This window comes from Humibacter sp. (assembly GCF_051954055.1).
Classification (GTDB): domain Bacteria; phylum Actinomycetota; class Actinomycetes; order Actinomycetales; family Microbacteriaceae; genus Humibacter.
This window is the reverse complement of sequence record NZ_JBQCIE010000010.1, coordinates 1-57,067: the sequence shown is the minus strand read 5'-3', so window position 1 is coordinate 57,067 and position 57,067 is coordinate 1. Positions and strand designations below refer to the sequence as shown.

The window sequence follows — 57,067 nt, the reverse complement described above, 5'->3', positions numbered from 1 at the left end:
CTCCACCAGAACGGTGCGCATCCCGCCCTGCACTGCGCGGTCGGCGACGTTCTCACCGATCGCACCTCCGCCGATGACGACGACGTCGTACTCGATCTCGCTCATTCGGGCAGACTATCGGCGCGCTCCCGGCATGGACCGGCCGTTATGGGTTCTGCTTCGTCAGCGCGCCGAGAATGCGCAGGATGACCGGCAGGTCGTCGGAGGCGGCATCCGGGTTCCGCGGCGCGAACTCCATGATTCCGGCGCCGGCCAGGTCGAAGCGCCCTCGCAGCGCGAGGATCGCGGCAACGAGCTCGTCGGGCGTGAGCCCGAACGGTTCGGGGAACTGCACGCCCGAGATCGAGCCGGGGTCGAGCACGTCGAGGTCGACGTGCACGTACACCGCTTCAGCACCGGTGGCCTCGACGGCCGCCACGAGTGCGTCCGGGGTGTGCAGGCGGTCGGGCGACAGCGTGCGGATGCCCGCCTCGTCCACGTACTTCGCCTCGCCGTCGTCGAGTTCCCGCGTTCCGGCCAGTACGACGGCCTCCGGGGAGAGCTTTGCGGTGCCCGTCGCGGCCAGCGGCTCCGGCGCCTCGCCGAGCAGGGCGCGCAGCACCATGCCGTGGAACGCGCCGGAGGGCGAGGTGTTCGGCGTGTTCAGGTCGGCGTGGGCATCCAGCCAGACGAGGGCGACCCGGCCCGGCTCGCGGGATGCCACGGCGTGCTCCACGCTCGCCAGCTCCGCGCCACAGTCGCCGCCGATCGTGACCACCGAGCCGCCGCCGATCGCGGAGAGCTCGGTGAGTGCCGCCAGCGCCCGATCGCGGATCGCGGCGATGGACGACAACCGGTGCACTCCCGTGCCGAGCGACTCGCCGGCCTCCATAGGCACGTCGACCGTCGTCGTGGCGGATGCCGGCAGGTCGCCGGCGATCGCCGCAGCGCCGTCCAGCAGTTGCATCGCCCGCGACGAACTGGACCCCTGCCACTGAGGGACGATCAGAAAGCGAGTCGGCACGGGCTTCAGATTAGCCCCGCTTCTCGTCGAGGCCATCGTGCTACTTGCTGGCGGCGGCGAGGGCGGTGCGCAGCTCGTCCGCGGTCATTCGCGGACCGTAGCCGGGGGTGTCGCGCTGGATGCGCCAGCTCTCGTCGAGCGGGCCGCCGTCGACCACGTCGAACCCGATCGTGTCGATGAACTCGGAGACCGCGCGCTTGGCCACCGCGTCGTCGCCGAAGATCGCCAGTGCCCGTCGGCCCGAGGTGCCGGCATCCTGGGCGTCCTCGGTGATGGCCGAGGCGAAGATGTGGTTGAACGCCTTCACCACGTGTGCGCCGTCGAGGTGGCGCTGCAACTGCCCGGAGCTCGTCTCGGTGAAGTCGTCGAGTTCGGCGCGGTGCCCGTCGCGTTCCCAGTAGTAGTTGTTCGTGTCGATGACCGGCTTGCCGGCAAGAGGCTCGACCGGAACCTGCTCGATGGCGTTGAACGGCATCGTCACGACCGCGATGTCCGCCGCCTCCGCCGCGCCCGCTGAGGTGGCCGCTCGTGCGTGAGCGCCGAGCTCGGCGACGAGGTCTGCAAGCGTCTCGGGCCCACGGGAGTTGCTCACCACCACGTCGTAGCCGTGCGCGACCGCCTGACGGGCGATCTGCGATCCGATGTGTCCTGCTCCGATGAGTCCGATGGTCGTCATGGCAGCGGAAACCCGATGCGCACGAGCTTCATTCCCGCTCCGCCATGTTCATAACTCCTGCAACTCGGTGGTGCCGCTTGTTCCATCGACCCGCCTGCGCCTGCTTTCCGGATCGCCGAGCGCGGCCACCGAGGGAATTGCAGGAGTTATGAACGGCAGGAACTCGTCAGGCGGAGGGGATCGTCGCGAGCATCCGTTCGAACGAGGCGTCCAAGTCGGGGTCGAAGCGTTGCTGATCCGGGTGCGCGTCGTACCACTCGACGATCTCCGAAGCACCGCGGTCGAACGTGATCGTGGTCGAGAACTCGGGCACCAGCGCCTTCACCTTGCTGTTGTCGAAGACCATCGAGTTCGCCTTGTCGCCGATGAGCCCGGGTCCCAGATCCGGTTCGATGACCGCTATCGTCTCCGACGCCACGTGCGCGATCCGTGGCTCCACACCGGCCGCCTCGGCGAGCCAGGTGTAGATCTGATTCCACGTCGGGGCGTGGTCTCCGGTGATGTGGAACGTGTCGCCGACCGCCTGCGGGTTGCCGAGCAGGCCGTCGAACGCGACCGCGAAGTCGGTGTTGTGCGTGATGGTCCACAGGCTCGTGCCGTCGCCGTGCACGACGACGGGTTTGCCTGCGCGCATGCGGGCGATGTCGGTCCAGTGGCCCATGGTCGGAATCGAGGTGCGGTCGTAGGTGTGCGACGGCCGCACGATCGTCGCCGGGAACCCGTTCTCGCGGTACTCGTGCACGAGCAGGTCCTCGCACGCGATCTTGTTCTGCGAGTACGTCCAGAACGGGTTGCGCAGCGGAGTCGACTCCGTTACCGGCAGCCGCTCCGGCGGCGTCTGGTAGGCGCTCGCCGAGCTGATGAACACGTACTGTCCCGTACGGCCGGCGAACCGCGCGACGTCGGAGGCCACGTGCTCGGCCGTGAACGCGAGGAACTCGGCGACCACGTCGAACTCGCGCGACCCCATGGCGGCATCCACCGAGGCGGGATCGCGGATGTCCGCACGCAGCTCCTCCACGCCCTCCGGCAGCGGACGCAGGTGCGACTCACCGCGGTTGAGCACGGTGACGGACGCCCCGCGCGAGAGGGCGCGCGCCACACACGCCGAACTGATGGTGCCGGTGCCGCCGATGAAAAGGATCGTCTTCGAAGCCATGCGTCGATCCTGGCATCCTCGCCCCGCCTGCACGCCGACCGGTGCGGCCGTCGGTACCGTGTACCGGTGACCTTCGACGACCGATACGGCTCCGACGTGCTCTCCGGCAACTGGCGTGCCAGGGGCATCCAGCAGCCGAAGACCGTGGCCGCCGAGAACGACCTCGTCGTCGAGCTGGCGGATACCGGGTTCACCGGCGCCATCGTCGGCATCGAGAACCGCCTCGTGCAGCTTGAGGACCGCTTCGGCAAGGTGCGAGCGTTCCCGCTGGGCGGCGGTTACCTCGTCGACGGAAAGCCGGTGGTGCTCGTTGCGCCGCAGTCCGCGAAGCCGAAGGGGCCGGTGCGGACGGCATCCGGTTCGCTCGCCGTGAAGGATGCTCCGGCGCGCGTCGCCCGCGCCAGCCGTATCTTCGTGGAGGGCAGGCACGACGCAGAGCTGGTCGAGAAGGTGTGGGGCGACGACCTGCGGGTCGAGGGGGTCGTCGTCGAGTACCTGGGCGGCGTGGACGATCTGGCGGGCATCCTCGACGACACCCGGCCGGGACCGGGCAAGCGCATCGGCGTGCTCGTCGACCATCTCGTGCCGGGCTCGAAGGAGAGCAGGATCGCGGATGCCGTGGCGCGCGGACCGCACGGCGCGCACGTGAAGATCGTCGGGCATCCGTACATCGACGTCTGGCAAGCAGTGAAGCCCGACCGTGTCGGAATGAAGGCCTGGCCGCAGATCCCGAAGAACATCGAGTGGAAGAAGGGGATCTGCGCATCACTCGGGTGGCCGCATCACGACCAGGCGGACATCGCGCGGGCGTGGAAGCGCATCCTGTCCGCCGTGTCGACGTACCGCGACCTGGAGCCCGCGTTCCTCGGGCGCGTCGAGGAGCTCATCGACTTCGTCAGCGAGTGAGCAGGCGGCCCTTGCCGGCGTTCGCCTCGCCTCGCATCCCGTTCGCCACCAGTCGCTGGAATTCGTCGGCGAGTTCGCCAGGATGCACGCGCTGTCTTCGACGGGCTTGTCGCGTTGGCAGCGCGCGATGCGGACATCCTCCTGATCACCTGCGACAGGAGAGCGCTGACCACCTATGCCCGTCTCGGTGCAAGGTTCGAAGTGGTCTGAGAGGGCTCAGGGTGGAAGGGCGCGCGTGGTCACGCGCTCGGATCGTGGATGGCGCCACAACGCCAGCACGGAGTCGCTGTGCTTCCCTCGACCAGGGCACCGCACTCGGTGCAGACGTGGCTGAGCCAGCACGCAGCGTCGCCGCCCTCGTCCATGACGGGCTGGGTGCCCTCGCTATCGCGTTCTGCGGATGAGTCCTGCACGTTGCGCCTCCCACTTCATTGTGCGCGTGGGGGAGGGGATGAACGTGTGATCGCTTCGCCGGTGCCCCCAGAAGGATTCGAACCTTCGGCCTTCTGCTCCGGAGGCAGACGCTCTATCCCCTGAGCTATGGGGGCTCAGTGCCCGTCAAGGCTAGCATCCGATCGCAGCCACGCTTCAACCGCGTCGTTCGCGTTCCGCGGTCACGAATTGCGGGTCGCAGCCGATGGCACCCGCATTATGCGTCAGCGGAACGATGCCTCAGCCGGGCAGATTCCCCAGCACGTCGGCGATCACGGGGGCAGCGTCGCCCGGCTCGATGAAGTCCTTCGACTCGGCCACCACCCAGTAGTCCCCGGTGAACGCCTCAGCGACGCCGACGGACGCGTCGACGGTGAAGTACCCCATCACCTTCGGCGGCACCCCATAGGTCGGGACTACGTGGCTGTCCGTGATGGCCTTGTTCTTCAGCTCGGTGAGGTCGCTCGCGGCGGGTCGCGCGATGGCCACGGAGACGGTGTGACCGGTCGACGCGTTCGTGTATCCGCACGCGACGCCGGCGTACGAGAGCGCCTTGGCGGCATCCGACCCCTTGTCGGGCTTGAATCCCGACGCAGGGGAGAGCGGAGGAGCAAGAGCGGAGAGCTGCGCCGACGTGAGCACCTGATCGCACTTCAGGGTGACAGGGGTGGGCTTGGGCTTCGGCGTCGACGACACTTTGGGAGTCGAGGAGGGCGAGTGCGATGCCGTAGGTCCGCCCGACGCGGAGGCGCTGCCGGTCGGCGAGGGCGCGCTCTGGCATCCGGCCAGAAGCAGAGCGGATGCCGCGAGCACGGCGGCCGTGGCGACGCGCACCTGCCCGGAGCGGTGTGGGAAAGAAGGCCGTGCTGAACGGCGGGGTCGAGCTGAAGGCATGAGGGATGCTTTCGACGGCGGTGGGGGACGCGTGCGCACGAGGATAGCAAGACGGTCGTCCGGTTCCCTTTGCGCGAGCGCCGGTGCCCCTGTCGCCGCCGATGTTCGCGCTTCGCGCTCAACAGACTCAATCGGCACGGCCGAGTGAGCGAGCTCCCTCGGCCGAGCCTCAATCGTCTGTGTCGCGGCTGCGCCGCTCACCGGCTCCATCGCTTCGGCAGCGCGAGCGAGCTCGCGCTGCTCTCAGCTCAGTCGCCGATAGACTTGGCGGTCGTGAATCCCGATCAGCTCGCCGACCAGTTGTACGCCATCGTCACGCGCGTGGTGGACCGTCGACGCGGTGAGCAGGGGTGCACCGAGACTGAGCCGATTCTGGTGCGTGCAGACATCCGCCTGGAGCGTCCGAAGAACCGCGAGCACGGCGACTGGGCGTCGAACGCGGCCATGCGGCTGGCCAAGCCGCTCGGCGCGAATCCTCGCGAGCTCGCTGAGGAGATCGCTCACGAGGCTGAGCAGCTCGACGGCGTCGCGTCGGCGCAGGTGGCAGGTCCCGGCTTCATCAACTTTCGTCTGGATGCCGCGGCCGCCGGCGCGCTCGCCAAGACGATCGTCGACGCGGGCGACGAGTACGGCCACGGCGACCTCTACCAAGGCGTGAACGTGAACCTCGAGTTCGTCTCGGCGAACCCGACAGGTCCCATCCACATGGGCGGCGTTCGCTGGGCGGCGGTCGGAGACAGCCTCGCCCGCATTCTGCAGGCCGAGGCCGCGAACGTGACGCGCGAGTACTACTTCAACGATCACGGGTCGCAGATCGATCGCTTCGCACGCAGCCTCCTCGCCAGCTACCTCGGAGAGCCGACACCGGAGGACGGCTACGGCGGGGCATACATCGGTGACATCGCCTCGAAGGTGGTGGCCGCCTACGACGGCGACCTCGCGTCGCTGGGGCGGGCCGAACAGCAGGAGGTGTTCCGGGAACTCGGCACGAACTTCATGTTCGACGAGATCAAGCAGAAGCTGCACGGCTTCGGCGTGGACTTCGACGTGTACTTCCACGAGAACGACCTGCACACCTCGGGAGCGGTCGACCACGCCGTGCAGCGCCTGCGCGAACTCGGCCACGTCTACGAGAAGGACGGCGCCGTGTGGCTCGGCACGACCGAGTTCGGCGACGACAAAGACCGGGTCATCATCCGCAGCAACGGCGAACCCGCGTACATGTCGGGCGACCTCGGCTACTACCTGAACAAGCGCGAGCGCGGCTTCGAGCAGAACATCATCATGCTCGGCGCCGACCACCACGGTTACGTCGGTCGCATGATGGCGATGACCGCGGCCTTCGGCGATACACCGGGCGTCAACCTGCAGCTGCTGATCGGCCAGATGGTCAACCTGCTCAAGGATGGCGAGCCGGTGCGCATGAGCAAGCGGGCGGGAACCATCGTCACGCTCGACGACCTCGTCGATGCCGTGGGAGTGGATGCCGGTCGCTACGCCCTCGTTCGCTCCTCGAGCGATTCACCGCTCGACATCGACCTCGACCTGCTCGCCAAGCACAGCAACGACAACCCGGTGTACTACGTGCAGTACGCGCACGCGCGCACCCGCTCGGTCGCCCGCAACGCGGAGGCGGCAGGGGTGACGCGCAGCGCCTTCGCACCCGAACTGCTCACGCACGAGACCGAGTCGGCCCTGCTGGGTGCGCTGCAGGAGTTCCCGCGCATCGTCGCGATGGCGGCCGAGCTGCGCGAGCCGCACCGCGTCGCCCGCTACATCGAGGAGGTCGCGGGGCTCTACCACAAGTGGTACGACAACTGCCGCGTGATCCCGCTCGGCGACGAACCCGTCACCGACCTGCACCGCACGCGCCTGTGGCTGAACGACGCCACCGGGCAGGTGATCCGCAACGGACTGGGCCTCTTGGGTGTGTCGGCTCCCGAGCGCATGTGAGGCGATCCGGCGTGAGCACGGGACGCAGCGAGGCTCCGGCATTTGTGGATGACTCCACCGGCCGGAGCGGATTGAACCGCGCCCAGCTCGCGGTGGTGTGGATCGTCGGCGGTCTCCTCGTGCTGACCGGGCTGTACTTCGCGACGGATGCCGTGCTGCGGCAGGCGGCGCAGAACGTCGTGCGTGAGCAGATCCAGAAGGAGCTGCCGCCGGACGTGACGGCGAACGACCTCTCCGTCAAGATCGACGGCTTCACGGTGATCCCGCAGCTCATCGCCGGAGAGTTCGAGAAGCTCGAGCTGTCGTCGCACGACGTGCGGCTTCAGGGCAACCGGCTGAGCGCCACCGTCGTGGCGCACGGAGTCCCCATCGACCTGTCCAAGCCGGTGCAGCACGTCGAGGGCACCATGGTCATCGGGCAGAATGCCGTCAACAACCTCGTCGCGCTGCCGAACAACACGACCGTGACACTGGACACCGACGAGGTTGGCCTGAAGGGCACGGGGAAGATCCTCGGCATCGACGTCGGCTACACGGCATCCGTCGCGCCCACCCTGCAGGACGGAGACACGATCGTTCTGACCCCGATCAGTGTGAGCGTCACGGCGGGAGGCGGCGCGTTCGACGTGACGCGATTCGCGAAGGACCTGGTGCCCTCGAACATCCCGATCTGCATCGCGGAGTATCTGCCGAAGGGCGTGGATGCCTCGGGTCTGGCCATCGAGACACGCTCCGCCACCGTCACGGTCACCGCGAACGACCTGGTGATCGGCGGCGACGCCCTGCAGAAGCGCGGCTCCTGCGGGTGATGCCCGGCCCGTAATGTGACGCCGCCGTTTTCGCGCTCGGTATACCGCCCCCGGTAGACTCCCGGAACGCGCAATCGCGCGGAATTCTCCCTCGGCTTCAGGGGCCAATCCGGGTCCGCTCGCCAGCTACGCCGACCAGTTCGAGGTGACTCCACCGTGCCCGACAACCCGCTGGCCCCCGCCTGGCTGCAGCTTCCCGTCGATGCGAACGCGTTCGCGCCCCAGGTGTGGCCGGCGACCCTGAGCAGGGATGCCGATGGGGTGGCCGTCATCGGCGGCGTCCGCGTCGACAAGCTGGTCGCGGACTACGGCACCCCGCTGTATGTACTCGACGAGGAATATGTCCGTTCCCGCGCCGAGCGCGTGCGACGCTCGTTCACGGAGGCCTTCGAGCGCGTCGGCACCGCGGCCGAGGTGTACTACGCGGGCAAGGCATTCCTCAGCACTGACATCGCCCGCTGGATGACCGAGGCGGGCCTGCGTATCGATGTCGCCAGCGGCGGGGAGCTCGCCGTCGCACTGGCCGCCGGGGTGGATGCCTCACGGCTCGGCTTCCACGGCAACAACAAGTCGGACGACGAGCTCGACCGGGCGGTGGCCGCGGGCGTCGGCACCATCGTGATCGACTCCGAGCAGGAGATCGCGCGGGTCGCGTCCGCAGCATCGACGCACGGCCGCCGGCAGCGAGTGCGACTGCGTGTGCGCACCGGCGTGCACGCGCACACGCACGACTTTCTCGCCACGGCCCATGAAGACCAGAAGTTCGGTGTCGCGCTGGGCGATGCCGAGCGGCTCGTCGCGGACATCCGCTCGCATTCCAGCCTCGAGTTCGTCGGGCTGCACTGTCACATCGGATCGCAGATCTTCGGCGCAGACGGCTTCGCGGAGTCGGCAGCTCGCCTGGTCGCGGTGCACGCACGGCTGCTGGCGGGTGGCCCGGTCCCCGAGCTGAACCTCGGCGGCGGGTTCGGCATCGCGTACACGGATGCCGACCGCCCCGATCGCATCGAAGACCTGGCGCACCGCGTCGCCCAGGTGCTGGCGGCCGAGTGCGAGGCGGCGCAGATCCCGCTGCCGACCGTCGCTTTCGAGCCGGGCAGGTACATCGTCGGTCCGGCCGGGATCACGCTCTACACGGTGGGGACGACGAAGCCGGTTGCGCTCGACGCCGACGGCACGGCAGCGCAGCGGCTGTACGTCAGCGTGGACGGCGGCATGAGCGACAACGCGCGTACCGCCCTGTACGGTGCCGACTACTCGACGCGCGTCCTGGGACGGACGTCGGGGGCCGATCCGGTGCTCGTGCGCGTGGCGGGCAAGCACTGCGAGTCCGGCGACATCGTCGTGAACGACGACTACCTGCCGGGCGACGTGGCACCGGGCGACCTGCTCGGCGTCGCGGCGACGGGTGCGTACTGCTGGGCGCTGTCGAGCAATTACAACTACCTCGCCCGCCCCGCGGTCGTCGCGGTGCGCGACGGTGGATCGCGGATGCTCGTGCGCGGCGAGACGGTCGACGACCTTCTCGCGCGCGATCTGGGCGCGCGCCACTCGGCCGTCGCCGCCGGTACGGCTGCGCACGACGGAGGCGCCCCTGGTCCGCTCGGCCGATCTCGTCGGAAGGAGGCGCTGTGATCGAGTACCGAACCCTCAAGGTGGCGCTGCTCGGCGCCGGATCGGTGGGGTCCCAGGTCGCCAGACTGCTGCTCGACCACGGCGACGAACTCGCAGCACGGGTCGGCGCCGGCCTCGAGCTCATCGGCATCGCCGTCCGCGAGGTGGATGCCCCGCGCCGCGCAGACCTGCCGCGCGAGCTGTACACGACCGACGCTCGCTCACTCATCCTGAGCGCCGACATCGTCGTCGAGCTGATGGGCGGCATCGACCCGGCCAGGGAGTACGTGCTGCTGGCGCTCACCTCGGGCGCCGACGTGGTCACCGGCAACAAGGCGCTGCTGGCCGAGCACGGCGCCGAGCTCTTCGCGGCCGCCGAGCAGGTGGGCGCACAGCTCTACTACGAGGCGGCAGTGGGCGGGGCGATCCCGATCATCCGGCCGCTGCGCGACAGCCTCGCCGGGGACCGGGTGGAGCGCATCCTGGGCATCGTGAACGGCACGACCAACTTCATCCTCGACCGCATGGATGCCGCCGGCGAGACGCTCGAATCCGCGCTCGAGACCGCGACCGAGCTCGGGTACGCCGAGCGCAGCGACCCCTCCGCCGACGTCGAGGGGTACGACGCGGCGGCCAAGGCGGCCATCCTCGCCGGGCTGGCGTTCCACACGACAGTGCCGCTGGCATCCGTGCACCGCGAGGGCATCACCGGCATCACGAAGCAGCAGGTCGATGCGGCCCGCGCAGGGGGATACGTGATCAAACTGCTCGCGATCTGCGAGCGGGTCACCGACGACGACGGACGCGAGGGCGTCTCCGCGCGCGTGTATCCGGCGCTGGTACCGAGGGAGCATCCGCTGGCCGCCGTGCGCGGAGTGCACAACGCGGTGTTCGTGCAGGCCGCGGCCGCCGGCGACCTCATGTTCTACGGGGCGGGCGCCGGTGGGCTGCAGACGGCATCCGCCGTGCTCGGCGACGTCGTCTCGGCGGCGCGACGACACGTGGTGGGAGGTCCAGGAGTGGCGGAATCGACGCACGCCGATCTGCCCGTGCTCGATGTGGGCGCGGTGCGCACGCGCTACCAGATAACGTTGCTGGTGACGGACGCTCCTGGTGTGCTCTCCCGCATCGCCGCCGTGTTCGCGACGCACGACGTCTCGGTCGAGACCGTGACCCAGACCGTGGCCTCTGCGCCTCCGGCGACAGCGGCATCCGCTGCCACTTCGGCGCCGGCCGCCGAGCAGGATGCCCCACTCGGCACGGCTACGCTGGTGATCGGAACGCACGTCGCGTTCGAATCCGCCCTCGCGGCGACCGTCGCCACCCTCCGCGACAGCGATGAGGTCGTGGCCGTGACCTCTGTTCTACGAGTTGAAGGAGCCTGACGTGGCGCACCAATGGCAGGGCGTTCTGCGCGAATACGCCGACCGTCTCGACGTGACGGAGGCGACGCCGATCGTCACGCTCGGCGAGGGCGGAACCCCGCTCATCCCGGCGCCCGCGCTGTCTGCTCGCACCGGCGCCGACGTGCACGTCAAGTTCGAGGGCATGAACCCGACCGGTTCCTTCAAGGACCGCGGCATGACGATGGCCGTCTCCAAGGCCGTCGAGCAGGGCGCCAAGGCCGTCATCTGCGCATCGACCGGCAATACGTCAGCGTCGGCGGCCGCGTACGCGACCCACGCCGGCATCCAGTCCGTCGTGCTCGTGCCGGAGGGCAAGATCGCGATGGGCAAGCTGAGCCAGGCCATCGCGCACAACGCCCAGCTGCTGCAGGTGCAGGGCACGTTCGACGACTGCCTCGACATCGCCCGCGACCTCGCCGCGAACTACCCGGTGCACCTGGTGAACTCGGTCAACAACGACCGCATCGAGGGCCAGAAGACCGCGGCGTTCGAGGTGGTCGAGGTGCTCGGCGACGCGCCCGACTTCCACTTCATCCCGGTCGGCAACGCCGGCAACTACACCGCCTACACGCGCGGCTACACCGAGGAGGTCGAGCGCGGAGTCTCCACGAAGCTGCCGCGCATGTTCGGGTTCCAGGCCGCTGGAAGCGCGCCGATCGTGCTCGGTCATCCCGTGAAGGAGCCGGAGACCATCGCCAGCGCCATCCGCATCGGCAACCCGGCATCGTGGGAGCTGGCGCTCAAGGCCCGTGACACGACGAACGGCTACTTCGGATCGATCGAAGACGAGCAGATCCTCGCTGCGCACCGCATCCTCTCCGCCGAGGTGGGAATCTTCGTGGAACCGGCCAGCGCCATCGGCGTTGCCGGACTCTTGGAGCGTTCCGAGGCGGGGGCGATTCCGGCAGGTTCCCGCGTCGTGATCACGGTCACCGGCCACGGCTTGAAGGACCCGCAGTGGGCGCTGCGCACGGCAGGCGGCGGCGAGGTTCAGCCGACCGTCGTGCCGGTGGACACGGCGCAGATCGCCGACGTGCTCGGGCTGAGCCCTTCGGGCGCGGCGTGAACGCGGCATCCGTGCCCCCGGAGTCTGCGGCTTCGGAATCGGGTGCGACGGATGCCAGCACCTCCCCGGTCCCCGTCGGCCGCAGCGTTCGCGTGAAGGTCCCCGCCACTTCGGCGAACCTCGGACCGGGTTTCGACACTCTCGGTCTGGCACTCGCGCTGTACGACGACCTCACCGTGACGGTGCGGGCCGAGCCGGGAGCCCGCGTTACCGTGCAGGGCGTCGGCGAGGGCGAGGTCCCCACCGACGAGTCGAACCTCGTCGTGCGTTCCATCGCCCACGCGTTCGCGGCTGCAGGCATCCAGGTGCCCGGGCTCGAGCTGGTGGCGCACAACGCGATTCCGCACGGTCGTGGTCTCGGCTCGTCGGGTGCGGCGATCGTGGCGGGCATCGTCGCGGCGAAGGGTCTGCTAGACGGCCTGGCGGAGGTCGGCCCCGATCGGCTGCTCGCGCTGGCGACCGACCTCGAGGGTCATCCCGACAACGTGGCGCCCGCACTTTTCGGCGGACTGACGATCGCGTGGATGTCCCAAGGTGGTCCCTCGCACAAGAAGCTGATCGTGCACCGCGGCGTTTCGCCGCTCGTGTTCGTGCCGGAGCACGCGATGTCGACGGCGCTGGCCAGAAGCCTCCAGCCGGAGTCCGTGCCGCACGAGGACGCCGTGTTCAACGTTTCGCGGTCTGCGCTGCTCGTCGCCGCACTCGTGCAGAGCCCGGAGCTGCTGCTGGCGGCCACCGAGGACAAGCTGCACCAGAACTACCGGGCGACCGCGATGCCTGAGACGAACCGCCTCATCTCCGAGCTCCGGGCCGCGGGCTTTCCCGCCGTGGTGTCGGGGGCCGGCCCATCGATCTTGGTGCTGTGCAGCGATCCTGCGCAGCGCCTGGCTGCCGCGCAGCTCGTCGCCGACCGCGAAGAGACCCGGTGGCAGCCGCTCATGCTCGCCGTCGACTTCCTCGGTGCGACGGTGCACCGCGTGGAAGGGACGCCCTGAGCGGGTCACCCGCTCTGGTGCCGGCGTCGGGCGTGTGGATGGCCGAGAGGGCACGCCGGTGATGGTAGACTGGCCGCACCAGCCAGACGACGCGAGATTCGAGCGAATCTGGCTTTCGGGTGAAATTCTTGTAACTCATTGCTGTCGTTGCCTGCCCGAAACCGCGTAGCGATCCCCGACGTACGCGATCGAAACACGTTTTGGAACGGCCATCACACGACACGCACCCCGGGCGAGGCGCTTCTATGCCCGCCGGAGGAAAGGAATCCTCTTCAGTGACTGATGTCAATCTCCACGCCGACGGCGTGGACTCCACAACGGACCTGTCGACTCTGCGCGTTCCGCAGCTGCAGTCGCTCGCCACGAGCCTCGGCATCGCCGGCGCGGCGAAGCTGCGCAAGGGCGAGCTCGTCGCCGCTATCGAGGCGGCACGTTCGACGGGTGGAGCGGCCGAGTCCGCTCCGACGCTCGATGGCATCGCCGTCGAGGCGCAGCAGGGCGGAGACGCGGATGTCTCCACTCACTCCGCCGCCGACGCGGAAGCCCAGCAGCCGGACCAGGCCCGGCAGGTCGAGATCTCGGCCGACGAGCCGCAGACCGAGCTCAGCGCGGCCGAGGCGGAGGCGGCGCTCCAGGCCGCTCTCGACCTCCAGACGCCTCCCACTCGCACGCGCCGCGGTTCCCGCCGGGTGACGAGTGTCGACGGCGGACGTACCGTCTCCGCCGCCGCACACGTGAACGCCGGCGAGGCCGGCGTGCCCGGCCTCGACTCCGAGGCCGGCCCGCAGCCGGCCGACGCGCAGCGAGGCGAGACGAACGAGCGGCCGCAAGCCGGCGCTCAGCGCGACGAGCGCGAAGCGACTTCCGGCGCCGCCGGAGCATCTGAGCAGGCCCAGCAGTCGGCGGAAGGCGCCGACTCGGGCAACCGCGAGCAGGGCGCGGGCGACGCGCAGGCATCCGACGACGGCCAGCGCGAGCAGCCGCGTCAGGGTCGCCGCAACCGTGGCCGCAACAAGAACCGGCGGGGCGACGGCGACCAGAACGGCCAGCGCGACCAGCAGGCCGGCCAGCAGAACGACGGCGACCAGGCTCAGCAGAAGCAGCAGCAGAAGCAGGGCGGCCAGCAGAACCAGCAGAAGCAGGGCGGCCAGGCACAGGACGACGAGCGCGGCGGACGCAGCCGGTACCGCGACCGCAAGCGCCGTGGCGGGGCATCCGACGATGTCGAGCCGGAGATCCTCGAAGACGACGTGCTCATTCCGGTCGCCGGCATCCTCGATGTGCTCGACAACTATGCGTTCGTGCGCACCAGCGGCTACCTGCCCGGCCCGAGCGACGTCTACGTCTCGCTCGGGCAGGTGAAGAAGTACAACCTGCGCAAGGGCGACGCGGTGGTGGGAGCCATCCGTCAGCCTCGCGAGGGCGAGAACACCGGCCGCCAGAAGTACAACGCGCTGGTCAAGGTGGACTCGATCAACGGCCAGAGCGTCGACGAGGCCGTGAACCGGGTCGAGTTCACGAAGCTCACGCCGCTGTACCCGCAGGAGCGGCTGCGGCTCGAGACCGAGCCGGCCAAGCTCACGCAGCGCATCATCGATCTCGTCGCACCGATCGGCAAGGGCCAGCGTGGACTCATCGTGGCGCCGCCGAAGGCCGGCAAGACGATCGTGATGCAGCAGATCGCGAACGCGATCACCACGAACAACCCGGAGGTGCACCTCATGGTCGTGCTCGTGGACGAGCGGCCCGAAGAGGTCACCGACATGCAGCGCACGGTCAAGGGCGAGGTCATCGCGTCCACGTTCGACCGTCCCGCAGAGGACCACACCACGGTCGCCGAGCTTGCCATCGAGCGTGCGAAGCGCCTCGTCGAGCTGGGTCACGACGTGGTCGTGCTACTCGACTCGATCACGCGTCTGAGCCGCGCCTACAACCTGGCGGCGCCGGCATCCGGTCGCATCCTCTCCGGTGGAGTTGACGCCTCGGCCCTGTACCCGCCGAAGCGGTTCTTCGGCGCCGCACGCAACATCGAGCACGGCGGGTCGCTGACCATACTGGCTACGGCGCTCATCGAGACCGGATCCAAGATGGACGAGGTGATCTTCGAGGAGTTCAAGGGAACCGGCAACTCCGAGCTGCGTCTCTCGCGTCAGCTGGCGGACAAGCGCATCTTCCCTGCCGTCGACGTGAACGCATCCGGCACCCGTCGCGAAGAGATGCTGATGAGCTCCGACGAGGTGAAGATCACCTGGAAGCTGCGTCGCGCGCTCGCCGGACTCGACCCGCAGCAGGCGCTCGAGGTGGTGCTCGGCAAGCTCAAGGAGACCAGCTCCAACGTGGAGTTCCTCGTGCAGATGCAGAAGTCGATCCCGGCGCCGACCGGCGGCCACGCGGTGGCTCACTCGCACGCGCACGAGAACGACCACCGCTGACACCGGTGTTCGATTCCATCCAGTCCCTGCTCGACGAGCACAAGGCGCTGCAGGAGCAGCTCGCCGATCCGGCCGTGCACGCGGATGCCGCGCGCGCCAAGAAGCTGAATCGGCGGTACGCCGAGCTCAGCCAGATCAGGGCCGCGCACGAACACTGGAAGCGGCTGGGCGACGACCTGGATGCCGCCCGTGAGCTGGCCAAGGAAGACGCCGCGTTCGCCGAGGAGGTGCCGGCACTCGAGGAATCGCTGACCGCCGCACAGGAGAAGCTGCGCCGGCTGCTCATTCCGCGTGACCCCGACGACGGCCGCGACGTGATCATGGAGATCAAGGCCGGCGCCGGGGGAGCGGAGTCGGCGCTGTTCGCCGCGGACCTGCTGCGGATGTACCTGCACTATGCGGAGTCCAAGGGTTTCAAGACCGAGATCCTGGAGCACGACGACACGGATCTCGGCGGCTACACGAACGTGCAGGTCGCCATCAAGGGCAACTCGTCCGACCCGGCAGAGGGTCCTTGGGCGCACCTGAAGTACGAGGGCGGCGTGCACCGGGTGCAGCGCGTGCCGGTGACCGAGTCGCAGGGGCGCATTCAGACATCCACCGCCGGCGTGCTCGTGTTCCCCGAGGTCGACGAGCCGGAGGAGATCGACATCGCGCCGAACGACATCCGGGTGGATGTCTTCCGTTCGTCGGGTCCGGGCGGTCAGTCGGTGAACACGACGGACTCGGCTGTGCGCATCACGCACCTGCCGACGGGCATCGTGGTGTCGATGCAGAACGAGAAGTCGCAGATCCAGAACCGTGAGGCCGCGATGCGCGTGCTGCGCGCCCGGCTGCTCGCGAAGCAGCAGGAGGAGCTGGAGGCGGCGGCATCCGATGCTCGTAAGTCGCAGATCCGTGGGATGGACCGTTCCGAGCGCATCCGCACCTACAACTTCCCGGAGAACCGCATCGCCGACCATCGCACCGGGTACAAGGCGTACAACCTCGACCAGGTCATGAACGGCGCACTCGACCCGGTGATCGATTCGGCCATCCACGCCGATGAGGAAGCGCAGCTGGCGGCACTCGGCGAGGAGTGAGGGGCTCGGCCGCGTTATTCGGGGACGATCACGCGGCACCATCGCCTCGCTGTCCGCGCGAGCCGTAGGTCAGTAGTCACGAGTGGTGCGCCGAGTGCCTGTGCAAGTGCCGCATAGCTGGCGTCGTAGGCGCTCATGTCGTGGCGGAACCGCCACATTGCGTGCAAGAGCCGGTGAGCGTCGTGTCGATGGATTTCGAGCTCCATGAAGCTGCCGAGCACCTCTCGCGCCGCGGAAGCCGTGATCTTGCCGCCGTTCACATTTCCGCGCAGTGTGTGAAGGAATTCGTAATCGATCAGGGTCGGTGCGTGCAGTGCGGAATCCGCCCACTCGCCGACCGGCGCCGCGAAGGCGAGCCAATCGAAGAGGATCGAGTTATCCAGCACTATCCGGGAACTCTTCGAGGAACTTCCGCCGTCGCTCGGGCCACTCGTCGCTGAAGATGCCGTGAGGTCCGTAGACGCCGTCTTCGCCGAAGAGCTCTTCATCTCGTTCCGCCCTTGCTCGGCGCGTCATCTCGGCCCCGTTGAGGCCGTCCGCGCGCAGTTGATCCGGGATGCCGGCAGCAATGGCCCGGTTTCGGGCCTCCTCCAAGATCTCGGCGTTGCTCCGGTACTTCACCAGCTCGGCGAGCTGTGCAGCCACGTAGTCCGAAAGGGACATGCCGACCTCGCGCGCCCGCTTCTTGAGCTTGGCGTGCACGTCATCCGGGAGATTCCGCACCTGCAACATAACTGGCATCTTTCCAGGCTACATGTGATGCACATGCACGATTCGGCGAATCTGTGGATAAGAGCGCCTGCGGTCGCCTCCAACCGCTTCGATACGGTTGTGGTGGGACCCGACGCGATGACCGGGGGAGGTGCCAGGATGACCGAGGATCCGAGGATCGCCGCGGCCCGGTACGAATACCGGCGTCGCCAGGCCGGCAGCGAGTCCGATCGCTCCGAACGCCGCGAGTACGACGCGGACGTGCAGGCGAGCGCCAGTGTCGGCGAGGATCTGCAGGCAGCCATCGTCGAGACGGAGCTGCAGCAGGCCATCCGTCGCGGCGAGTTCGACAACCTGCCGGGATCCGGGAAGCCGCTGCCCGGTCTCGGCGGCACGCACGATGAGAACTGGTGGATCCGCAAGATCGAGACGGAGAAGCTGCACGGGCTTGGCCCGGCGGCGTTGACCTTGCGCGTCGAGAACACCGAGCTGGATGACCGTCTCGACCTACTCGTTCGCGAAGCCGACGTGCGAGAGGCTCTGGAGGATTTCAACCGCCGCGTGATCGAAGCGCGTCGGCAGCTCCTGGGTGGTCCGCCGGTCGTCACTCCGACTCGGGACATCGAGCGCGAGGTGGTGGCCTGGCGAGAACGTCGTGAGAACAGACGGGATGCCAGTCAGACGACTCCGGAGGTTTCCGGCACGACGAACCGGAAGTCGCGATGGCGTCGGCTAGGAGGTGCGTGACGCTCTTTCGATCGGCGTGACGGCCGGCAGGCTCGGCAAAGAGTGAGCCAGCCGGCGCTCGCTCAGGGAATGAGCACGATCTTGCCGTGCGGCGCGCGCGAAAGGCTGAGCTCCACTGCGGAGCGCCAGTCGTCGAGCTCGAACGTGCGGCCGATGGGGAGACGGAACTCGCCCTTGGCTGCCTTCGCCGCATACTCGGCCGTCGGGTCGTACGACGGCCAGCCCTGCGTTCGAAGCATGTCCAGGTTCACTCGAGCACCGAGCCGCCTCGCGTCGTCGTGGTTGCTCACGGTCACGACATCGTCCGGATCGCGCACAGTCTCGATCAGGGTCGGGATGATTCCGGTGACCGGCGGCGCGGCATCCAGCACCAGATCCACACGACCTCCGGCGAGCTCGCGTACCCGGGCGACCATGCCGTCGCCGTACCTTGTGACGTGCGCGCCGAAGCCGGTGAGGTCGGTTTCGAAGGTGGCGCCGGCAGTCGCGATCACGTTCGCGCCGTGATCGAGCGCGACCTGCACCGCGGCGTATCCGACCATCGAGCCGGCACCGTGGACAAGCAGAGTGGTGCCATCGTCCACGCCCATCGCGTCGATGGTCCATACGGCGGTCTGGACGACCATGGGCAGGGTTGCCGCATGAATGGAGTCGAGGCCGTCGGGGATCGGTGTCCAGGAGCGCAGGATCGCAACGTCCGCGGCGCCTGCGCTCGGTTGTCCTGCGAAGTCAGCGGACCCGACGACCAGGTCGCCGATCGCGACATCGGTCACATTCCGGCCGACGGCATCCACACGACCTGCGACGTCGCAGCCGACGCCGCGTGGCAGCGATCCGGCCATGAAGCCTCTGCAGATCTGCCAGTCCGCCGGGTTGAGGCCTGTCGCCTCGACTCGCACCCGAACGCGGTCCGCGGGCGGGTCTGCCACCTCGGTGAGTTCTTGATGCAGCACATCGAGCGGCTCTCCGTGCTCGTGGAAGCGGAGGACGCGTGAGGTGATGGTGGACATGTGCACTCCTGACTCGATTCGATGTGGCACACCACGTAGTGACAGTCGCTGACGCTACCACGTTCCGACAGTGACTGACGCATCGGCGATATGATCTCTGCATGCCTCGAAGCGGCGCCGACGCGCGCAAACGACTCCGCGAAGCCGCGTTGGAGCTCTATCGGGATCGCGGCTTCGACGCGACGACGACGGCGCAGATCGCGATTCGGGCGGGCGTGACCGAGCGCACCTATTTTCGCCACTTCGCGGACAAGCGGGAGGTGCTCTTCGACGGTGAAATCGAACTCCGCGACACCCTGGTGAGTGCTATCGAGACGGCACCACCGGGGGAGTCTCCACTGAACGTGCTCACTCGTGCGTTCACAGCAAGCGTGCCGCTCTTGGTGGCAGGCAGATGTGTCGCAGTAGCGCGTCAGTCGATCATCGAGGTAACGCCTGCACTGCAAGAGCGAGCGCACGCCAAGACGGCTGCGCTCATCGAGTCGATCGCGGCAGCCCTGTCTGCGCGCGGCATGCCCGGGTCGTCCGCGGCCTTGGCAGCTCGTGTCGGGATGGTCGCCTTCCGACGCGCCCTCGCAGACTGGGACGGAGCATCCGCCGCCGAACTCGAGCGACTTATCCGGCTCGCGGTCGACGAGGTGCGAGCGCTGGATTGAAGTGCGCGAACGCACGTGACGCTCGTTGAGACCCCCACGGGTAGGCTGCTCACGACGGCTGGAGGTGACATGGCGGGGATCGGCGGCGTTGTGCTGACCTGGCTCGTCGTCGCCGACACCTGGATGCGCACGACGGCGCACGCGGAGCCCACAGCACTCGCCGTGGTCGCACTGGTCGTCGCCGTCGGCGTTCTAGCGATCGGTGTCGCCGTCGCGGTGCGTGTCGTGCTCAGCACGATCGCGCGGGTTCGGCACGGTGTCGCCGATCGCCGGCCGCGCGATCAGGTCGTCGCCGTGCGAACGAGCCGGCCTGAGACACTTCGTGTCGGCGGCCGCGGGGCAAGGGCGCCAGGCGTGCGCATCGGCCCCGCCTCGAGTCTCCTTCCGTAGCGCCAGACATCCGATCAGCCCCACTGACGGGCAGGATGCTTGCGCGACCGTTCAACTCCGGGCGGGGTCTGCCGATCCCGTAACCAACGCCTGGAGTTGTCATGCCCGTTTCCTCTTCTGCCCGCGCCCATACATCCATTTCGCGGCATCGTCTGCCGAGGCGCTTGCGGCTCGCCATCCTGCTCGCCCGCCGCCTTGCATACCGCACGCATCTGCACCTCGCACTGTTCAGCGGCTGGGTATGGGTCGCAGCAGGATCCCTCGTCGGCTTCGAGGCGCTGGAGCTCCTGCTCGGTGGACTGTTCGCCGTTCCAGAGGCGCTGCCCATCGTGCTCCTCGCGCTGGCACTCGTGTGGTACTTCAGGCGAGGCATCCGGCGGCTCATCGCCCGCGTCGTCGACTGGGCACGCACCCGACGTGGTTCAGTGAGAGACACGAGCCAACGAGAGGACGACAGGGCATGACGCACCACGAGCAAGACGAGGCCGAGCTCCGGCGGCACATCGAGCGCATCATCGATGCGATCGGCGCGAAAGACCCGGATGCGCTGCGGCAGCTGTACGCCGCCGACGTCGTCTCCTTCGACGTCGAGCCGCCGCTGCAGCACGTGGGCATCGACTCCAAGCTGCGCAACTGGATCAACGCGTTCGCCGTGTTCGACCGGCTGTCCTACGAGGTGCGCGAGCTGCAGTTCGCGGTGGGCGACGATGTCGCGTTCGGGCACGGCTTCGGGCGCCTGAGCGGCGTGCTGCAGAACGGCGCCACCACCCCAGGCATGTGGGTGCGCGTGTCCTACGGCTTCCGCAGGATCGACGGACGGTGGTCGCTCGTGCACGACCACGTCTCCGTGCCGTTCGACGTCACGACCGGTAAGGGCGTGGCCGATCTCGAGCCCTGACGCGGTCCCGACTCAGATGTAGATGCCCGGGTCGAGCCACGTCTCGTCGGCGTGCGTTTGCGAGAGGTGATGCGGCGCATCCTGCTGTCGCGCCTGCGCCGGGATGCCCACCAGCACGGAATCCGAGGGCGCCGACTTCACGACGACCGCGTTCGCGCCCACCACCGATCGCGCGCCGATGACGATGTCTCCCAGCACCTGTGCCCCGGCGCCGACGACCACACCGTCGCGGAGGGTCGGGTGCCGTTTGCCGCGTCCGCGTGACTTTCCGCCCAGCGTCACGCCGTGGTACAGCATCACGTCGTCGCCGACGACGGCGGTCTCACCGATCACCACACCCATGCCGTGATCGATGAAGAACCGTCGCCCGATGCGCGCTCCCGGGTGGATTTCGATACCGGTCAGGAATCGGGCGAACTGCGACAGCAGGCGCGCAGGCAGCTTGAGACCGGGGGAGCGCCACCAGCGGTGCGCGACGCGGTGCAACCAGATCGCATGCAAGCCGGAGTACGACAGCACGATCTCGGCGGCGCCGCGCGCCGCCGGGTCGTGACGCCTCGCGGCCGCGACATCCTCGCGCATCCGCGACAGCACGCTCATCGAGACGAACTCAGTCCTGCAGGTCCTGGTACAGCACGGTCGACACGTAGCGCTCGCCGAAGTCCGGCACGACGACCACGATCGTCTTTCCCGCGTTCTCCTCGCGCTTCGCCACCTGCACGGCCGCGTGCACCGCGGCGCCGGAGGAGATGCCGGCCAGGATGCCCTCTTCCGCGGCGAGCCTGCGCGCCATCGCGATCGCGGCATCCGCGTTCACGTCGACAACCTCGTCGTAGATCGACGTGTCGAGCACCTCGGGCACGAAGTTCGCGCCAAGGCCCTGGATCTTGTGCGGGCCGGGCGCACCGCCGTTCAGAATCGGCGACTCCTCCGGCTCGACGGCGATGATGCGGATGTCCGACTTCTGCTCGCGCAGGTACTGTCCGGCTCCCGTGATGGTGCCGCCCGTTCCGATGCCGGCCACGAGCACGTCGACATCGCCGTCGGTGTCGGCCCAGATCTCGGGACCCGTGGTCGCACGGTGGATCTGTGGGTTCGCCTCGTTCGCGAACTGCTGCGCCCAGATGGCGTTGTCGGTGTTCGCGACGATCTCCTTCGCCTTCTCGACGGCGCCGCGCATGCCGTCGGCTCCGGGGGTGAGCAGCACCTCGGCGCCGAACGCGCGGAGCAGCACTCGACGCTCCTTGCTGGCGGTCTCCGGCATCGTGATGATCAGCTTGTAACCCCGGGCGGCGGCCGCGAACGCGAGGGCGATGCCGGTGTTCCCGCTGGTGCCCTCGACGATCGTGCCGCCGGGCTTCAGCGCTCCCGCCTGCTCGGCGGCGTCGATGATGGCCACGCCGATGCGGTCCTTCACGCTCGCTGCCGGGCTGTAGAACTCGAGCTTCGCCAGCACCGTGGCATCCGCTCCGTCCGTCACGCGGTTGAGCCGCACGAGCGGAGTGCCGCCGACGACCTGGGTGATGTCGGTGTAGATCTTGCCGGTCATGTGTTGCGCCTTTCGAGAAACGTACCGAAGCCTCGCAGAGCGCGCGGCGGCAGAACGCTGGGCCGCCTCGCATCCTGTCGCAGCCTATTCTTGACGTCTGTCCCGCGTCGTGTGTGTTACGTCAGCGGAATCCGGAAGGACCTCGATGCAGCTCGACCAGACGCTCGGCGACGACGACACCGTCCCCCTCCGTACGCTGCTGAACGAGGCAGCCGAGACGCTGGCGGCGGCCGGCATCCAGGACCCGACGGTCGATGCGGAGCTGCTGGCGGGTCACGTGCTGGGTGCGAGCAGGGGCTCCGTGCAGGCGAAGGCGGTGATGGATGCGCGCGTGCCGGCCGCCGAAGCCTCCCGGCTCCGCGAGGTGGTGCGTCGCCGTGCCGACCGCGAGCCGCTCCAGCACATCACGGGGCGCGCACCGTTTCGCTCGCTCGAGCTACTGGTGGGGCCGGGCGTCTTCGTCCCGCGGCCGGAGACCGAGCTCCTCGCCGGGCTCGCGGTCGACGCGCTGCGATCGTCAGCCGAGCAGCAGCCGATCGGAATCGATCTCGGAACGGGAAGCGGTGCCATCGCGCTCGCCATGGCCACAGAGGTTCCGCACGCTCGCATCGCGGCCGTCGAGCGCTCGTCCGACGCCTACGCGTGGGCGCACCGCAACGTGGAAGAGACGGGCGTGGCGAACCTCGAACTCGTGCAGGGCGACCTGGCGGATGCCTTCCCCGAGCTCGAAGGTCGCGCGGCCGTGGTCGCGTCGAACCCGCCCTACGTGCCCGACGATGCGATCCCGCGCGACCCGGAGGTGCGGCTCTTCGACCCGGCCGCTGCGCTGTACGGGGGCGAAGACGGTCTCGACGTGGTGCGGGTGATCTCCCGTCGAGCGCTCAGTTTGCTGCGGCCCGGTGGGCTCGTCGCGATCGAGCACGGAGAGTTCCAGGGAGAGGCGGTGCGGGACATCCTGGATGCCGACGGCTGGCACGCCACCGCGACGCACGTCGACCTGACACTGCGCGACCGCGTCACGACGGCGGTGCGCTGAGGTGCGCGACAGGAGCCGAAGATCCCTCGAAACGAGCCGCCGGTAGGCTGAACGTGTGGGCGACGCGGCGGTTCCGGCTGAGACCGGCGCCGCGGATGGTCCACGCGAGGTGCTCCGATTTCCGCCCTTCGCGTACTTCTGGAGCGCTACGACCATCCGGGCATTCGGGGGCGCGATATCCGGTGTCGCGTTTCAGGTCCTGATCGTTTCGGTGCTGCACGCAACGCCGATCGAGATCAGCATCTTCAGCGCTTTGAGCGTCGTTCCTTACGTGTTCCTCGGACTGATCGTCGGCGCCCTCATGGACCGCTGGCGACGGCAGCGCACGCTGGTGCTCACCAGCATCGGGCGGGCTTTGGCGTTGGCCTCGATCACTGTTCTTCTGCTCTTCAACGCGCTCGGCTTCTGGTCGTTGGCGATCGTCACCCTGATTCTCGGGGTGCTGGTTCTCTTCGCAGACTCGGCCGCTCAGCCTCTGTTGCCACGCATCGTCCCACGAGCGTCACTCGTCATGGCCAACGCTCGACTCGGTCAGAGCAGCACGGTCGCCAGCACAGCGGGACCAGCCCTCGGTGGAGCGCTTCTCAACCTCCTGGGCGCTCCGATTCTGTTCCTGTTCGACTCGGTCATCACGGCGGTCTCGGCGGTGCTCCAGTCTCGAATCGATGTCGTCGAGTCGAAGCCCGCGCCGCGCACGGATGGCCACCACATCGGCCACGACATCGCCGAAGGGATGCGCTACACCTATCGCCATCGGATGCTTCGACCCCTAGCGCTCTCCATTCACACCTGGTTCCTCGGCAATAGCATCGTGTCCACCCTCTTCGCGGTCTTCGTCCTGCGCGAGCTCGACCTGCCGGCATGGGCCTTCGGCGTCACGCTCGCGTTCGGAGCCGTCGGCGGTTTCCTCGGCGCCCTCGTCGCCCCGCGCATCGGAGCCCGACTCGGCGCCGGGGGAGGAATCTTCCTCGGCCGAGCCCTCGTTGTCGCGCCATGGCTCGCGCTGGCGATCGTGCCGATCGATGCGACCAGCGGTATCGGCGTGTTGCTGACCTTCGTCTCCGCTGCTCAATTCGTCTACGGCCTCTCCATGGGCATCGAGGATGCGAACGACACCGGGTATCGACAGGCTGTGGCGCCGGACGCGCTACAGGGAAGGATGAACTCGACCATCCGCACGGTCAACCGAGTCGTCTTCTTGCTCGGTGCTCTGCTTGCCGGACTGCTGGCGACATTCCTCGGCTATCGCCTCAGCATCGGAATCGGAGCGACGATCTTCGCCGCAGCAGCCCTCATCGTCGCCGTCTCACCGCTTCGCAAGGCCCGCCACTCGGATACGCCGGACGCCGCGCTCTGAAGACGCGACGAACTGAAACAGGGAGAGTCGCCTGCGACGTCAGATGAAGAAGAGCGTCGCACACAGCAGTGCGATGTCGACGGCGAGCAGTGTTGCGCGAAGGACGATGATCGATTCCCATCGGTTCTGCAGGGCGCGGGCGTTTGTGGGCACCTCGTCGGCCAACGCCGCAGCAGTGAGAGTCGTGTTGATCGGTTTGGCGATGAGAGCGAAGAGCAGAAGCCACACGATCAGGAGAGCCAAGGCGACGCCGGAGAGTATGCCTGCCACGGGGCTCGCCCACACGGACGCGAGAACAACTGTGGCGACGGTAAGGACCGTCCCGCCGATGCCTATCGGCGGGAAGCGGCGATCGCCGTAGAAGTGCCCTCGACCGACGATCTGCACGAGCGTACGGTCGTCGATCTCGGCGTAGACCGCTCGCTGCACGACGGCGATGCTCATGTCCGTCCCGAAGATGACGGCGAGGCTGAGAATGGCCAGCGTCGTGGTGATGGCGATGATGACTGTCATGTTCTCCTCCGTGTTAGCAATGCTAAGTGTTAGCGGTGCTAATCTACGGGTATGCCTCGTTACGCGCAAGACACCCGGAGAATCCTCGAGCGAGAGGCGCGGATCATCCAGACGACGCGCGAAATCGCGGAGCGCGAGGGTTGGTCTGCGGTCACAGTGCGCCGGCTCGCCGAGGCGATCGGCGTGAGTCAGCCGATCCTGTACCGGCATTTCCCGCGCGGCCGCGAAGAGATCGTCGAACGCGTCGTGATCGACGGGTATGCCGAACTCGCGAAAGCGATGGATGTTCCGGACGACGACACCGGCACGCTGCCAGCACTCATCGCTGCGTACCTCGCATTCGCCAGGGAGCACCCCGCCGTGTACGAGGCCATGGCGTCCTTCCGTACCGGAATCGCCTTCGCCTCAAGCGACACGCCTGTTGTGCTCCGCCAAGGCTTCGCGCTCCTCGAGCGAGCCGTCGGCGGAAGGGATGGCCGCGACACGGCGGTGCGTGCAGAGCTCCTCTGGAGCACGCTCCACGGCATCAGCCAGCTCGAGGCGCACGATCGACTGGACTCCGACCTCGACGGTCTCCGCGAGGAAGCTGTCGTGGCGCTGTTCGCTGCACACTCCCCACAGTGACAGATGCGGCGGCCATGGTCCGTGCCTCGCCCGGCTATCGCGCTGGGCGCTCCTTCTGGGCGCGTTCGCGAGCCGCCTTCAGCGCATCGCGCTCGCGTTTGCGGGCGTCCCTGAGCGCCTTCTCGGCCTCGCGGCGGGCTTTGGCGGCCTCCTTGACCCGTTTGTCCGAGCCGTAGAGGCCGACATCCTGCGCGTCATCCGGACCGGTCACTGCAGCACCGGAGCCGCCCTGCTCGATGTAGCGCTGGATGCCGTCGAGCATCCGCTCGATTCCGAACGCGAAGTCGTCGAACTCCGTGTTCGTGTACGCGCCTCCCGCGATCAGCGGAGCCAGATCGGGGAAGCGATCGGGAGTCACGAGCTGCGCGAGCGCCGCAGCGAACGGCGCACCGCTGACCTCCTCGGCGGTTGCACCCGACGTGGCGATGTCGGACTGCACATCGCCGACGCCACGCACGTACGACGCCAGCAGCAGCACGCACGCCATCTTCTCCTCGTCGCGCAGGGGAGCCGAGCGGAGCGCCCGAAGCGCGGTGTCGATCAGGCGCATCACGTTCGGCGTCATCGGCGTGCCGCTGATCGGGATGCGGCTGTACCAGGGATGCCGCGTGAACGCTCCGAGATTCGCCACCGTCCACTGCTTGAGCCCCGCCCGCCAGTCGTCCTCGGGCGGCTCCGGCAGTTCGATATCGGCGACGGCGTCCTGCATGAGCAGGAGCAGATCATCCTTGCTCGTCACGTAACGGTAGAGCGACATGGTCGTGAAACCCAGGGCCGACGCGACGCGCGCCATCGAGACCGCGCCGAGCCCTTCGGCATCCGCGATCTCGATGGCGGCGTCCACGATGCGCTCGATGCTGAGCTCCCGCTTCGGTCCGCGCTGTGGTCGCTCAGCGACTCCCCACGACAGCGCCACCGCGTGCGGCAGGGCCAGATCGGCGCCCACGTGTTCGTCGGACATGGTGCTTCACGCTACTCCTTCACGCGTCGCCCGAATGCCAGCGCAGAACCCACGATTCCGACGACCAGGATGCCGGCGAGCCATGCAAGCGCCACCCACAGCGTTCCTCCTGGAGCCTTCCCGGACAGCAGATCCCGCAGCGTCTCGATGATGGGCGTGTACGGCTGGTGCTGGGCGAATCCGCGCAACCAGGCCGGCATCGTGTCCACCGGGACGAAGCCGCTGGAGATGTAGGGAAGAAAGAGGAACACGAAGTTGATGGATGCCGCGGCATCCACGCTGAGGAACAACCCGGCGAGCGTGCTCAGCCAGGTGAACGCGAGGATCATCAGCACGACGAACAGAAGCGCCCCCAGCCATCCGCCAAAGCCCGCCTCCGGGCGGTATCCGAGCAGGAGGGCCACTCCGAGCACGGGGATGCAGGCCGCGAGGTTGCGCAGCACGCTGGAGATCACGTGCCCGTGCAGTACGGCGGAGCCGAGGATCGGGAGGGTCTTGAACCGGTTGACGGTGCCGCTCGTGACGTCCTGCGCGACCGCCACTGCCGTCGCCGCGGAGCCGAATCCGAGGCAGAGCACGAGCGTTCCCGGCACGACGTAGTTCACGTAGTCCCCGTCGGACTCCAGCGCGCCGCCGAAGATCACCACGAACACGAGCATGATGCTGACCGGAATCGCGAACGCCGTGATGAGCGCGTCCACGCTTCGAAGGGTGCGCCGCGGCTCCCGGCCCGACATGGCGACGACGTCGGCCAGGGAAGTGCCGAGTCCCCTCTTCTTCGTCCGGGCGATACCCGGAGCCCAGTCGATAGTGGTCATGCCGCCTTCTCCTTCTTGTCGGTGATGCTCTTGTCTGCTGCCGCGCGTTGCGCCGCGCTCGTGCCGGTCAGGGTGAGGAACACGTCGTCGAGCGTCGGACCGACGATCGCGATGTCGGTCACCTGGATGTCGTGCGCAGCCGTCTGGGCGAGGAACGAACGGATGTCCGCGACGGCATCGGTCGACGGCATCCGCACCGTCAGCGCGTCCGCGTCCACGTCGAGGTCAGGCCGCCCGCGACCCAGGGCGGCCGCCCGCTCGACATCGCCCGGCGCGCCGAACGAGAACACGATGTGATCGCCGCTCACCTCGGACTTGAGCTGATCCGGAGTACCGGTGGCCACGATGCGTCCACCGTCGATGACGCCGACCCGGTCGGCAAGCCGCTCCGCCTCGTCCAGATACTGGGTGGTGAGCAGGATCGTCGTTCCGTTGGCCGCGAGGCCCGCGACGAGTGACCAGAGCTGCGACCTGCTGCGCGGGTCGAGCCCGGTGGTCGGTTCGTCGAGGAACAGCACCTCGGGCGACGCGACCAGGCTGATCGCGAGGTCGAGGCGTCGTCGCATGCCGCCCGAATAGCCGGCGACCTTGCGATTCGCGGCCTCACCGAGGTCGAACGCGTCGAGCAGCTCATCGACCCTTGTGCGCCTGGCTGCGCCGTCAAGATGATTGAGCGAGGCCATCATCACCAGGTTCTCTCTGCCGGTCTGGAACGCGTCGACCGAGGCGTACTGCCCGGTCAGTGCGAACCTGCTGCGTGCCGCGGCGGGTCTGCGCAGCACGTCGACCCCGGCGACTCGGGCGGTGCCCGCATCCGGCTTGATGAGGGTGGAGAGGATGTTCACCGTCGTCGTCTTGCCCGCCCCGTTAGGGCCGAGCAGCGAGTAGATCTCGCCGCGGACGACGTGGAAGTCCACGCCGTCGAGCACGACGTGCTTGCCGTACTCCTTGCGCAGACCCGCCACCTCGATGGCCGGCCGCTGATGCGTTGTCGTCATGTGTCTGCCTTCCGTCTTCCTCGGTTCTGTGTATTGCGTACTCGTAGTGTAGAGCATAAACAGTGTGCAACGTAAGCAGAAGGCTATCTGGAGGAATCGAGAGCGACCGGCGCAGCCCCCGTGGAGAGACAGACCCTAGAATCGAGCGGTCATGACCACCTTCTTCGACTGCTCAGACGACGACGGTCTCGCCGAGGGCACGAGCCAAGCGCGCACTGCCATCGAGAACGGCGACCTCATCGTCCTTCCCACCGACACCGTCTACGGCATCGGGGCCGACGCGTTCAGCGCCACCGCCGTCGCCAGCCTGCTGGCTGCCAAGGGCCGAGGCCGCCAGTCGCCTCCTCCCGTGCTCATCCCCGCTCTTGCAACGCTCGATGCGCTGGCCGAGACGGTTCCGCAGGAGGCCCGCGACCTCGCCGGCGCGTTCTGGCCGGGCGGCCTCACGATCGTGCTTCCCGCTCAGCCTTCGCTCTCCTGGGACCTCGGCGAGACCAAGGGCACCGTCGCGCTGCGCATGCCGAACAACCCGGTCGCTCTCGCGCTCCTGCGTTCGACCGGACCGCTCGCCGTCTCCTCGGCGAACAAGACAGGTATGCCCGCCGCCACGACCGCGCAAGAGGCCGAGGGGATGCTCGGCGACAGCGTGCAGATCTACCTCGACGGCGGACAGGTGGGTGGCGACTACGCGGAGAGCGGCGTCACCGAGACGTCCTCGACCATCGTGGATGCCACGGCTCTCGCCTCGGGATCGGGCAAGATCCGCATCCTTCGGCACGGTGTCATCTCCGACGAGCAGATCCGCGAGGTCGTCGGTGACGCGCTGGAGACCGACACAGCAGGGGACCAGCAGCCCACATGACCCTTCTCGTCGTCATCGGACTGATCACCGCGATCGTCACGTTCGTGCTCTCGATCGTGGTGTGGCGGGTGGCGCTGAGATTCAAGCTGTATCCGCGCATCCGCGACCGCGATGTGCACACCAGGCCGACACCGCGTCTCGGCGGAGTCGCGATGTTCCTCGGCATCGTCGTCGCGTTCGGAGTCGCGTACCTCTTCTCACTGACGTTCCCCGGCTTCGGCGGCCCGCTGCTCGGCGTCGTGTTCTCCGACCCGACGCCGGTCTTCGCGATCCTCGGTGCCGCACTCCTGATCGTCGTGATCGGCGTCGCCGACGACCTGTGGGATCTCGACTGGATGACCAAGCTCGCCGGGCAGTTCGTGGCCGCCGGCCTCGTGGCCTGGCTCGGCGTGCAGATCTACTCGCTCCCGCTGGGCGGGGGAGTGACGGTCGGATCGCCGTGGATGAGCGTGGCCATGACGGTCATCGCCATCGTGCTGGTGATGAACGCGATCAACTTCATCGACGGACTCGACGGCCTCGTCGCCGGTGTCGCCCTCATCGCCAACGGCGCGTTCTTCCTGTACAGCTACCTGATCACGGTGAAGACGAGCCCGTCCAACTACTTCAGCCTCGCCTCGGTGATCGCGATCATCCTGGTCGGTGCGTGCGCCGGATTCCTGCCGTTGAACTGGCATCCGGCCCGCATGTTCATGGGCGACACGGGTGCCCTGCTGGTCGGTCTGTTGATGGCGTCGTCGGCCATCGCGGTCACCGGGCAGCTCGATCCCGCATCCATTCAGCAGGGCGGGGCGCGGGCGCTGTTCCCCGCGTTCATCCCGATCATCCTGCCCTTCGCGGTGCTGGTGGTGCCCTTGCTCGACTTCGGCCTCGCCGTGTTCCGGCGCGTCCGGGCCGGCAAGTCGCCGTTCAGCGCCGACCGCAAACACCTGCACCACCGCCTGCTCGATATGGGTCACACCCACCTGCACGCGGTGCTCATCTTCTACGCCTGGACGGCCGTGGTCTCGATCGGCTGCCTGCTGTTCTACTTCCAACCGCTGTGGCCCGCGATCGTCTTCCTGTGCGTCGGACTCGTCGTCTGCACGGCGCTCACCCTCGCCCCGCTCAGCAGGCGCAAGAGCTCTGAGGTCGCCGCGGAACTGATGCCGCCGGATGCCAGGGGAGCGGATGCCGCGGCCCGCTTCGATCCGCTCGACGCGGCATCCGAGGCATCCCGACACCAAATGGCGCATCACGAGCCGTCGCAGCTCGGACCGTCTGAGAACGAACCACGGAAGGAATCCGCATCATGACCGAATCGCACCGACCTGCGAGCGCTGCACGGCAGAGCCCGCGGCCGATGGGAGCCCGGCCGATGCTGATGCTCGCACTGAAGTACGGAGCGATCTTCGCGATCGCTGTCGCCGTAGTCGCCGGACTGATCGGCCTGGCCGTCTCCGGCGTTCCCGGCCTGCTCGGCGGCCTTCTCGGTGCGGTCGTGGCCGCCGTGTATCTCGGCCTGACCGCGGTCACGATGCTCGTCGCCTACCGACTCGCGAACGGCGACCTGACCTCGCCCGTCTACTTCGGCACCGTCATGGGCGCGTGGCTGCTCAAGGTCATCGTGTTCGTCATCGTCGTGCTGCTCGTCGGATCGCAGAAGTGGGTCGACGGACGTGTGATGTTTTTCACGATCATCGTCGCCGTGCTCGGATCGCTGATCCTCGACTGCGTCGCGTACATGCGCGCGCGAGTGCCGTATGTCGACGTCGAACTGCCCTCGGCGGATACTTCGAGCGAGTCGTCCGCGACCGTCGACGACGATCCCGATGCTCGTCGGTGACCAGTCGCCGACTGGTCAAGGAACGTGCGATGCGACCCGAGACGAGCGTGCAGAAACGCCTTCTACGTTTGGTAGAGTGATTCAGACCCCGACCCCGTTCCTCGTTGAACACCGATGCCGGAGAATGCCCTGATAACGCCCATGCTTCTTTCCACAGTGCTGTCCGTCAAAGGCGACAATTCCGGTGGGTTCGAGGGACCGTCGATCTCCGACTTCTTCCCGCCGGACGTCCTCTTCGCCGGGACTCCGTTCGCGCTGAACCGGGTGATGCTCATTCGCATCCTGGTCTGCGTGCTCGTCCTGCTGGTCTTCTGGCTGGGCACCAGGAACATGAAGCTGCGGCCGTCACGTACGCAGGTCGCGTTCGAGTACATGGTGGGCTTCGTCCGCAACGGCATCATCTACCAGAACCTCGGCGAGAGGGTCGGCAAGCGCTACGAGCCGCTCCTGATGACGTTCTTCTTCCTGATCCTCGGGATGAACCTGATGGGGTCGATACCGGGGTTCCAGCTCGCGCCCACCTCGATCATCGGACTCCCGATGGTGATGGCGATCATCGCCTGGTTCATGTTCGTCATCGCCGGCATGCAGGAGAAGGGGTGGCGGTTCTGGAAGGACTCGCTCTTCCTCCCCGGCGTGCCGTGGCCGCTCTACTTCCTGCTCACGCCGCTGGAGTTCCTCTCCACCTTCATCGTTCGGCCGGTCACGCTGACGCTGCGACTCACGATGAACATGATGGCCGGTCACATGCTGGTCGTGCTCTGCTTCGCGGCAACGCAGTTCTTCTTCTTCACGGTGCTCGCGGACGGCAACCTGCTCGGCCTGCTCGGAGTCGGATCCTTCGCCTTCGGCATCGCGTTCACGCTGCTCGACCTGTTCGTCGCGATCCTGCAGGCCTACGTCTTCACGATCCTGTCCGCCATCTACATCCAGCTCGCGGTGGCCGAAGAGCACTGATCCGCTCGCTTCACCGCATCATCCACCCCTTGAAAGGAACAATCACGTGAATATCGTCGGACAACTCGCTCCGCTCGCCTTCGGTCTGGCCGTCATCGGCTCCGGTATCGGCGTGGGTTACGTCATCGGTAAGACCATCGAGTCGGTCGCCCGTCAGCCCGAACTGCAGGGCCGCCTGCAGAGCCTCATGTTCCTCGGCGTCGCGCTGACGGAGGCCCTCTGCTTCATCGCGATCGCCGTCGCGTTCATTCCGTTCCCGAAGCCGTAACGCTTCAGCCGGCCAGTAGCAACTTTTCGAAGGAGTCCTAATGCTCTCCACAGCCGTCGTCGCCGAGGGGAACCTCCTCATCCCGACGATCCCTGACCTTCTGTGGGGCACGATCGTCTTCGTCATCATCCTGGTCTTCTTCATCGTGAAGGGCCTGCCGGCGATCAACAAGCTGCTCGACGAGCGACGCGACGCGATCGACGGTGGCATCCAGCGCGCCGAGAAGGCCCAAGCCGATGCGAACGCCGTGCTCGAGCGCTACACCGCTCAGCTCGCCGAGGCTCGTGCCGAGGCCGGCCGCATCCGCGAGCAGGCCCGCGTCGAAGGCGCAGCGATCCTGGCGGAGCTCAAGGAGAACGCGTCGGCCGAGGCGGCCCGCATCACCGCGAACGCGCAGGCCCAGATCGAGTCCGAGCGGGCCGGCGCGCTGGCCTCGCTGCGTGCCGAGGTCGGGACGCTCGCCGTCGACCTCGCCTCCCGCATCGTCGGCGAGGTGCTCTCCGACGACAAGCGGTCAGAGGCGCTCGTCGACCGCTTCCTCGCCGACCTCGAGCAGGATCAGCTCTCGAAGGCGGGCGAGTAAGTGGGATCCGCTACCCGCGAAGCACTGGATCGCGCCAAGGCCGAACTGGCCGAGGCATCCGAGGTGTCGCTACGCACCGGTGAGCAGCTGCTGGCGGCCGGTCGCACGATCGACAGCACGCCGCAGCTGAAGGCGCTGCTCGCCGACCCCTCCGTCGAGTCCGCCGACAAGGGCGCGCTCGTCACCCGCATCTTCGGTTCGTACGACCCCGCCGCGCTGCGCATCCTGAGCGGGATCGCGCAGTCGCGTTGGTCGAGTCCTGTGCAGCTGATCGACGGCATCGAGGAGATCGGCATCCGCGCGGTCGCACGTGCGTCAGGCGACGACGGGACCATCGAGTCCGAGCTCTTCGCGTTCGCCCGCGCCGTCGACAGCGACGACGAGCTCGAGCTCGCGCTCGGAAGCAAGCTGGGCGATCCGGCTCGAAGGGTCGAGGTCGTCGAACGGCTCCTCACCGGCAAGGCGAGCGACGCCACCCTGGCCCTGGTCACCTACGCGGTCCAGACGCAGCGCGGCAGGCGCCTCGTCGAGGTCGTCGGGCACATCGCCGAGATCGTCGCCCAGGATGCCGGCGCCATGGTCGTCTCCATCACCGCCGCCGCTCCGCCCACCGCATCCCAGCTCGACCGGCTGCGGTCCTCGCTGACGCAGCGGTACGGCCGCACTCCCCGTTTCGCGATCACCATCGACCCCCGGCTCATCGGCGGCCTCCGGGTGCAGATCGGCGACGAGGTCATCGACGGCAGCGTGGCGAACCGTCTCGCCGACCTGCGACTGAAACTGGCCGGCTGACCCGGCACGACGCACACATCAAGGAAAACGAAATGGCAGACATCAGCATCAGCCCGGATGAGATCCGGGCCGCTCTCAAAGACTTCGTGACCGGGTACCAGCCCGACACCACCGCCATCACCGAGGTGGGCGTCGTGGTCGATGCCGCCGATGGCATCGCGCACGTCGAGGGTCTTCCGGGCGCCATGGCGAACGAGCTCCTCCGCTTCGCGGACGGCACGCTCGGCCTCGCGCTGAACCTCGACGAGAACGAGATCGGCGTCGTCGTGCTCGGCGAGTTCGCCGGCATCGAGGAGGGCCAGGAGGTCACCCGAACCGGAGAGGTCCTCTCCGTCGCGGTCGGCGACGGCTACCTCGGCCGCGTCGTCGACCCGCTGGGAAACCCGATCGACGGACTCGGTGCCGTGCAGACCGAGGGCCGTCGTGCACTCGAACTGCAGGCCCCCGGCGTGATGCAGCGCAAGAGCGTGCACGAGCCGCTGCAGACCGGCATCAAGGCGATCGACGCCATGATCCCGATCGGCCGCGGACAGCGCCAGCTGATCATCGGCGACCGCCAGACCGGTAAGACCGCGATCGCGATCGACACGATCATCAACCAGAAGGCCAACTGGGAGTCCGGCGACCCCGAGAAGCAGGTTCGCTGCATCTACGTCGCCATCGGCCAGAAGGGCTCAACGATCGCCTCCGTGAAGGGCGCGCTCGAGGATGCCGGTGCGATGGAGTACACGACGATCGTCGCGGCGCCCGCTTCCGACCCCGCCGGCTTCAAGTACCTCGCCCCGTACACCGGTTCGGCCATCGGCCAGCACTGGATGTACGACGGCAAGCACGTTCTGATCGTCTTCGACGACCTGTCCAAGCAGGCAGAGGCCTACCGTGCCGTGTCGCTGCTGCTGCGTCGCCCGCCGGGGCGCGAGGCGTACCCGGGCGATGTGTTCTACCTGCACTCGCGTCTTCTCGAGCGTTGCGCGAAGCTCTCCGACGCGCTCGGCGCCGGCTCGATGACCGGACTCCCGATCATCGAGACGAAGGCGAACGACGTCTCCGCCTACATCCCGACCAACGTGATCTCGATCACCGACGGCCAGATCTTCCTGCAGTCCGACCTCTTCAACGCCAACCAGCGTCCCGCGGTCGACGTCGGCATCTCGGTGTCCCGCGTCGGTGGTGACGCTCAGGTGAAGTCGATCAAGAAGGTCTCCGGAACGCTGAAGCTCGAGCTCGCGCAGTACCGCGCCCTCGAGGCGTTCTCGATGTTCGCCTCCGACCTGGACGCGGCATCCCGCCGTCAGCTCGACCGTGGTGCGCGCCTGACCGAGCTGCTCAAGCAGCCGCAGTACTCGCCGTTCCCGGTGGAGGAGCAGGTCGTCTCGATCTGGGCGGGCACCAACGGCAAGCTCGACGAGGTGCCGGTGGAAGACATCCTCCGCTTCGAGTCCGAGTTCGTCGACTTCCTGCGTCGCACGACGACCGTTCTCGACACGCTTCGTGACACGAACGTGCTCGACGACGAGACGGTCGGCACGCTCGAGCGCGAGATCGACATCTTCAAGCTCGAGTTCCAGACGAGCGCCGGTCACTCGCTGATCGAACCGGGCAGCGAGCGCTACGAGGCGATCGAAGAAGAGGAAATCGACCAGGAGAAGATCGTCACGGGCCGTCGCTGAGCGACACCTTCGACGAGCTGACACCCAGACAGGAGTCCCATGGCAGCGCAACTTCGGGTCTACCGGCAGCGCATCCGCTCTGCCCAGACGACGAAGAAGATCACCCGCGCGATGGAGCTGATCTCCGCGAGCCGCATCTACAAGGCGCAGGCTCGCGTGCAGGAGTCGGCCCCGTACACGCGGGCGGTCACCCGCGCCGTAGCGGCGGTCGCCGCTCACTCCAACGTGAAGCACCTGCTCACGACCGAGGCCGAGAACGTGCGCCGCGCGGCAATCGTGATCTTCTCCTCCGACCGCGGGCTCGCCGGCGCGTTCAACTCGCAGGTCATCCGTGAGGCGCTCGAGCTCGAGTCCCTGCTCACCGAGCAGGGCAAGGAGGTCGTCTTCTATCTCGTCGGGCGCAAGGCCGTCGGCTTCTTCGCCTTCCGTAAGCGCGAGAGCGTGCGCGACTGGGTCGGCATCACCGACGCGCCGGCGTTCGACAACGCGCTGGAGATCGGCAGCGAACTGGTCGAGGCGTTCACGAAAGACACCGACGAGGGCGGAGTGGACGAGATCCACATCGTCTACAACCGCTTCGTGAGCATGCTGGTGCAGACGCCGCGCGTGGTGCGCCTGCTACCGCTCGAGCTCGTGGAGGGCATCGAAGAGGTCGAAGACAAGTCGATGCTCCCGCTCTACGACTTCGAACCGGATGCCGACACCGTGCTCGACGCACTGCTTCCCGCGTACATCCACAGCCGCCTCTACAACGCCCTGCTGGAGTCGGCCGCGGCGAAGCACGCGGCCACTCAGAAGGCCATGAAGGCCGCGAGTGACAATGCCGACAAGCTCATCACCAACTACACGCGCCTGGCGAACAACGCACGACAGTCCGAGATCACGCAGCAGATCTCCGAGATCGTCGGTGGCGCCGACGCTCTGGCTTCCCAGTAGCACTGGCCTCCCAGTAGACGTCTGACGACGAAACAGAGAGAGAAAGAAATGACACCGACAGCCACTGCCGAGAACGAGGCCGCGGTAGCGGAGACGACGCCGGGCGTCGGCCGCATCGCCCGCGTCACCGGCCCCGTCGTCGACATCGAGTTCCCGCACGACTCGATCCCCGAGATCTACAACGCGCTCAAGACGACGATCAACTTCACCGGCGACGAGGAAGAGGCGCACGAGATCACGCTCGAGGTCGCCCAGCACCTCGGCGACGACATCATCCGTGCGATCGCGCTCAAGCCGACCGACGGCCTCGTGCGCGGCCAGGAGGTGCGCGACACCGGAGCCCCCATCTCGGTCCCGGTCGGCGACGTCACCAAGGGCAAGGTGTTCAACGTCACGGGCGAGGTGCTCAACGCCGAGCCCGGCGAGAAGATCGAGATCACCGAGCGCTGGCCGATCCACCGCAAGGCGCCCGCCTTCGACCAGCTCGAGTCGAAGACCACGATGTTCGAGACCGGCATCAAGGTCATCGACCTGCTCACTCCCTACGTGCAGGGTGGAAAGATCGGCCTGTTCGGTGGTGCGGGTGTCGGCAAGACCGTGCTCATCCAGGAGATGATCCAGCGCGTCGCCCAGGACCACGGTGGTGTCTCCGTGTTCGCCGGCGTCGGCGAGCGCACCCGTGAGGGCAACGACCTCATCCACGAGATGGAGGAGGCCGGCGTCTTCGACAAGACGGCACTGGTCTTCGGCCAGATGGACGAGCCGCCGGGGACGCGTCTGCGCGTCGCGCTGTCCGCTCTGACCATGGCGGAGTACTTCCGCGACGTTCAGAAGCAGGACGTGCTGCTGTTCATCGACAACATCTTCCGCTTCACTCAGGCGGGCTCCGAGGTGTCGACGTTGCTCGGCCGCATGCCTTCCGCTGTCGGCTACCAGCCGAACCTGGCCGACGAGATGGGCGTGCTGCAGGAGCGCATCACCTCTACGCGCGGTCACTCCATCACCTCGCTGCAGGCCATCTACGTGCCCGCCGACGACTACACCGACCCGGCGCCGGCTACGACGTTCGCGCACCTGGACGCCACGACGGAGCTCTCCCGTGAGATCGCGTCGCAGGGCCTCTACCCTGCGGTCGACCCGCTGGCGTCCACGAGCCGTATCCTCGACCCGCGCTACCTGGGCGAGGACCACTACCGCGTCGCCACGACCGTGAAGCAGATCCTGCAGAAGAACAAGGAGCTGCAGGAGATCATCGCGATCCTCGGTGTCGACGAGCTGTCCGAAGAGGACAAGATCGTCGTCTCGCGCGCCCGCCGCATCCAGCAGTTCCTCTCGCAGAACACCTACATGGCGAAGAAGTTCACCGGTGTCGAGGGTTCGACGGTGCCGCTGAAGGAGACCATCGAGTCCTTCGACGCGATCTGCCGCGGTGACTTCGACCACGTCGCCGAGCAGGCGTTCTTCAACGTCGGCCCGATCTCCGACGTCGAGGAGAAGTGGGCGAAGATCCAGAAGGAGAACGGCTGACCATGGCGACCATCAAGGTCAGCGTCGTCTCGGCCGATCGCGAGATCTGGTCGGGCGATGCGTCGATGGTCGTGGCGCGGACCACGATCGGGGAGGTGGGAATCCTCCCCGGCCACACGCCGCTTCTCGGAACGCTCGCCGAGGGCGAGGTGCGCATCACGCTTCCGGGCGGGGAGCGTCTCGTCGCCAGCGCGGCGGACGGTTTCGTGTCGTTCGAGAACAACGAACTGACCGTGCTCGCAGGCAAGGCCGAGCTGGTCTGACCGGGGGACTCAGGCCGGCAGCAGGCAAGGCGGGGAGGGGGCCGAAGTGGCAGCGGTGACGGTTGACCGACAGTTCGGGGACATCCGTGTTCCGGCACTCGTGGTGATGGCCGGCCTGCCCGGCGCGGGCAAGTCGACGATCGCAGAGGTGATCAGCGCACGGTTGAGCGCGACCATCGTGTCCGTCGACCCGATCGAGTCCGCCATCCTGCACGCCGGCATCGACGCCGACCAGCCGACCGGGCTGGCCGCGTATCTCGTGGCGGAGACCTTGGCCGAGCAGGTGCTGATGTCAGGGCACAGTGTGATCGTCGACGCCGTGAACGCCGTTGAGCCTGCACGCCTGCAGTGGCGCGATCTCGCGCGGCGCGCCGACGTGCCGCTGCGAGTGATCGAGGTGGAGTGCTCGGACCCCGAGTTGCACCGCATGCGGCTGGAGAAGCGGGTGCGCAATCTGCCGCACTTCGAGGAACCCTCCTGGCGCGCCGTGGAGCAGAGCCTGGAAGACTACCAGCCGTGGAAGGGCGAGTGCGCCGAGCTGCCGCGCATCACGCTGGACACGGCGAACTCGCTAGGGCAGAACGTCGAGGCCGCCATTCGGTTCCTCGCGCCGTGAGCGGGAGGAGCCGCCGCACCGCGCGTCGCCGTGACGCTGGCGCCGTTCGCAGGCTTCGCGCGCAGGAGCCGGGCCCGGGCATTTCGTGCTGATCCTCCTGCCGCCGTCCGAGTCCAAGCGAGCGGGCGGCCGAGGCCGTACTCGCCTCGACCTGGCCGACCTGCGGTTCCCGGAGCTTATCGCCGAGCGCGAGCAGACCGCGCGGGCGCTCGTGCACGTCGCCACGAGCGGCGATCGGGATGAGGCGGCCAAGGCGCTCGGTATCCCGCGAACGCTGGTCGACGAGCTCGACACGAACGCGGCCATTTTCGATGCGCCGGTGATGCCGGCGCTCGACCGTTACACGGGCGTGCTCTTCGACGCGCTGGATGCCCCGACGCTGCCGCAGGAGGCGCGCCGCCACCTCGGCCGTACGGCCGCCATCCACTCTGCCGTCTTCGGGCCGATCGGAGCGCTCGACCGCATCCCCGACTACCGGATGTCTGCCACGTCGCGACTTCCGGGCATCCGCCTTCGCTCGCTGTGGGCATCGGCGGTCACTGCGGCGCTCGCCCAGGTCGCCGGCCCGATCATCGACCTGCGTTCGGAGGGATACGTGGCGCTCGGTCCGGTGGGCGACCGCGACGACACCGCCTTCGTGCGCGTCGTCACCGAGGGACCGGACGGCACGCGTCGCGCACTGAACCACTTCAACAAGCACGCGAAGGGGATGCTCGTGCGTGCCTTCGCGCTGGAACGCCCGCGAGTGCGCTCCGTTCACGGGTTCGTGGAGTGGGCTCGTTCGGCCGGGTTCCGGATGGAATCCGCAGCCAATCGTGAGGTCCTGCTGGTCGCTGACTGAGTTAGGATCGACTATGTGCCAGCGGGGGTCGGCACGATCATTTGCGGCGACGCCCACCGGGACGACAAGGTGACAATCAGGGCGCTCGCAGCGGCCCCACCGCTTCTCGAACACGCGGGCGAACGCAATACCGTCGGGTCGGCGAATGAGGTCGGCGCGCGTCCCCTCCGTGCGCCAGAGTGGTCGTTCACGGTGCGATGATCGGGTTTCTGATCGCCTGCGGTCGGGCAAGTGCGATACCGGTCACCACGAGGCACACCGTCAGGACCACCGGATCTCCGCCGGCCCGGCCTATGTGTGCGAGCCTGTCTGCCCGGCGGCGCGCCAGCATCCTGCCAGGTGGTCGTCGACGAGGCCCGCTGACTGCATGAGCGCGTACATCGTGGTCGGACCGACGAACCGGAACCCGAGTGCGCGCAGGCGGCGGCTCAGCGCGGTGGACTCGGGAGTGACCGCGGGAACGTCGCTCATCGATTCGGGAGCACGGTCTCGCCAATCCGCGGGCGCGAACGACCAGATCAGCTCGCTCAACGGCTGCTCCAGGGCAGCGGTCGCACGGGCGTTGGCGATGGTCGCCTCGATCTTGCCGCGGTGGCGGATGATGGCCGCGTTCTGCAGCAGCCGTTCGACGTCGTCCTCGGTCATCGCGGCGACCCGCCGCACATCGAAGCCGTGGAAGGCCTCCCGGAAGGCTGGCCTTCGCAGCAGGATCGTGCGCCAGGAGAGTCCCGCCTGGAACCCTTCGAGGCAGATCTTCTCGAACAAGGCGCGGTCGTCCCGCAGGGGAGTGCCCCACTCTTCGTCGTGGTAGCGCTGGTACTCGAGATCGGCGCCCACCCACGCGCACCGGGCGACGCCGTCGTCGCCAACAAGGAGGTCGCCGCGGCGCTGGGGCGTGGTGGCGCTGGTCGTGCCGACTGTCGCCGGCCGCGCCACGGCTTGTTCGGTGTCGCTCATGCGGCGAGGGTGATCCCTTCGTGCTCGAGGAGCCAGAGCTTCGTCGGAATGCCTTGGCCACCGCTGTACCCGGTGACGCGGCCGTCAGCGCCGAGCACGCGATGGCATCCGATGAAGAGAGGTATGGGGTTAGAGCCTATTGCTCCACCGACGGCGCGACCGGCCGTCGCCTTGCCCACCGCCATGCCGAGCTCGCCGTACGTGATGTGCTCGCCCCACCCGACCTCGCGAAGCCGGTCCCACACGGCTCGCCGGAACGGTGTGCCATCCGGCGCCAGCGGAACGTCGAACGTGCGACGCTCCCCGGCGAAGTATTCGTCGAGTTGATCGCGCGCCGTCTCGAGCACGTCGTTCGGCCGTTCCGGGAGATGGTCGCGCGGCAGTGTGCCGTCGCGCTCGATGGTGAGCGATGTGACGGCCGAACCGTCGGAGAGGAGTTCCAGTCTGCCGATCGGGCTCGGCATGCGAAGCAGGTATGCGTCCATGGCTCGACGGTACGCACGGCATCCGACACGCGAGGCGATACGGGCGGCCGCGGTGGATGCATCCGCCATTCGAATGCCTGTGGACGCAGAGACCTAGAATTCCTCCGTGGTACTCCTGGATGTCATCTCTCTCGTCGTCGCACTCGTGGCGATCGCGTTCGCGGTTGTCGCCCTGGTGCGGGCACGGACGGCGGAGGAGCGTGCGGCGGCCGCGGCATCCGGTGTCGCTCGCGCCGAGACCAACGCGCAGGCCGCCGCTGCAGGACTTGAGCAGCTCGAGACGAGAGTGGCCCAGGGCAGGCAGGATGCGGCGAATGCGGCGCAGCAGGCGGCTCGCGCTGCACAGGCCGCTGCCGCGGCCCAGGCTGCAGCAGCCGCAAGCCGACGGGAGGCGGAGGAGGCGTCGGACAAGGCCGAGCACGCCGAGGCGGAGGCGGCACGCATCCAGGCCAGCGCCCTCGCCGGTGGCGTACCGGCGGCCGCGGCCTCGTCACGCGAGCAGGCACCGGGACGCGCGACCGTGCAGCGAGCAGAGGACCATGACGTCGCGGGCCGCGGAGGAGCCACCGAGCGGGTGGTGCAGGTGTCATGGCGCCTGGAACGCGTGCGCAATTCGACCTGGGCGCTGCGCAACACCGGCCTGGCGAAGGCACAGGATGCGCTGCTGTCCGACGTGACCGTCCCGCCGAAGTTCGTGCGTCCCGACGAGGTGATCCCGCGCGATGTTGACCCCGACGACGTGCTGCAGTTCCGCGTCATGGCCGGTAGGGGAGCGCCGCCGCCTCGCATCCGCGTCACCTGGCGCGAAGGTGCCGGATCGCCCGCGTACTCCCGCGAGTTCACCGTGCTGACGGCATCCTGAGCCTCGGGATCGCGAACCGTTACAGCTATCGGCACGCGCTACACGATTCTTCTGTAGCGCGCGCCGATAGCTGTAGCGCGAGCCGATCTCCGTAGCGCGACAGCCCGACGCGTCGCCCCGTACCGTTGCGGAGTGAGCGCACACTCAGTTAGCATCGGCGCGTGCCGAAGATACCCAATCGCGCCAGCCCGCTACCCCCGGAGGAACGGAAGGCGGCGATCATCGATGCGGTGATCCCCGCCATGATCGAGCACGGCGCGGCGCTGACGTCTCGCCAGATCGCCGAGGCCGCCGGGGTGGCCGAAGGCACCATCTTCCGGGTGTTCGGCGACAAGGAGACGCTGCTCCGCGAGGCGGCCGACGTCTACCTCGACCCGGCTCCTGTGCGAGCCAGCCTGGCCGAGATCGACCCCGCCCTGTCGCTCGAGGCCAAGGTGTCGCGCATCCTCGGCGTGCTGCGGCAGAGATTCCACGGCGTGATCAGCATCATGTCCGCGATCGGGTACACCGGCTCGGAGCCGCCGCACGTCAGGAATCCGAAGCCCGGGCAGAAATGGGAGTACGTCTCCATCGTGGCGCGGCTGGTCGAGCCCGAGCTCGACCGGCTGAACGTTCCCGCGGAGCACGTCGCGCCGTTCATCCGTCTCGTCGCCTTCGCGATGTCCATTCCCGGGTTCACCGTGGAGGCCTCGTTCGACGACGACACGCTCACCCGGCTCATCGTCTACGGCATCGCAGGAGACACGACGGCCGGAAACGAGGATGCCGCACGCAAGCGGGCCGCCCGCGCACTCGTCGGAGCCGGCGCACCGGCACGCGACGCCCAGGCGGACGACACCGCGCACGACCTGGAAAGGACCCCTTCATGTTGATGCGATTGCTCGTGCGGTACCTGCGGCCGCACTGGCCGCTACTGGCCGCCGTCGTGGTGTTCCAGCTGCTGCAGTCGTTCGCCTCGCTGTACCTGCCGACCCTGAACGCCGACCTCATCGACAAGGGGGTCATCAAGGGCGACACCGGCTACATCCTCGCCAACGGCGCGTTCATGCTGGTCGTCACGCTCGGGCAGGTGATCTGCAACATCGTCGCCGTGTACTTCGGGGCGAAGGCATCCATGCGACTCGGCCGCGATCTGCGCGGCGCGCTCTTCTCCCACGTCGGCGACTTCTCCGAACGCGAGGTCACGAAGTTCGGTGCACCGTCCCTGATCACGCGCAACACGAACGACGTGCAGCAGGTGCAGATGCTCGTGCTCATGACGTGCACGCTGCTCGTGTCGGCGCCGATCCTGTGCATCGGCGGCATCATCCTGGCGATTCAGCAGGACTTCGGGATGTCCTGGCTCATCGCGGTCAGCGTGCCCATCCTGCTGATCTGCGTCGTGCTGATCATCTCGCGCATGGTGCCGCAGTTCCGCAAGATGCAGAAGCGCATCGACCAGGTGAACCGGGTGCTGCGGGAACAGCTGTCAGGCATCCGTGTCGTACGCGCGTTCGTGCGAGAGGACATCGAGCGCGACAGGTTCAAGACCGCGAACGACGAGGTCACCGAGACGGCGCTGAGGGCCGGCCGCCTGATGGCGCTGATGTTCCCGACGGTGATGCTCGTGTTGAATCTCTCCAGCGTCGCTGTGATCTGGTTCGGCGCGTTCCGCATCGACGACGGATCGCTCCAGGTCGGCACGCTGACCGCGTTCCTGAGCTACCTGATGCAGATCCTGATGGGCGTCATGATGGCGACGTTCATGTTCGTGATGGTCCCCCGCGCGGCGGTCTGCGCGGAGCGGATCGGCGAGGTGCTGAACACGGAGTCGACGGTGAAGGCATCCGAGCATCCGGTCACCCAGCTGCGGGAGCAGGGCACCGTCGAGCTGTTCGAGGTGGGCTTCGCGTACCCGGGCGCCGAGGATCCCGTGCTCAGCGACATCAACGTGCGCATCGAGCGCGGCCAGACCGTCGCGATCATCGGGTCGACCGGCTCAGGCAAGACGACGCTGATCAATCTGCTGCCGCGGCTCTTCGACGCCACGAGCGGTTCCGTGCTGATCGACGGCGTGGACGTCGCCGAGCTCGACCCCGACGTGCTGTGGGCGCGCATCGGCCTCGTGCCCCAGAAGCCCTATCTGTTCTCGGGCACCGTGGCATCCAACCTTCGCTACGGGAAGCCGGATGCCAGTGACGAGGAGCTCTGGCGCGCGCTGGAGATCGCCCAGGCGAAGGACTTCGTGCAGGCGATGGACGGCGGGCTGGAGGCCGAGATCGCGCAGGGCGGCACGAACGTCTCCGGCGGACAGCGGCAGCGGCTGGCGATCGCCAGGGCGCTCGTCAAGCGCGCAGAGATCTACGTGTTCGACGACTCGTTCTCGGCGCTCGACCTCGCAACGGATGCCCGCCTGCGGCGAGCCCTGCGCGACAAGGAGAGAGGTGCGACGTTCGTGATCGTCGCCCAGCGTGTCTCGACCATCACCGACGCAGATCAGATTCTGGTGCTGGAGAACGGAAGGATCGTGGGAGCCGGAACGCACGAGCACCTGCTGGAGACATCCGAGACGTACGCGGAGATCGTGTCGTCGCAGCTGACGGCGGAGGAAGCGGCATGAGCGAGACGAAGACGACGCAGCGCGTTCCGATGCCCAGGCGCGGACCGGGAGGCGGTGGACCGTTCGGTGGTGCGGGCATGCCCGCGCAGAAGGCGATGAACTTCGGCCCGAGCGCCAAGCGGCTGCTGGGCAGGCTGCGGCCGGAGGCGGTCGGGCTGGTGTTCGTGACGCTGCTCACCGTGGTCAGCGTGACGTTCAGCGTGCTCGGCCCGAAGCTGCTCGGCGAGGGCACGAACATCATCGTCGCCGGGTTCATCTCCAAGGGCCTTCCGGCGGGCGCCAGCCAGGCGCAGGTGCTGGAGGGGATGCGCAGGAACGGGCAGGGGCAGGTCGCGGACATGCTCAGCGGGATGCACCTGACCCCCGGGCACGGGATCGACTTCACCGCGCTGTCGCACGTGTTGATGATCGTGCTCGCGCTCTACGTGTTCGCGTCGGTGTTCAGCTGGCTGCAGGCGTACATCCTGAACGGGATCACGATGCGCACGGTGTACCGGCTGCGCAGGGACGTCGAGGAGAAGATCCACCGGCTGCCCTTGAAGTACTTCGACACGATGCCGCGCGGGGAGCTGCTCAGCCGCGTCACCAACGACATCGACAACGTGCAGCAGAGCCTGCAGCAGACGATGAGCCAGGTGCTCACCTCGGTGCTCACGGTCGTCGGCGTGCTCGTGATCATGTTCGTGATCTCGCCGCTGCTGGCCGTGATCGCGCTGGTGTCGATCCCGCTGACACTGCTCGTCACGATGGTGATCGCCAAGCGATCGCAGAAGATGTTCGTCGCCCAGTGGCGCAACACCGGCGCGCTGAACGCCCAGATCGAGGAGACCTACACGGGTCACGCCATCGTGAAGGTGTTCGGTCGTCAGCGCGAGGTGAACAAGCGGTTCGATGAGAAGAACGAGGAGCTGTACCGGGCCAGCTTCGGCGCCCAGTTCGTGTCGGGCATCATCATGCCCTCCATGCAGTTCGTCGGGAACCTGGTCTACGTGGGAATCGCGGTGGTGGGCGGCCTGCAGGTGGCGGCGGGCGTCATCCAGATCGGCGACGTGCAGGCGTTCATCCAGTACTCGAGGCAGTTCACCCAGCCCCTGGCGCAGCTGGGCTCGATGGCCAACCTGCTGCAGTCCGGCGTTGCCTCCGCAGAGCGCGTGTTCGAGCTGCTCGACGCCGACGAGCAGTCGCCTGATCCGGATGCCCCGGCGGCGATGGGGGAGACGACGGGACGCCTCGAGTTCGAGGACGTGTCGTTCCGGTACGTCGAGGACAAGCCGCTCATCGAGGATCTGTCCCTGGTCGCCGAACCCGGGCAGACGGTGGCGATCGTCGGCCCTACGGGCGCCGGCAAGACCACGCTCGTGAACCTCATCATGCGGTTCTACGAGGTGGACTCCGGCCGCATCACGCTGGACGGCACGGATATCACCTCACTTACGCGTCGCGAGCTGCGCAGTCGCATCGGAATGGTGTTGCAGGACACGTGGCTGTTCGCCGGAACGATTCGCGACAACATCGCGTACGGTCGCCCGGATGCCACGGAGGACGAGATCGTCGAAGCGGCGCAAGCCAGCTACGTCGACCGGTTCGTGCGCTCGCTGCCGGATGGCTACGACACCGTGCTCGATGACGACGCCAGCAACATTTCGGCGGGCGAGAAGCAGCTGCTGACGATCGCACGCGCGTTCCTCGCCCGGCCGAGCGTGCTCATCCTCGACGAGGCGACGAGCTCGGTCGACACCCGCACCGAGCTTCTCGTGCAGAAGGCGATGAGCGCGCTGCGGCAGGGACGAACGAGCTTCGTCATCGCGCACCGGCTCTCCACGATCCGCGATGCCGATCTCATTCTCGTGATGGAGTCGGGCCGGATCGTCGAGCAGGGCACCCACGCCGGGCTCCTCGCTGCCGGCGGCGCCTACTACTCGCTGTACAACGCTCAGTTCGCTGGAGCCGTCACCGACGAGGTCTGAGCTTTCCGTCCACAGTGGGCAGGACAGCGCTCGAGTGAACGGATGCCCGTGGTCGCCTGCCACGGGCATCCGTCGCGCGACACGCTGGTCGCCATGCCCGAACGCATCGTCGCCACCGACACCCTCGACCTCCTCTCCCATGTTCCGGAGCTGATCGGCTTCGAGCCCGAGCGCAGCCTCGTGCTGATCACGATGAGCGGCTCCACGACCTGCGGAACGTTTCGGGTGGACCTGCCCGACCGGCCGGCCCGCGGCAAACGCGGGCGTCCACCGAAGGGCGTGGCGCTCGCCGAGTACGCGGCCACGGTGGTCGGGATGGCGTGCCGGGTGCGCCGAGCGGACGCCGTCGTGCCGATCGTCTTCACCGACGACTCGTGCGCCGGCGGGACGCCGCACGCCGAGCTGTTCGCCGAGCTGCGCACCGCCGCGGTCTCCGCCGGGTTCACCGTGCGCGACGCGCTGTTCGTGTCTTCCGACGGTTGGGGTCACGAGGGGGAGGCCGCGCGCCCCAGGGACGAACTGGATGCCGCATGGCGGTTGCGGCGGCTCGATCCGGACTGCCTGCCGGTGCACGATCCGCCGGCGCGAGAGGCGGAGCTGCCGGAGGTCGATGCCGCGGAGATCGAGCGCACCAGGTCCGCGCTCGATGCCCTTCGCCTCGAGAAGCGGATGCCCGACCCGATCTGGTTCGCCGAGTTCAGTGCGGGCTGGAGGACGTCCGCCATGGGGCCGGCGTCCGCCGCCCTCACTGCACGCGTGTTCGACGATCCCAGTAGCAGGGATGTCGTGCTCTTCACGTGGATGTGGGGGAGGACGACCGGACGACGCGCTTGGCGGTTCCGGGAGCAGTGTGCAACCGGCGCTCCAGTGGCGGACGAGGAGATCGCCATGGCGCTGGTCGGACTCGGGCGAATGCCCCGCCCGAGTGCGCAAGGTGCGCGTCGCGGTATCGAGCTCGTGCGCCATGTCGCGGCCCGGTTGCCGGCGGCCGAGCGCGCCCCTTGCCTGGCATCGCTCGCCTGGTTGAACTGGGCGCTCGGCAGAGGATCGGTGGCGGGGGAGTATGTGCGCGCGTCGCACGAGGCGGATCCGGGATACCCGTTCGCCGGTCTTGTGGAGACACTGCTCGACGCGGGCGCGCTGCCCGAGTGGGCGTTCGCCGACCGGGACACGCCAGAATGAGACGAAGCAGCGTACCTGGCAGGGGAGGGGACACGTGGCACAGGGGCAGCCGTTCGGACGTCACCGTGGATTCGTGCACGCGACGGCTCCTCGCCCGCCGGAGGACGACTGGATCGTCATCGTCGGCGAGTCGTTCGTCGCCCTCATCGAGGCGGCACCGGGCGAGCGCGGCATCCAGTCGCTCGCGGCACTGGCAGGGGCCGCCGAGACCGAGCTGGAACGCGTGGTCTCCGCGATCCCGGTGGGCGAGAACGGGGTCGACTCGTTCGCGGTCGTGCACTTCGACGCGGACGGCGTCGACGGCTGGCAGATCACCGCCGTCGCTCGAGGGCGAGCGGTGATCGACGTCTATTCCGTGGGAGGGGCGCGACGATTCTCGTCGTCGGGCATGCAGCCATGGCTCATCGCCACGTTCCGCGATGTCGTCGCCGTTGAGCTCGGCGGCCCGGCCAGACGATTCGACAGCGTAGCGCGGCTGACGTCGGCGGCGTTGCCGATCGGCCTCGGAATCGCGAACGCCGGATCGGTGTTGTGGTCCGCCGCCGCACCCGAACGGCCGGTGGCCCGAGAGACCGAGGACGGTGCGGATGCTCGTGCGCGATACGCGAGGCCGCCTGCCGCGCTCGATGACGACACCGTGCGTCGACCACCCGCCTCCGCCCCTCCGGGGTTCGACGAGGAGACCGTGCGGCGTAGTGGACCAGCCATGCAGGTCAGGCTGGCACCGCGGAGTGAGCCGGACGAGCTCACCGTGGAACGGGCGTCACTCTTCCGGCCCCCGCCGACGCCGACACCTCAGTTAGGGGCGCTGCCGGCGCCGACACCGCAGAAAGGACCGGTGCTGCCCCCGGCGCCGACCACGGCACCCCTGCTGCCCCCGGCGCCGGCCACCGTCGTCGAGCCGCCGTCCGAGAACGGCGAGGTGCGCGGCCGAGTGCTGGTGGGCATCCGCGGGCAGGAGCAGATCCCGCTCGAGCGTCCCGTTGTGTTCGGACGGCGGCCCATGTCGACCAGACGGTCGGGCATCGACCCCCTGTTGGTGGCGGTGCCGTCACCCGGTCAGGAGATCTCGGCGTCGCACGTACGGATCGAACCGACCGGGCGGGTCGTCGTCGTGACGGATCTGAAGTCGAGGAACGGCACGCGGGTGAGCGTCGACGGCCGACGGGCCAGAAGGCTGCGTCCGGGTGAGTCGTTTGCGGTGCACGGTCACGCGGCGGTCGAGATCGGCGACGGGACTATCATCGACATCACCCCCGTAGGCTTGATCTCGTGATTCGTCGATGTGCGAACGCCGGGATGTGTCCATGCCGGGGCACGGCCCGAGACGGCGACCCGGACCCGATCGCCCCGCAGACCCAGCCGAGAGGATGCTCGCGTGACACAGATCGGGCGCAGCAGTAAGCGGCACCACATCGCCGTGCCCGGCAAAGACGCGCGGATCACCCTGACCTGGGCGGCCCTGACCGACAAGGGCTATCGGCGGGCGGTGAACGAGGACAGCCTGATCGCCAAATCGCCCATCTTCGCCGTCGCCGACGGGATGGGCGGCCACAGTGCGGGCGACGTGGCCAGTGCAGCCGTCGTGAACAGACTGTCGGAGCGGGTCTCCGCGCAGTACGTCGACGAGCGCGCCATCGACTCGTCGCTGCGGGCAGCGGTCGCCGACATGGACAAGGGCGCGGGGCAGACCGAGCTCGGCACCGGAACGACCGTCACCGGATTCGCGCTCACCCTGGCAGAGGGCGAACCCAGCTGGCTCGTCTTCAACATCGGCGACTCCCGCGTGTACGAGCTGGAAGACGGCGAGCTCCGCCAGCTCACCGTCGACCACTCGATCGTGCAGGAGCTGCTCGACGCCGGCGCGATCACGCCGTCGGAGGCCGAGGTGCACCCGCACTCGAACGTGATCACCCGTGCCGTCGGGTTCAACGAGGACCCGGTTCCCGACTTCAGCCTGGTTCCGGTGGTGGCGGGCACGAGGCTGCTCGCCTGCTCGGACGGCCTCACCAAGGAGCTGACCGAGCACGGCATCCGGCACTTCCTCACGGTGGGCACCAGCCCGCTCGATGCGGCGGGACAGCTGATGGATGCCGCGCTCGGCAACGGAGGCCGGGACAACGTCACCGTGGTCGTGGTCGACGTGCTCGGCACACCGGATGCACCGGTCTCGTCCCCCAGACGCAGCGCAAGAAGGCGCTGAGCGGGGCGGCACCGAGAAAGAACGAGACGTCCGTCGAGCCCGCGGGCCGAGGCCGCCGTGCGCCGCCTACAATGGTGCACGTTTCCCCGGCCGGGGACGATGACGACCGACGAGACCGGGAGGCGCGCATGGCCACGAGGCTGCCCTCCGCCCCGCCCAACCTGCCGGGGTTCTCGTACGTCCGGGCGCTCGGTTCCGGCGGATTCGCCGACGTCTTCCTCTACGAGCAGAACATGCCGCGCAGGCAGGTGGCGGTCAAGGTGCTGCTGGCCGAGGTGGTCACGCCCAGCGTGCGCGCCATGTTCCAGGCAGAGGCCAACCTGATGGCGCAGCTGAGCGCCCACCCGGCCGTGCTGACCGTGTATCAGGCGAGCGTGGCATCCGACGGCCGCCCGTACCTGGTCATGGAACTGTGCTCTCCCGTGCTCAATCGGCGGTACCGGGCCGATCCGCTGAGCGTGCCTGAGGCGCTCGCGATCGGCATCAAGATCGCCGGCGCCGTCGAGACGGCGCACCGCGCGGGCGTGCTGCACCGCGACGTGAAGCCGTCGAACATCCTCACGACCGCGTACGGGCATCCGGTGCTCTCCGACTTCGGCATCGCCGCGACCATCGGAGACGCCGAGCTGACGGATGCCGTGGGGCTGTCCGTGCCATGGTCGGCTCCCGAGGTGCTCACGGACCAGACGACCGGCACCGTGGCCAGCGAGGTATGGGCGCTCGGTGCCACCGTCTACTCGCTCATCGCCGGGCGGTCGCCGTTCGAGGTGCCGGGCACCGACAACTCGTCAGCGCAGCTGATCTCCCGCATCCAGCGCGCCAAACCGGAGCCGATCGGGCGCGAAGACGTTCCGGAGCGACTCGAGACCGTGCTGCGTCGTTCGATGTCGAAGCGTCCCGAGGCGCGACAGCACAGCGTGCTCGAGTTCATCCGCGACCTGCAGTCCGTCGAGGCGGAGCTCGGGTTCTCGCCGACGCCCGCCGACGTGGCGACCGACGAATGGGTCGCTGCCGCGGTCGTGGAGGACGAGGACCGTACCCGGGTGAAGGGCGTGGTGTCCGTGTCGCCCGAGCAACGGCGCAGGCGACGTCGTGACGGCGAGACGCACACGGGAGAGCGCAGCCAGGGACGAGAGACCGGGGCAGCCACGACCGGCCGGCCGGCTCGGATGGGCGCCGGTGCGAGGTGGCTGATCGCCGCGTGCGTCGTGCTCGGCGCCGCCTTCATCGGCACGCTCTCGTTCGTGCTCGTGCGTGCCGCGACGCCCAGCGACATCCCGGTCGTGCGCAACATCGAGGGGCACGTGGTGGGCGGCTCCATCGAGTTCAGCTGGCAGGACCCCGGCTTGGCCTCCGGCGATGAGTACCAGGTGAGTGTGGACGGAGCCTCGTCGAGCCTGCAGCGCAGCACGACCTTCACGGTCGACTCCGCCGACCGGCGAGTGTGCCTCACTGTGACGGTGAACCGCTCCGGCCGCACGGGTGAGACCAGTGCCGCCAAGTGCGTCGATCCGGCGGGTTCGTCGTGATCCGTTCCTTCATCGGCCGTCACCGCACCGCTGCGCTCCTCCTGCGTCACCGCTCGGTGACGCTCACCATTGCGGCGGGGGTGGTCATCATCGCGCTCGTGACGACCATCGCCATCGTCTCCGGCGGGTTCGTGCAGCAGCGCATGGTGCTCGGAGATGCGGCGGTGTGGGTCACGAATTCCTCCAAGCAGTTGCTCGGGCGCGCGAACACGCAGGTGAACGCGCTCAACTCGGCGGTGACGGCCGGTGACGAGTCGGTCGACGTCGCGCAGCGCGGCAAGTCTGTGCTGCTCGTCGACCGCAGCACGAACACCGTCTCGAAGGTCGACCCGGCGACGGTCACGGCGGGCAAGGCGGTCGCGCTGCCCCCGAAGGATGCCCAGGTCGGCATCGCGGGCTCGCGCGCCGTCATCCAATCGCTGGCGACGGGCCGCATCTGGCTGGTGCCTCTGACCGATCTGCAGTCGTACACATCGGCATCCACCCCGACTGTTGACCTCGGAAGCCGGATCATCACCTCGCTCACCCCGGACGGCACGCTGTTCGCCTACTCGCAGCAGGCCGGGACGGTCTACCGGATCGACGCTGCGACCGGTGACAGCGTCGCCCAGACCTGGCACATCGGCCCGCTCACGAAGCACCAGTCCGCCGCCGATGTGCAGCTCACGTCCACGGGAGGCGACTGGGCGCTGTACGACGACGCCGCGCGCGTTCTGCGCACGTCCGGCGGCACCAGAACGCTGCCGGCCGTCGTGGGCGATCAAGGGGTGCTGGCGCAGGCATCCGACGCGAACGTCGACCTCACGATCGCCTCGGACTCCGGCGTCTACCTCGTGCCGGGCAGCGGTGATGTGCGACGGGCGTTGCAGGGCGGATTCGGCACGGCCGCCGCGCCCGTCTGGGTGAACGGATGCCTGTATGCGGCCTGGGACACCGGCCAGACGTGGCGCTCCTGCTCGGGCGGTGAGGCCGGCCGATCGGGAACGCTCGCCCAGGTCCGTCCCGGCGCAGAACTCGCCTTCCGCGTCAACGACGACACCGTCGTGCTCAACGACACGGTGCACGGGACGACATGGTCGGTGCAGCACGGCAACAGCGTGATCGACAACTGGGCGGACTTCGCCAAGCAGAACGACCAGACGCAGCAGACCGAGGAGAACACCGAAGACAAGCCGCCGACGTACGAGAAGACTCAGGAGCCGCCCGTCGCCGTCGACGACCAGTTCGGTGCGCGTCCCGGCGTCACGACCCCGCTCCCGGTGCTCCTGAACGACTACGACCCGAACGGCGACGTGCTCGTCATCGACTCGTTCACCCCGGTGCCGCAGGCGACCGCTCGCATCCAGCGCACCGCCGACGACCAGGAGCTGCAGATCACGCTGCCGTCGGACGCGCACGGTCAGATCGACTTCGACTACACGATCAGCGACGGCCGCGGCGGACAGGCGAACGCCCACGTCACGGTGACGGTGCGGCAGCCGAACGAGAACTCACCGCCCGTGCAGGTGCGTGCCACGAAGGCGACCGTCGCCGCCGGGGGACGGGTGTCCACTCAGGTGCTCGGCGATTGGTACGACCCGGACGGCGACCCGTTCTACCTCACGTCAGCATCGACCGCATCGCCGAACACCGTGACATTCACTCCGCAAGGCACCGTCACGTTCACGGATGCCGGCAAGGGCGGGAGCCTGCAGTCGGTCGCGCTCACCATGTCGGACGGGCGCGCAGAGGCGCACGGCTCCCTCACCGTGACCGTGCGGCCGCCGACGGACGTCCCGATCATCGCGGAGCCGTTCGTCGCCACCGTGGTCGCAGGGGACCAGATCACGATCTCGCCGCTCGCCCACGTGCGCGGCGGCGTCGGCCCGGTGCGACTGGCATCCGTGCCGGAGAAGCCGGACGTCACGCTGAGCCCCAACTACGACGAGGGAACGTTCGGGTTCACTTCCGACTCGGCAGGCAGCCACTACGTCGAGTACACCGTGACCGACGGCTCCACGACCGCGACCGGAGAGGTGCGCGTGGTGGTCACGATGCCGCAGGATGCCGGCGACACGCCGGTGACGGTCCCGCACACCGCCTTCATCGAGCAGCAGAGCTCGCAGGAGGTGGACGTGCTCGCCACCGACTTCGACCCGGCGGGCGGCGTGCTGCTGATCACGGCCGCCCAGTCGCCGGCCGCCAATCAGGGCGTTCGCGTCGAGGTGCTGGAGCAGCGCATCCTGCGCGTCACACTGACCGGTCCTCTGGACGGGCCGGTCTCGTTCGGGTACACGGTGAGCAACGGCACGGCGCAGGCGCAGGGCACCGTGCGGGTCATCGAGATCCCACGACCCGCCGTGCGGCAGCCACCGGTGGCCAACCCCGACAGCGCGACCGTGCGCGTCGGCGACGCCATCGACATCCCCGTGCTCGACAACGACTCGCAGGCCGACGGCGACGATCTCACACTCGACCCCGTGCTACCGACACCGTTGCCGAAGGGTGCCGGATTGCTGTTCGCGTCAGGTAACGAACTCCGCTACCTCGCGCCGGACAAGCCAGGGAACTACACGGCCGTGTACCGGGTGGACGACGCCGACGGCCAGTGGGCGACGGCGCAGGTGACGATCGCGGTGCGCGAGCTCGACCTGCAGTCGAACCGTCCGCCCATCCCGCAGACCGTCACAGCCCGGGTGCTGGCGGGCAACACGGTGCGCATCCCGATCCCGCTGAACGGCGTCGACCCCGACGGCGACTCCGTCAAGCTCGTCGGGCAGTCGACGAACCCGCAGAAGGGCGCAGTGACGGAGGTCGGGCCCGACTGGATCGAGTACCAGGCCGGCGACTATGCGGCGGGCACCGACACGTTCGACTACACGCTCGTCGATGCCCTCGGAGCGCACGCCGACGGCACGGTGCGGGTGGGCATCGCGCCACAGGACGGCGCTGCCCGCAACCCGGTCGCCGTGGAGGACCAGGTGACGGTGCGGCCGGGCCGAACCGTCTCGGTGCAGGTGCTCGCGAACGACTCCGACCCAGACGGCAGCCCGCTGCACATCGCCTCGGTGCAGCGCACGTCGAACGGCATCGCCAAGGCGAAGATCTCGGGCAAGATCGTGAAGATCGTCGCGCCGCAGAAGGAAGGCCGCTACGGGTTCATCTACACGGTGCAGAACGACACGGGCGGATCCAGTTCCAACTTCCTCACCGTCGTCGTGACCAAGAACGCGCCGCTCGCGCATCCCGTCGTGCAGGACACGGTGGTCGGTCTCGCCGACATCCTCGGACGCTCGCAGATCACCGTGAACCCGCTCGCGAACGTGTTCTTCGCCGACGGTCCCGTGTCCAGCCTGAAGCTCTCCATCGTGCCCGGCTTCGGTGACTCCGCCCAGGTGACCTCCGGCGGTCACGTGCGGGTGCGCATCCAGGCGAAGTCCCAGATCATCCCGTTCAAGGTCGCTCATCCCGACGACGCGAGGGTGGCGTCGTACGGCTTCATCTGGGTCCCCGGCTACGAGGACGCGCTGCCCCAGCTGAAGCCGGGAGCGCCCAAGCTGACGGTGCCGAGCGAGAAGACGCTCGTCATCGACCTGAACGACTACGTGGTCGCCGCCGGCGGCAAACACATCAGACTGACGGATGCCTCGCACGTGCACGCGACGCACGCCAACGGAGACAGCCTGGTGCGCGACAACCACACGCTGGTGTTCACAAGTGCTGCACGGTACTTCGGGCCGGCATCCATCTCGTTCGAGGTGACCGACGGATCTTCGGCGAGCGATCCGAAGGGTCACATCGCCACGCTCGCGCTGCCCATCACGGTGACCGCACGCGACAACCAGCCGCCGACGTTCACCGGCGCTCAGGTGGAGTTCGAGCCTGGGCAGCAGAAGACGCTGGATCTGACGAAGCTGACCAGATACCCGTACGCGAAGGACCAGGCGGAACTGCAGTACCGAATCCTGGACCCGAAGCCCGACGGGGCATCGACCTCGCTGCAGGGCACGCAGCTGACCGTTCAGGTCTCCGACAAGACGCCGAAGGGCACGCAGCTGAGCGTCCTCGTCGGCGTACGCGATGCGGTGAACGACGGCAGGGCCGGCCGCATCGACATCACCGTTGTGCCGTCGACGAGACCGCTCGCCGTGCCGCAGCCCGACCAGGTGACCGCAAAACGCGGCGCGACGACGAGCGTCGACGTGCTGGCCAACGACCAGGCGACCAACCCGTTCCCCGCAACGCCGCTGACCGTCGTCGCCGTGCGCGGGGCATCCAACGGATCACTGCCGCAGGGCGTGCAGGTGACCCCTAGTGCGGACAGGTCACGGCTGACCGTGTCGGTCGCGCCGAACGCGCAGCCGGTGGACACCACGCTGCAGTACGAGGTGGCGGACGCGACGGGCGACCCGGACCGGTACACCTGGGGGACCGTCGTCGTCTCGGTCCAGGATCGGCCGGCTCCCGTCTCGAACGTGCAGATCACGACCATCGCCGACCGCAGCCTCACCCTGAGCTGGACGCCGGGCGCCTTCAACAACTCGCCGATCACCGGCTTCCAGGTGACCGCGACGATCGCGGCGACGGGTGCGACGTACTCGACGACCACCTGCACGACGACGGTGTGCGCGATCCAGACGCCCGGCAACGGTCCGGACCATGCCGTGCAGCTGACCGTCCGGGCGCAGAACGCGCTCGGGCTGTCCGATCCCACCTCGTACGTCGAGCAGGCCTGGTCCGACGTGGTCCCGAACGCCCCCTCCGGGGTCTCGGCGCTGCCCCTCGACCACGGCCTGCGCGTGGTCTGGACCAAGCCGGCGAACGCACCGGGAGCGAGCCCGATCACCTCCTACCTGGTGACGCTCGGCGGCCTCACCAACGCGGTGCAGGTCAACGGCTCCGACGCACCGGGCACCGCGTACGCACTGAACGTCACCGACGCCGGCATCGCGAACGGCGCCTCCATCGGCTTCACCATCGCCAGCAGGAACCAGTTCTACCAGTCCAGGGCGACCTGGAACCAGACGTCCGGCAGCGGGGTGCCGGCGGGTGCGCCGGTGCTCACCGGCATCGCCCCGGTCGCGACGCCGGACCAGACGGACGGCACGAGCGCGACGCTCAGCTGGTCGAGCGTGTTCGGCTCCAACGGCAAGGCGATCACCGAGTACTACGCCGGGGTGTTCCAGGGCGGCGCTCAGCCGCGCTGCACCGTCACCGGGGTCGACTCCGGCAACCCGGTGCTGAGCACCGACCCCGAGTCGTCGACGTTCAAGAAGACGGAGGGCGGCAGCGTCACCTTCACGGGGCTCCAGCCGAACCAGCGCTACACCTTCGTCGTCTACGCCTACAACGGCCAGGGCTGCACGGCGAGCTCGCTCATCTCCGCGACGCAGCGGCAGAAGCCGGGGAGCGTGCGCGACGTGGCGATCACCGGTCCGGTGCAGAACCTGGGGCGGTACTGGGACTTCC

General features: G+C 68.1%; 54 protein-coding genes, 1 tRNA gene and 1 pseudogene (1 of these 56 cut by a window edge). 39 read left to right on the top strand and 17 right to left on the bottom strand.

Translation table 11 applies throughout. The annotated features are described in order from the left end of the window. From ACTHNC_RS00830 to ACTHNC_RS00815, 4 genes and pseudogenes are all read right to left on the bottom strand, one after another. Positions 1–105 carry the 5' end (the start) of a dihydrolipoyl dehydrogenase family protein gene (locus tag ACTHNC_RS00830; protein ID WP_440292686.1) on the bottom strand. It extends 1,353 nt beyond the left edge of the window, so only the first 105 of its 1,458 coding nucleotides appear in the window; it begins with the start codon at positions 103–105; its stop codon lies off the left edge, out of view. Positions 106–145: 40 nt separating this feature from the next. Continuing rightward, entirely contained in the window at positions 146–1,003 is an 858-nt protein-coding gene (locus ACTHNC_RS00825; RefSeq protein WP_440292685.1) for an arginase family protein, read from the bottom strand. A gap of 40 nt (positions 1,004–1,043) precedes the next feature. Next, positions 1,044–1,694: pseudogene (locus tag ACTHNC_RS00820) on the bottom strand (NADPH-dependent F420 reductase); the annotation flags it as partial. 151 nt (positions 1,695–1,845) lie between these two features. Continuing rightward, on the bottom strand, positions 1,846–2,838 hold the full coding sequence (locus tag ACTHNC_RS00815) for an SDR family oxidoreductase (protein ID WP_440292684.1): 993 nt from the start codon (positions 2,836–2,838) through the stop codon (positions 1,846–1,848). Between the two features lie 66 nt (positions 2,839–2,904). On the opposite strand from ACTHNC_RS00815, the gene ACTHNC_RS00810 reads away from it, so the two are divergent. After that, positions 2,905–3,744 (top strand): DUF3097 domain-containing protein, encoded by an 840-nt coding sequence (locus tag ACTHNC_RS00810; protein WP_440292683.1) that lies wholly within the window; start codon positions 2,905–2,907, stop codon positions 3,742–3,744. Between the two features lie 475 nt (positions 3,745–4,219). On the opposite strand, the gene ACTHNC_RS00805 is transcribed toward ACTHNC_RS00810, so the two are convergent. Beyond that, positions 4,220–4,292 (bottom strand) — tRNA-Arg (locus ACTHNC_RS00805). A 124-nt stretch (positions 4,293–4,416) separates the two neighbouring features. Then, positions 4,417–5,010, bottom strand: coding sequence for an iron ABC transporter ATP-binding protein (locus ACTHNC_RS00800; RefSeq protein ID WP_440292682.1), 594 nt, complete (start codon positions 5,008–5,010; stop codon positions 4,417–4,419). Between the two features lie 333 nt (positions 5,011–5,343). On the opposite strand from ACTHNC_RS00800, the gene argS reads away from it, so the two are divergent. From argS to prfA, 8 genes are all read left to right on the top strand, one after another. Further along, the gene (gene argS / locus ACTHNC_RS00795) at positions 5,344–7,023 is read left to right on the top strand and encodes an arginine--tRNA ligase (RefSeq protein WP_440292681.1); all 1,680 of its coding nucleotides are present in this window, start codon (positions 5,344–5,346) and stop codon (positions 7,021–7,023) included. Positions 7,024–7,034: 11 nt separating this feature from the next. Next, positions 7,035–7,832: an LmeA family phospholipid-binding protein gene (locus ACTHNC_RS00790; RefSeq protein WP_440292680.1), complete on the top strand. Its 798-nt coding sequence runs from the start codon at positions 7,035–7,037 to the stop codon at positions 7,830–7,832. 156 nt (positions 7,833–7,988) lie between these two features. After that, positions 7,989–9,467, top strand: a complete 1,479-nt coding sequence (gene lysA / locus ACTHNC_RS00785; protein WP_440292679.1) for a diaminopimelate decarboxylase — start codon at positions 7,989–7,991, stop codon at positions 9,465–9,467. Continuing rightward, the gene (locus ACTHNC_RS00780) at positions 9,464–10,831 is read left to right on the top strand and encodes a homoserine dehydrogenase (protein ID WP_440292678.1); all 1,368 of its coding nucleotides are present in this window, start codon (positions 9,464–9,466) and stop codon (positions 10,829–10,831) included. The genes lysA and ACTHNC_RS00780 overlap by 4 nt, the downstream gene beginning before the upstream one ends. Position 10,832: 1 nt before the next feature. Beyond that, positions 10,833–11,918 carry a threonine synthase gene (gene thrC / locus ACTHNC_RS00775; RefSeq protein ID WP_440292677.1) on the top strand — a complete coding sequence of 362 codons (1,086 nt, stop codon included), beginning with the start codon at positions 10,833–10,835 and terminating at the stop codon, positions 11,916–11,918. Positions 11,919–12,010: 92 nt separating this feature from the next. Then, a complete protein-coding gene (gene thrB / locus ACTHNC_RS00770) occupies positions 12,011–12,913 on the top strand; it encodes a homoserine kinase (protein WP_440292701.1) in 903 nt (300 codons plus the stop codon). A 245-nt stretch (positions 12,914–13,158) separates the two neighbouring features. Continuing rightward, positions 13,159–15,345, top strand: coding sequence for a transcription termination factor Rho (gene rho / locus ACTHNC_RS00765; protein WP_440292676.1), 2,187 nt, complete (start codon positions 13,159–13,161; stop codon positions 15,343–15,345). A gap of 5 nt (positions 15,346–15,350) precedes the next feature. Next, complete coding sequence (gene prfA / locus ACTHNC_RS00760) at positions 15,351–16,427, top strand: peptide chain release factor 1 (RefSeq protein WP_440292675.1); 1,077 nt, start codon at positions 15,351–15,353, stop codon at positions 16,425–16,427. Between the two features lie 14 nt (positions 16,428–16,441). Here the strand turns inward: prfA and ACTHNC_RS00755 are convergent, their stop codons facing one another. Then, the gene (locus tag ACTHNC_RS00755) at positions 16,442–16,813 is read right to left on the bottom strand and encodes a type II toxin-antitoxin system VapC family toxin (protein ID WP_440292674.1); all 372 of its coding nucleotides are present in this window, start codon (positions 16,811–16,813) and stop codon (positions 16,442–16,444) included. After that, positions 16,803–17,129 (bottom strand): hypothetical protein, encoded by a 327-nt coding sequence (locus ACTHNC_RS00750; protein WP_440292673.1) that lies wholly within the window; start codon positions 17,127–17,129, stop codon positions 16,803–16,805. Before ACTHNC_RS00750 ends, ACTHNC_RS00755 begins: the two co-directional genes overlap by 11 nt. A 168-nt stretch (positions 17,130–17,297) precedes the next feature. On the opposite strand from ACTHNC_RS00750, the gene ACTHNC_RS00745 reads away from it, so the two are divergent. Further along, the gene (locus ACTHNC_RS00745; RefSeq protein ID WP_440292700.1) at positions 17,298–17,885 is read left to right on the top strand and encodes a DUF1992 domain-containing protein; all 588 of its coding nucleotides are present in this window, start codon (positions 17,298–17,300) and stop codon (positions 17,883–17,885) included. 62 nt (positions 17,886–17,947) lie between these two features. On the opposite strand, the gene ACTHNC_RS00740 is transcribed toward ACTHNC_RS00745, so the two are convergent. Further along, positions 17,948–18,895 carry an NADP-dependent oxidoreductase gene (locus ACTHNC_RS00740; RefSeq protein ID WP_440292672.1) on the bottom strand — a complete coding sequence of 316 codons (948 nt, stop codon included), beginning with the start codon at positions 18,893–18,895 and terminating at the stop codon, positions 17,948–17,950. Between the two features lie 101 nt (positions 18,896–18,996). Between ACTHNC_RS00740 and ACTHNC_RS00735 the strand changes: the two genes are divergently transcribed. The 4 genes from ACTHNC_RS00735 to ACTHNC_RS00720 all read left to right on the top strand — a co-directional run bounded on the left by ACTHNC_RS00735 (position 18,997) and on the right by ACTHNC_RS00720 (position 20,839). Further along, a complete protein-coding gene (locus tag ACTHNC_RS00735) occupies positions 18,997–19,551 on the top strand; it encodes a TetR/AcrR family transcriptional regulator (RefSeq protein ID WP_440292671.1) in 555 nt (184 codons plus the stop codon). A 69-nt stretch (positions 19,552–19,620) separates the two neighbouring features. Beyond that, entirely contained in the window at positions 19,621–19,941 is a 321-nt protein-coding gene (locus ACTHNC_RS00730) for a hypothetical protein (protein WP_440292670.1), read from the top strand. A 101-nt stretch (positions 19,942–20,042) separates the two neighbouring features. Further along, the gene (locus tag ACTHNC_RS00725) at positions 20,043–20,405 is read left to right on the top strand and encodes a hypothetical protein (RefSeq protein ID WP_440292669.1); all 363 of its coding nucleotides are present in this window, start codon (positions 20,043–20,045) and stop codon (positions 20,403–20,405) included. Then, complete coding sequence (locus ACTHNC_RS00720; protein ID WP_440292668.1) at positions 20,402–20,839, top strand: YybH family protein; 438 nt, start codon at positions 20,402–20,404, stop codon at positions 20,837–20,839. Before ACTHNC_RS00725 ends, ACTHNC_RS00720 begins: the two co-directional genes overlap by 4 nt. A gap of 12 nt (positions 20,840–20,851) precedes the next feature. Here the strand turns inward: ACTHNC_RS00720 and epsC are convergent, their stop codons facing one another. Continuing rightward, entirely contained in the window at positions 20,852–21,439 is a 588-nt protein-coding gene (gene epsC, locus ACTHNC_RS00715) for a serine O-acetyltransferase EpsC (RefSeq protein ID WP_440292667.1), read from the bottom strand. 10 nt (positions 21,440–21,449) lie between these two features. Further along, positions 21,450–22,388 carry a cysteine synthase A gene (gene cysK, locus ACTHNC_RS00710; protein ID WP_440292666.1) on the bottom strand — a complete coding sequence of 313 codons (939 nt, stop codon included), beginning with the start codon at positions 22,386–22,388 and terminating at the stop codon, positions 21,450–21,452. A gap of 145 nt (positions 22,389–22,533) precedes the next feature. Between cysK and prmC the strand changes: the two genes are divergently transcribed. Both prmC and ACTHNC_RS00700 read left to right on the top strand, forming a co-directional pair. Then, on the top strand, positions 22,534–23,424 hold the full coding sequence (gene prmC, locus ACTHNC_RS00705) for a peptide chain release factor N(5)-glutamine methyltransferase (RefSeq protein WP_440292665.1): 891 nt from the start codon (positions 22,534–22,536) through the stop codon (positions 23,422–23,424). 55 nt (positions 23,425–23,479) lie between these two features. Continuing rightward, entirely contained in the window at positions 23,480–24,781 is a 1,302-nt protein-coding gene (locus ACTHNC_RS00700) for an MFS transporter (RefSeq protein ID WP_440292664.1), read from the top strand. A 39-nt stretch (positions 24,782–24,820) separates the two neighbouring features. Here ACTHNC_RS00700 and ACTHNC_RS00695 read toward each other — a convergent pair whose 3' ends face one another. Continuing rightward, on the bottom strand, positions 24,821–25,294 hold the full coding sequence (locus tag ACTHNC_RS00695; RefSeq protein WP_440292663.1) for a DUF1772 domain-containing protein: 474 nt from the start codon (positions 25,292–25,294) through the stop codon (positions 24,821–24,823). Positions 25,295–25,345: 51 nt separating this feature from the next. Between ACTHNC_RS00695 and ACTHNC_RS00690 the strand changes: the two genes are divergently transcribed. Further along, positions 25,346–25,918: a TetR/AcrR family transcriptional regulator gene (locus ACTHNC_RS00690; protein ID WP_440292662.1), complete on the top strand. Its 573-nt coding sequence runs from the start codon at positions 25,346–25,348 to the stop codon at positions 25,916–25,918. A gap of 34 nt (positions 25,919–25,952) precedes the next feature. On the opposite strand, the gene ACTHNC_RS00685 is transcribed toward ACTHNC_RS00690, so the two are convergent. The 3 genes from ACTHNC_RS00685 to ACTHNC_RS00675 are packed head-to-tail and all read right to left on the bottom strand — an operon-like array spanning position 25,953 to position 28,695. After that, positions 25,953–26,879 (bottom strand): TetR/AcrR family transcriptional regulator C-terminal domain-containing protein, encoded by a 927-nt coding sequence (locus ACTHNC_RS00685; RefSeq protein ID WP_440292661.1) that lies wholly within the window; start codon positions 26,877–26,879, stop codon positions 25,953–25,955. Positions 26,880–26,890: 11 nt separating this feature from the next. Then, complete coding sequence (locus ACTHNC_RS00680; protein ID WP_440292660.1) at positions 26,891–27,697, bottom strand: ABC transporter permease; 807 nt, start codon at positions 27,695–27,697, stop codon at positions 26,891–26,893. Beyond that, positions 27,694–28,695: an ATP-binding cassette domain-containing protein gene (locus ACTHNC_RS00675; protein WP_440292659.1), complete on the bottom strand. Its 1,002-nt coding sequence runs from the start codon at positions 28,693–28,695 to the stop codon at positions 27,694–27,696. Before ACTHNC_RS00675 ends, ACTHNC_RS00680 begins: the two co-directional genes overlap by 4 nt. A 151-nt stretch (positions 28,696–28,846) precedes the next feature. Between ACTHNC_RS00675 and ACTHNC_RS00670 the strand changes: the two genes are divergently transcribed. The 13 genes from ACTHNC_RS00670 to ACTHNC_RS00610 all read left to right on the top strand — a co-directional run bounded on the left by ACTHNC_RS00670 (position 28,847) and on the right by ACTHNC_RS00610 (position 39,835). Beyond that, on the top strand, positions 28,847–29,557 hold the full coding sequence (locus ACTHNC_RS00670) for an L-threonylcarbamoyladenylate synthase (protein WP_440292658.1): 711 nt from the start codon (positions 28,847–28,849) through the stop codon (positions 29,555–29,557). Further along, positions 29,554–30,852, top strand: a complete 1,299-nt coding sequence (locus tag ACTHNC_RS00665) for an MraY family glycosyltransferase (RefSeq protein WP_440292657.1) — start codon at positions 29,554–29,556, stop codon at positions 30,850–30,852. Before ACTHNC_RS00670 ends, ACTHNC_RS00665 begins: the two co-directional genes overlap by 4 nt. Beyond that, on the top strand, positions 30,849–31,382 hold the full coding sequence (locus ACTHNC_RS00660; protein WP_440292656.1) for a hypothetical protein: 534 nt from the start codon (positions 30,849–30,851) through the stop codon (positions 31,380–31,382). The genes ACTHNC_RS00665 and ACTHNC_RS00660 overlap by 4 nt, the downstream gene beginning before the upstream one ends. A gap of 141 nt (positions 31,383–31,523) precedes the next feature. Beyond that, the gene (gene atpB, locus ACTHNC_RS00655) at positions 31,524–32,339 is read left to right on the top strand and encodes a F0F1 ATP synthase subunit A (protein WP_440292655.1); all 816 of its coding nucleotides are present in this window, start codon (positions 31,524–31,526) and stop codon (positions 32,337–32,339) included. Positions 32,340–32,385: 46 nt separating this feature from the next. Beyond that, positions 32,386–32,607 (top strand): F0F1 ATP synthase subunit C, encoded by a 222-nt coding sequence (gene atpE, locus ACTHNC_RS00650; RefSeq protein ID WP_286289434.1) that lies wholly within the window; start codon positions 32,386–32,388, stop codon positions 32,605–32,607. A 40-nt stretch (positions 32,608–32,647) separates the two neighbouring features. Then, complete coding sequence (locus tag ACTHNC_RS00645; RefSeq protein ID WP_440292654.1) at positions 32,648–33,190, top strand: F0F1 ATP synthase subunit B; 543 nt, start codon at positions 32,648–32,650, stop codon at positions 33,188–33,190. Beyond that, positions 33,191–33,982, top strand: coding sequence for a F0F1 ATP synthase subunit delta (locus ACTHNC_RS00640; RefSeq protein WP_440292653.1), 792 nt, complete (start codon positions 33,191–33,193; stop codon positions 33,980–33,982). A gap of 32 nt (positions 33,983–34,014) precedes the next feature. Then, positions 34,015–35,652: a F0F1 ATP synthase subunit alpha gene (atpA, locus tag ACTHNC_RS00635; RefSeq protein ID WP_440292652.1), complete on the top strand. Its 1,638-nt coding sequence runs from the start codon at positions 34,015–34,017 to the stop codon at positions 35,650–35,652. Positions 35,653–35,691: 39 nt separating this feature from the next. Beyond that, positions 35,692–36,588, top strand: coding sequence for a F0F1 ATP synthase subunit gamma (locus ACTHNC_RS00630; RefSeq protein ID WP_440292651.1), 897 nt, complete (start codon positions 35,692–35,694; stop codon positions 36,586–36,588). Positions 36,589–36,636: 48 nt separating this feature from the next. Beyond that, the gene (atpD, locus tag ACTHNC_RS00625) at positions 36,637–38,115 is read left to right on the top strand and encodes a F0F1 ATP synthase subunit beta (RefSeq protein ID WP_440292650.1); all 1,479 of its coding nucleotides are present in this window, start codon (positions 36,637–36,639) and stop codon (positions 38,113–38,115) included. Positions 38,116–38,117: 2 nt separating this feature from the next. After that, the gene (locus ACTHNC_RS00620; protein ID WP_440292649.1) at positions 38,118–38,378 is read left to right on the top strand and encodes a F0F1 ATP synthase subunit epsilon; all 261 of its coding nucleotides are present in this window, start codon (positions 38,118–38,120) and stop codon (positions 38,376–38,378) included. A 55-nt stretch (positions 38,379–38,433) separates the two neighbouring features. After that, the gene (locus tag ACTHNC_RS00615) at positions 38,434–38,994 is read left to right on the top strand and encodes an AAA family ATPase (protein ID WP_440292648.1); all 561 of its coding nucleotides are present in this window, start codon (positions 38,434–38,436) and stop codon (positions 38,992–38,994) included. An 85-nt stretch (positions 38,995–39,079) separates the two neighbouring features. Beyond that, positions 39,080–39,835 carry a YaaA family protein gene (locus tag ACTHNC_RS00610; RefSeq protein WP_440292647.1) on the top strand — a complete coding sequence of 252 codons (756 nt, stop codon included), beginning with the start codon at positions 39,080–39,082 and terminating at the stop codon, positions 39,833–39,835. A gap of 291 nt (positions 39,836–40,126) precedes the next feature. On the opposite strand, the gene ACTHNC_RS00605 is transcribed toward ACTHNC_RS00610, so the two are convergent. Then, a complete protein-coding gene (locus ACTHNC_RS00605) occupies positions 40,127–40,792 on the bottom strand; it encodes a DNA-3-methyladenine glycosylase I (RefSeq protein ID WP_440292646.1) in 666 nt (221 codons plus the stop codon). Then, positions 40,789–41,277: a methylated-DNA--[protein]-cysteine S-methyltransferase gene (locus ACTHNC_RS00600; protein ID WP_440292645.1), complete on the bottom strand. Its 489-nt coding sequence runs from the start codon at positions 41,275–41,277 to the stop codon at positions 40,789–40,791. Before ACTHNC_RS00600 ends, ACTHNC_RS00605 begins: the two co-directional genes overlap by 4 nt. Positions 41,278–41,383: 106 nt before the next feature. Here ACTHNC_RS00600 and ACTHNC_RS00595 point away from each other — a divergent pair, with 106 nt between their 5' ends. The 9 genes from ACTHNC_RS00595 to ACTHNC_RS00555 form a co-directional block, all read left to right on the top strand. Then, positions 41,384–42,139 carry a hypothetical protein gene (locus tag ACTHNC_RS00595; RefSeq protein ID WP_440292644.1) on the top strand — a complete coding sequence of 252 codons (756 nt, stop codon included), beginning with the start codon at positions 41,384–41,386 and terminating at the stop codon, positions 42,137–42,139. Positions 42,140–42,300: 161 nt separating this feature from the next. After that, entirely contained in the window at positions 42,301–43,011 is a 711-nt protein-coding gene (locus ACTHNC_RS00590; protein WP_440292643.1) for a TetR/AcrR family transcriptional regulator, read from the top strand. Next, entirely contained in the window at positions 43,005–44,738 is a 1,734-nt protein-coding gene (locus ACTHNC_RS00585; protein WP_440292642.1) for an ABC transporter ATP-binding protein, read from the top strand. The genes ACTHNC_RS00590 and ACTHNC_RS00585 overlap by 7 nt, the downstream gene beginning before the upstream one ends. Next, a complete protein-coding gene (locus ACTHNC_RS00580) occupies positions 44,735–46,705 on the top strand; it encodes an ABC transporter ATP-binding protein (RefSeq protein ID WP_440292641.1) in 1,971 nt (656 codons plus the stop codon). Before ACTHNC_RS00585 ends, ACTHNC_RS00580 begins: the two co-directional genes overlap by 4 nt. Positions 46,706–46,747: 42 nt before the next feature. Further along, positions 46,748–47,887: a DUF4192 domain-containing protein gene (locus ACTHNC_RS00575; protein WP_440292640.1), complete on the top strand. Its 1,140-nt coding sequence runs from the start codon at positions 46,748–46,750 to the stop codon at positions 47,885–47,887. Positions 47,888–47,921: 34 nt separating this feature from the next. Beyond that, positions 47,922–49,163: an FHA domain-containing protein gene (locus ACTHNC_RS00570; RefSeq protein ID WP_440292639.1), complete on the top strand. Its 1,242-nt coding sequence runs from the start codon at positions 47,922–47,924 to the stop codon at positions 49,161–49,163. Positions 49,164–49,265: 102 nt separating this feature from the next. Then, complete coding sequence (locus tag ACTHNC_RS00565) at positions 49,266–50,090, top strand: PP2C family protein-serine/threonine phosphatase (protein ID WP_440292638.1); 825 nt, start codon at positions 49,266–49,268, stop codon at positions 50,088–50,090. A gap of 128 nt (positions 50,091–50,218) precedes the next feature. Continuing rightward, positions 50,219–51,619, top strand: a complete 1,401-nt coding sequence (locus tag ACTHNC_RS00560) for a serine/threonine-protein kinase (RefSeq protein WP_440292637.1) — start codon at positions 50,219–50,221, stop codon at positions 51,617–51,619. Then, positions 51,616–57,067: Ig-like domain-containing protein (locus ACTHNC_RS00555; RefSeq protein ID WP_440292636.1), on the top strand; the 5,452-nt coding region annotated here is incomplete at its 3' end. The genes ACTHNC_RS00560 and ACTHNC_RS00555, both read left to right, overlap by 4 nt.

What these genes read in the sequence shown, in the direction of transcription:
- ACTHNC_RS00815 (WP_440292684.1), bottom strand. Translation starts at nt 2,838, where the DNA reads ATGGCTTCGAAGACGATCCTTTTCATCGGCGGCACCGGCACCATCAGT.
- rho (WP_440292676.1), top strand. Translation starts at nt 13,159, where the DNA reads ATGCCCGCCGGAGGAAAGGAATCCTCTTCAGTGACTGATGTCAATCTC.
- ACTHNC_RS00745 (WP_440292700.1), top strand. Translation starts at nt 17,298, where the DNA reads ATGACCGAGGATCCGAGGATCGCCGCGGCCCGGTACGAATACCGGCGT.
- ACTHNC_RS00740 (WP_440292672.1), bottom strand. Translation starts at nt 18,895, where the DNA reads ATGTCCACCATCACCTCACGCGTCCTCCGCTTCCACGAGCACGGAGAG.
- ACTHNC_RS00735 (WP_440292671.1), top strand. Translation starts at nt 18,997, where the DNA reads ATGCCTCGAAGCGGCGCCGACGCGCGCAAACGACTCCGCGAAGCCGCG.
- ACTHNC_RS00730 (WP_440292670.1), top strand. Translation starts at nt 19,621, where the DNA reads ATGGCGGGGATCGGCGGCGTTGTGCTGACCTGGCTCGTCGTCGCCGAC.
- ACTHNC_RS00725 (WP_440292669.1), top strand. Translation starts at nt 20,043, where the DNA reads ATGCCCGTTTCCTCTTCTGCCCGCGCCCATACATCCATTTCGCGGCAT.
- ACTHNC_RS00720 (WP_440292668.1), top strand. Translation starts at nt 20,402, where the DNA reads ATGACGCACCACGAGCAAGACGAGGCCGAGCTCCGGCGGCACATCGAG.
- epsC (WP_440292667.1), bottom strand. Translation starts at nt 21,439, where the DNA reads ATGAGCGTGCTGTCGCGGATGCGCGAGGATGTCGCGGCCGCGAGGCGT.
- cysK (WP_440292666.1), bottom strand. Translation starts at nt 22,388, where the DNA reads ATGACCGGCAAGATCTACACCGACATCACCCAGGTCGTCGGCGGCACT.
- prmC (WP_440292665.1), top strand. Translation starts at nt 22,534, where the DNA reads ATGCAGCTCGACCAGACGCTCGGCGACGACGACACCGTCCCCCTCCGT.
- ACTHNC_RS00695 (WP_440292663.1), bottom strand. Translation starts at nt 25,294, where the DNA reads ATGACAGTCATCATCGCCATCACCACGACGCTGGCCATTCTCAGCCTC.
- ACTHNC_RS00690 (WP_440292662.1), top strand. Translation starts at nt 25,346, where the DNA reads ATGCCTCGTTACGCGCAAGACACCCGGAGAATCCTCGAGCGAGAGGCG.
- ACTHNC_RS00685 (WP_440292661.1), bottom strand. Translation starts at nt 26,879, where the DNA reads ATGTCCGACGAACACGTGGGCGCCGATCTGGCCCTGCCGCACGCGGTG.
- ACTHNC_RS00680 (WP_440292660.1), bottom strand. Translation starts at nt 27,697, where the DNA reads ATGACCACTATCGACTGGGCTCCGGGTATCGCCCGGACGAAGAAGAGG.
- ACTHNC_RS00675 (WP_440292659.1), bottom strand. Translation starts at nt 28,695, where the DNA reads ATGACGACAACGCATCAGCGGCCGGCCATCGAGGTGGCGGGTCTGCGC.
- ACTHNC_RS00670 (WP_440292658.1), top strand. Translation starts at nt 28,847, where the DNA reads ATGACCACCTTCTTCGACTGCTCAGACGACGACGGTCTCGCCGAGGGC.
- ACTHNC_RS00665 (WP_440292657.1), top strand. Translation starts at nt 29,554, where the DNA reads ATGACCCTTCTCGTCGTCATCGGACTGATCACCGCGATCGTCACGTTC.
- ACTHNC_RS00660 (WP_440292656.1), top strand. Translation starts at nt 30,849, where the DNA reads ATGACCGAATCGCACCGACCTGCGAGCGCTGCACGGCAGAGCCCGCGG.
- atpB (WP_440292655.1), top strand. Translation starts at nt 31,524, where the DNA reads ATGCTTCTTTCCACAGTGCTGTCCGTCAAAGGCGACAATTCCGGTGGG.
- ACTHNC_RS00645 (WP_440292654.1), top strand. Translation starts at nt 32,648, where the DNA reads ATGCTCTCCACAGCCGTCGTCGCCGAGGGGAACCTCCTCATCCCGACG.
- atpA (WP_440292652.1), top strand. Translation starts at nt 34,015, where the DNA reads ATGGCAGACATCAGCATCAGCCCGGATGAGATCCGGGCCGCTCTCAAA.
- ACTHNC_RS00630 (WP_440292651.1), top strand. Translation starts at nt 35,692, where the DNA reads ATGGCAGCGCAACTTCGGGTCTACCGGCAGCGCATCCGCTCTGCCCAG.
- atpD (WP_440292650.1), top strand. Translation starts at nt 36,637, where the DNA reads ATGACACCGACAGCCACTGCCGAGAACGAGGCCGCGGTAGCGGAGACG.
- ACTHNC_RS00620 (WP_440292649.1), top strand. Translation starts at nt 38,118, where the DNA reads ATGGCGACCATCAAGGTCAGCGTCGTCTCGGCCGATCGCGAGATCTGG.
- ACTHNC_RS00605 (WP_440292646.1), bottom strand. Translation starts at nt 40,792, where the DNA reads ATGAGCGACACCGAACAAGCCGTGGCGCGGCCGGCGACAGTCGGCACG.
- ACTHNC_RS00600 (WP_440292645.1), bottom strand. Translation starts at nt 41,277, where the DNA reads ATGGACGCATACCTGCTTCGCATGCCGAGCCCGATCGGCAGACTGGAA.
- ACTHNC_RS00585 (WP_440292642.1), top strand. Translation starts at nt 43,005, where the DNA reads ATGTTGATGCGATTGCTCGTGCGGTACCTGCGGCCGCACTGGCCGCTA.
- ACTHNC_RS00580 (WP_440292641.1), top strand. Translation starts at nt 44,735, where the DNA reads ATGAGCGAGACGAAGACGACGCAGCGCGTTCCGATGCCCAGGCGCGGA.
- ACTHNC_RS00575 (WP_440292640.1), top strand. Translation starts at nt 46,748, where the DNA reads ATGCCCGTGGTCGCCTGCCACGGGCATCCGTCGCGCGACACGCTGGTC.
- ACTHNC_RS00560 (WP_440292637.1), top strand. Translation starts at nt 50,219, where the DNA reads ATGGCCACGAGGCTGCCCTCCGCCCCGCCCAACCTGCCGGGGTTCTCG.